Annotated in this window: 44 protein-coding genes and 5 pseudogenes; 28 read left to right on the plus strand and 21 right to left on the minus strand. The window is 69.6% G+C overall.

Features of this window, described 5'->3' with window-relative positions:
- Nucleotides 1–870, plus strand: an 870-nt coding sequence (locus tag ACFY93_RS12475) for an alpha-isopropylmalate synthase regulatory domain-containing protein (RefSeq protein WP_391356862.1), incomplete at its 5' end; no start/stop codon positions are given.
- Nucleotides 871–1,424: 554 nt separating this feature from the next.
- On the opposite strand, the gene ACFY93_RS12480 is transcribed toward ACFY93_RS12475, so the two are convergent.
- Nucleotides 1,425–2,738 (minus strand): cation:dicarboxylate symporter family transporter, encoded by a 1,314-nt coding sequence (locus ACFY93_RS12480; protein ID WP_391356864.1) that lies wholly within the window; start codon nucleotides 2,736–2,738, stop codon nucleotides 1,425–1,427.
- A 192-nt stretch (nucleotides 2,739–2,930) separates the two neighbouring features.
- Between ACFY93_RS12480 and ACFY93_RS12485 the strand changes: the two genes are divergently transcribed.
- Nucleotides 2,931–3,938: a D-cysteine desulfhydrase gene (locus tag ACFY93_RS12485; RefSeq protein WP_391356866.1), complete on the plus strand. Its 1,008-nt coding sequence runs from the start codon at nucleotides 2,931–2,933 to the stop codon at nucleotides 3,936–3,938.
- Nucleotides 3,935–4,672 (plus strand): amino acid racemase, encoded by a 738-nt coding sequence (locus ACFY93_RS12490; protein WP_391356868.1) that lies wholly within the window; start codon nucleotides 3,935–3,937, stop codon nucleotides 4,670–4,672. The genes ACFY93_RS12485 and ACFY93_RS12490 overlap by 4 nt, the downstream gene beginning before the upstream one ends.
- Here ACFY93_RS12490 and ACFY93_RS12495 read toward each other — a convergent pair whose 3' ends face one another.
- Together ACFY93_RS12495 and ACFY93_RS12500 are read right to left on the minus strand one after the other, a co-directional pair.
- The gene (locus tag ACFY93_RS12495) at nucleotides 4,673–5,581 is read right to left on the minus strand and encodes a LysR family transcriptional regulator (protein ID WP_391356869.1); all 909 of its coding nucleotides are present in this window, start codon (nucleotides 5,579–5,581) and stop codon (nucleotides 4,673–4,675) included.
- Between the two features lie 483 nt (nucleotides 5,582–6,064).
- The gene (locus tag ACFY93_RS12500; RefSeq protein WP_391356871.1) at nucleotides 6,065–6,424 is read right to left on the minus strand and encodes a hypothetical protein; all 360 of its coding nucleotides are present in this window, start codon (nucleotides 6,422–6,424) and stop codon (nucleotides 6,065–6,067) included.
- 3,382 nt (nucleotides 6,425–9,806) lie between these two features.
- Here ACFY93_RS12500 and ACFY93_RS12505 point away from each other — a divergent pair.
- Both ACFY93_RS12505 and ACFY93_RS12510 read left to right on the plus strand, forming a co-directional pair.
- Nucleotides 9,807–10,733, plus strand: a complete 927-nt coding sequence (locus tag ACFY93_RS12505) for an AAA family ATPase (protein ID WP_391356874.1) — start codon at nucleotides 9,807–9,809, stop codon at nucleotides 10,731–10,733.
- A complete protein-coding gene (locus ACFY93_RS12510) occupies nucleotides 10,730–11,359 on the plus strand; it encodes a hypothetical protein (protein ID WP_391356876.1) in 630 nt (209 codons plus the stop codon). Before ACFY93_RS12505 ends, ACFY93_RS12510 begins: the two co-directional genes overlap by 4 nt.
- Nucleotides 11,360–12,126: 767 nt before the next feature.
- On the opposite strand, the gene ACFY93_RS12515 is transcribed toward ACFY93_RS12510, so the two are convergent.
- Nucleotides 12,127–14,064, minus strand: a complete 1,938-nt coding sequence (locus ACFY93_RS12515; RefSeq protein WP_391356878.1) for a BTAD domain-containing putative transcriptional regulator — start codon at nucleotides 14,062–14,064, stop codon at nucleotides 12,127–12,129.
- A 112-nt stretch (nucleotides 14,065–14,176) separates the two neighbouring features.
- Between ACFY93_RS12515 and ACFY93_RS12520 the strand changes: the two genes are divergently transcribed.
- Nucleotides 14,177–15,055, plus strand: coding sequence for an alpha/beta fold hydrolase (locus tag ACFY93_RS12520; protein ID WP_391356880.1), 879 nt, complete (start codon nucleotides 14,177–14,179; stop codon nucleotides 15,053–15,055).
- A 112-nt stretch (nucleotides 15,056–15,167) separates the two neighbouring features.
- On the opposite strand, the pseudogene ACFY93_RS12525 reads toward ACFY93_RS12520, so the two are convergent.
- Nucleotides 15,168–16,270 (minus strand): annotated as a pseudogene (locus ACFY93_RS12525) (Tn3 family transposase); the annotation flags it as partial.
- Nucleotides 16,271–16,307: 37 nt separating this feature from the next.
- Nucleotides 16,308–16,543: pseudogene (locus ACFY93_RS12530) on the minus strand (IS630 family transposase); the annotation flags it as partial.
- A gap of 758 nt (nucleotides 16,544–17,301) precedes the next feature.
- On the opposite strand from ACFY93_RS12530, the gene ACFY93_RS12535 reads away from it, so the two are divergent.
- Nucleotides 17,302–17,703: a DUF6009 family protein gene (locus ACFY93_RS12535; protein WP_391356883.1), complete on the plus strand. Its 402-nt coding sequence runs from the start codon at nucleotides 17,302–17,304 to the stop codon at nucleotides 17,701–17,703.
- 747 nt (nucleotides 17,704–18,450) lie between these two features.
- Nucleotides 18,451–19,560 (plus strand): putative sulfate exporter family transporter, encoded by a 1,110-nt coding sequence (locus ACFY93_RS12540; protein ID WP_391356885.1) that lies wholly within the window; start codon nucleotides 18,451–18,453, stop codon nucleotides 19,558–19,560.
- Between the two features lie 193 nt (nucleotides 19,561–19,753).
- Here ACFY93_RS12540 and ACFY93_RS12545 read toward each other — a convergent pair whose 3' ends face one another.
- Nucleotides 19,754–20,317, minus strand: a complete 564-nt coding sequence (locus ACFY93_RS12545; protein ID WP_391356887.1) for a sigma-70 family RNA polymerase sigma factor — start codon at nucleotides 20,315–20,317, stop codon at nucleotides 19,754–19,756.
- Between the two features lie 470 nt (nucleotides 20,318–20,787).
- Here ACFY93_RS12545 and ACFY93_RS12550 point away from each other — a divergent pair, with 470 nt between their 5' ends.
- The 3 genes from ACFY93_RS12550 to ACFY93_RS12560 all read left to right on the plus strand — a co-directional run bounded on the left by ACFY93_RS12550 (nucleotide 20,788) and on the right by ACFY93_RS12560 (nucleotide 23,744).
- A complete protein-coding gene (locus ACFY93_RS12550) occupies nucleotides 20,788–21,354 on the plus strand; it encodes a sigma-70 family RNA polymerase sigma factor (protein ID WP_391356889.1) in 567 nt (188 codons plus the stop codon).
- Nucleotides 21,351–22,040 carry a hypothetical protein gene (locus ACFY93_RS12555; RefSeq protein ID WP_391356891.1) on the plus strand — a complete coding sequence of 230 codons (690 nt, stop codon included), beginning with the start codon at nucleotides 21,351–21,353 and terminating at the stop codon, nucleotides 22,038–22,040. Before ACFY93_RS12550 ends, ACFY93_RS12555 begins: the two co-directional genes overlap by 4 nt.
- A 156-nt stretch (nucleotides 22,041–22,196) precedes the next feature.
- Nucleotides 22,197–23,744 carry a beta-propeller fold lactonase family protein gene (locus ACFY93_RS12560; RefSeq protein WP_391356893.1) on the plus strand — a complete coding sequence of 516 codons (1,548 nt, stop codon included), beginning with the start codon at nucleotides 22,197–22,199 and terminating at the stop codon, nucleotides 23,742–23,744.
- A 209-nt stretch (nucleotides 23,745–23,953) separates the two neighbouring features.
- Here the strand turns inward: ACFY93_RS12560 and ACFY93_RS12565 are convergent.
- Nucleotides 23,954–24,115: pseudogene (locus ACFY93_RS12565) on the minus strand (DNA-binding response regulator); the annotation flags it as partial.
- A 429-nt stretch (nucleotides 24,116–24,544) separates the two neighbouring features.
- Here ACFY93_RS12565 and ACFY93_RS12570 point away from each other — a divergent pair.
- Nucleotides 24,545–24,982 (plus strand): zinc-binding dehydrogenase, encoded by a 438-nt coding sequence (locus tag ACFY93_RS12570; protein WP_391356895.1) that lies wholly within the window; start codon nucleotides 24,545–24,547, stop codon nucleotides 24,980–24,982.
- Nucleotides 24,983–25,093: 111 nt separating this feature from the next.
- On the opposite strand, the gene ACFY93_RS12575 is transcribed toward ACFY93_RS12570, so the two are convergent.
- The gene (locus ACFY93_RS12575; RefSeq protein ID WP_391356898.1) at nucleotides 25,094–25,810 is read right to left on the minus strand and encodes a TetR family transcriptional regulator; all 717 of its coding nucleotides are present in this window, start codon (nucleotides 25,808–25,810) and stop codon (nucleotides 25,094–25,096) included.
- Nucleotides 25,811–25,892: 82 nt separating this feature from the next.
- On the opposite strand from ACFY93_RS12575, the gene ACFY93_RS12580 reads away from it, so the two are divergent.
- Nucleotides 25,893–26,843: an MBL fold metallo-hydrolase gene (locus ACFY93_RS12580; RefSeq protein ID WP_391356901.1), complete on the plus strand. Its 951-nt coding sequence runs from the start codon at nucleotides 25,893–25,895 to the stop codon at nucleotides 26,841–26,843.
- Between the two features lie 130 nt (nucleotides 26,844–26,973).
- Nucleotides 26,974–27,429 (plus strand): carboxymuconolactone decarboxylase family protein, encoded by a 456-nt coding sequence (locus tag ACFY93_RS12585; protein ID WP_391356904.1) that lies wholly within the window; start codon nucleotides 26,974–26,976, stop codon nucleotides 27,427–27,429.
- 254 nt (nucleotides 27,430–27,683) lie between these two features.
- Here the strand turns inward: ACFY93_RS12585 and ACFY93_RS12590 are convergent.
- Nucleotides 27,684–28,771 (minus strand): annotated as a pseudogene (locus tag ACFY93_RS12590) (Tn3 family transposase); the annotation flags it as partial.
- Nucleotides 28,772–30,291: 1,520 nt separating this feature from the next.
- Entirely contained in the window at nucleotides 30,292–31,497 is a 1,206-nt protein-coding gene (locus ACFY93_RS12595) for a sensor domain-containing protein (RefSeq protein ID WP_391357359.1), read from the minus strand.
- 274 nt (nucleotides 31,498–31,771) lie between these two features.
- Here ACFY93_RS12595 and ACFY93_RS12600 point away from each other — a divergent pair, with 274 nt between their 5' ends.
- A complete protein-coding gene (locus ACFY93_RS12600) occupies nucleotides 31,772–32,011 on the plus strand; it encodes a hypothetical protein (protein ID WP_391356906.1) in 240 nt (79 codons plus the stop codon).
- Between the two features lie 94 nt (nucleotides 32,012–32,105).
- On the opposite strand, the gene ACFY93_RS12605 is transcribed toward ACFY93_RS12600, so the two are convergent.
- On the minus strand, nucleotides 32,106–32,822 hold the full coding sequence (locus tag ACFY93_RS12605) for a cytochrome b/b6 domain-containing protein (protein WP_391356909.1): 717 nt from the start codon (nucleotides 32,820–32,822) through the stop codon (nucleotides 32,106–32,108).
- The gene (locus ACFY93_RS12610) at nucleotides 32,806–33,558 is read right to left on the minus strand and encodes a molybdopterin-dependent oxidoreductase (RefSeq protein WP_391356912.1); all 753 of its coding nucleotides are present in this window, start codon (nucleotides 33,556–33,558) and stop codon (nucleotides 32,806–32,808) included. The genes ACFY93_RS12605 and ACFY93_RS12610 overlap by 17 nt, the downstream gene beginning before the upstream one ends.
- Nucleotides 33,559–33,972: 414 nt before the next feature.
- Between ACFY93_RS12610 and ACFY93_RS12615 the strand changes: the two genes are divergently transcribed.
- Nucleotides 33,973–34,548, plus strand: coding sequence for an ester cyclase (locus ACFY93_RS12615; RefSeq protein WP_391356915.1), 576 nt, complete (start codon nucleotides 33,973–33,975; stop codon nucleotides 34,546–34,548).
- A 151-nt stretch (nucleotides 34,549–34,699) separates the two neighbouring features.
- Here ACFY93_RS12615 and ACFY93_RS12620 read toward each other — a convergent pair whose 3' ends face one another.
- Nucleotides 34,700–36,373: an ATP-binding protein gene (locus ACFY93_RS12620; RefSeq protein ID WP_391356918.1), complete on the minus strand. Its 1,674-nt coding sequence runs from the start codon at nucleotides 36,371–36,373 to the stop codon at nucleotides 34,700–34,702.
- A gap of 244 nt (nucleotides 36,374–36,617) precedes the next feature.
- Nucleotides 36,618–37,343: a response regulator gene (locus ACFY93_RS12625; protein ID WP_391356920.1), complete on the minus strand. Its 726-nt coding sequence runs from the start codon at nucleotides 37,341–37,343 to the stop codon at nucleotides 36,618–36,620.
- A gap of 169 nt (nucleotides 37,344–37,512) precedes the next feature.
- On the opposite strand from ACFY93_RS12625, the gene ACFY93_RS12630 reads away from it, so the two are divergent.
- Genes ACFY93_RS12630 through ACFY93_RS12645 form a run of 4 tightly spaced genes read left to right on the plus strand, consistent with a single transcriptional unit; the run spans nucleotide 37,513 to nucleotide 41,637 of the window.
- On the plus strand, nucleotides 37,513–38,928 hold the full coding sequence (locus ACFY93_RS12630; protein WP_391356923.1) for a peptidoglycan-binding protein: 1,416 nt from the start codon (nucleotides 37,513–37,515) through the stop codon (nucleotides 38,926–38,928).
- On the plus strand, nucleotides 38,925–39,674 hold the full coding sequence (locus tag ACFY93_RS12635; RefSeq protein WP_391356925.1) for an ATP-binding cassette domain-containing protein: 750 nt from the start codon (nucleotides 38,925–38,927) through the stop codon (nucleotides 39,672–39,674). The genes ACFY93_RS12630 and ACFY93_RS12635 overlap by 4 nt, the downstream gene beginning before the upstream one ends.
- On the plus strand, nucleotides 39,671–40,990 hold the full coding sequence (locus ACFY93_RS12640; protein WP_391356928.1) for an FtsX-like permease family protein: 1,320 nt from the start codon (nucleotides 39,671–39,673) through the stop codon (nucleotides 40,988–40,990). Before ACFY93_RS12635 ends, ACFY93_RS12640 begins: the two co-directional genes overlap by 4 nt.
- Nucleotides 40,991–41,007: 17 nt before the next feature.
- Nucleotides 41,008–41,637, plus strand: a complete 630-nt coding sequence (locus tag ACFY93_RS12645) for a hypothetical protein (RefSeq protein ID WP_391356930.1) — start codon at nucleotides 41,008–41,010, stop codon at nucleotides 41,635–41,637.
- Nucleotides 41,638–41,840: 203 nt separating this feature from the next.
- On the opposite strand, the gene ACFY93_RS12650 is transcribed toward ACFY93_RS12645, so the two are convergent.
- Nucleotides 41,841–42,977, minus strand: a complete 1,137-nt coding sequence (locus ACFY93_RS12650; protein WP_391356932.1) for a YncE family protein — start codon at nucleotides 42,975–42,977, stop codon at nucleotides 41,841–41,843.
- 451 nt (nucleotides 42,978–43,428) lie between these two features.
- On the opposite strand from ACFY93_RS12650, the gene ACFY93_RS12655 reads away from it, so the two are divergent.
- Nucleotides 43,429–44,592 carry a serine hydrolase gene (locus tag ACFY93_RS12655; RefSeq protein WP_391356934.1) on the plus strand — a complete coding sequence of 388 codons (1,164 nt, stop codon included), beginning with the start codon at nucleotides 43,429–43,431 and terminating at the stop codon, nucleotides 44,590–44,592.
- Nucleotides 44,593–44,639: 47 nt separating this feature from the next.
- Nucleotides 44,640–45,836, plus strand: a complete 1,197-nt coding sequence (locus tag ACFY93_RS12660) for a serine hydrolase (protein WP_391356936.1) — start codon at nucleotides 44,640–44,642, stop codon at nucleotides 45,834–45,836.
- Nucleotides 45,837–45,935: 99 nt separating this feature from the next.
- On the opposite strand, the gene ACFY93_RS12665 is transcribed toward ACFY93_RS12660, so the two are convergent.
- Nucleotides 45,936–46,517, minus strand: coding sequence for a DJ-1/PfpI family protein (locus ACFY93_RS12665; protein ID WP_391356937.1), 582 nt, complete (start codon nucleotides 46,515–46,517; stop codon nucleotides 45,936–45,938).
- Between the two features lie 245 nt (nucleotides 46,518–46,762).
- Between ACFY93_RS12665 and ACFY93_RS12670 the strand changes: the two genes are divergently transcribed.
- The 6 genes from ACFY93_RS12670 (at nucleotide 46,763) to ACFY93_RS12695 (ending at nucleotide 51,949) form a co-directional block, all read left to right on the plus strand.
- Complete coding sequence (locus ACFY93_RS12670) at nucleotides 46,763–47,797, plus strand: ABC transporter substrate-binding protein (protein ID WP_391356939.1); 1,035 nt, start codon at nucleotides 46,763–46,765, stop codon at nucleotides 47,795–47,797.
- A gap of 56 nt (nucleotides 47,798–47,853) precedes the next feature.
- Nucleotides 47,854–48,819 carry an iron chelate uptake ABC transporter family permease subunit gene (locus tag ACFY93_RS12675; RefSeq protein ID WP_391356942.1) on the plus strand — a complete coding sequence of 322 codons (966 nt, stop codon included), beginning with the start codon at nucleotides 47,854–47,856 and terminating at the stop codon, nucleotides 48,817–48,819.
- A 3-nt stretch (nucleotides 48,820–48,822) separates the two neighbouring features.
- Nucleotides 48,823–49,605, plus strand: coding sequence for an ATP-binding cassette domain-containing protein (locus ACFY93_RS12680; protein WP_391356944.1), 783 nt, complete (start codon nucleotides 48,823–48,825; stop codon nucleotides 49,603–49,605).
- Nucleotides 49,606–49,721: 116 nt separating this feature from the next.
- Nucleotides 49,722–50,486: a hypothetical protein gene (locus ACFY93_RS12685; RefSeq protein ID WP_391356946.1), complete on the plus strand. Its 765-nt coding sequence runs from the start codon at nucleotides 49,722–49,724 to the stop codon at nucleotides 50,484–50,486.
- Between the two features lie 146 nt (nucleotides 50,487–50,632).
- Complete coding sequence (locus ACFY93_RS12690) at nucleotides 50,633–51,229, plus strand: sigma-70 family RNA polymerase sigma factor (protein WP_391356948.1); 597 nt, start codon at nucleotides 50,633–50,635, stop codon at nucleotides 51,227–51,229.
- Nucleotides 51,230–51,658: 429 nt separating this feature from the next.
- Complete coding sequence (locus ACFY93_RS12695) at nucleotides 51,659–51,949, plus strand: hypothetical protein (RefSeq protein ID WP_391356950.1); 291 nt, start codon at nucleotides 51,659–51,661, stop codon at nucleotides 51,947–51,949.
- 352 nt (nucleotides 51,950–52,301) lie between these two features.
- On the opposite strand, the gene ACFY93_RS12700 is transcribed toward ACFY93_RS12695, so the two are convergent.
- From ACFY93_RS12700 to ACFY93_RS12715, 4 genes and pseudogenes are all read right to left on the minus strand, one after another.
- Nucleotides 52,302–53,150 carry a type II CAAX prenyl endopeptidase Rce1 family protein gene (locus tag ACFY93_RS12700; protein ID WP_391356952.1) on the minus strand — a complete coding sequence of 283 codons (849 nt, stop codon included), beginning with the start codon at nucleotides 53,148–53,150 and terminating at the stop codon, nucleotides 52,302–52,304.
- Between the two features lie 301 nt (nucleotides 53,151–53,451).
- Nucleotides 53,452–56,802 (minus strand): SDR family NAD(P)-dependent oxidoreductase, encoded by a 3,351-nt coding sequence (locus ACFY93_RS12705; protein ID WP_391357362.1) that lies wholly within the window; start codon nucleotides 56,800–56,802, stop codon nucleotides 53,452–53,454.
- Between the two features lie 12 nt (nucleotides 56,803–56,814).
- Nucleotides 56,815–57,122 (minus strand): annotated as a pseudogene (locus ACFY93_RS12710) (beta-ketoacyl synthase N-terminal-like domain-containing protein); the annotation flags it as partial.
- Between the two features lie 28 nt (nucleotides 57,123–57,150).
- Entirely contained in the window at nucleotides 57,151–57,597 is a 447-nt protein-coding gene (locus ACFY93_RS12715; RefSeq protein ID WP_391356954.1) for a beta-ketoacyl synthase N-terminal-like domain-containing protein, read from the minus strand.
- Nucleotides 57,598–57,671 lie beyond the last annotated feature (74 nt).

Genomic DNA, 57,671 nt, shown 5'->3' on the forward strand with positions numbered 1-57,671 from the left:
AACACCATGCGGATGCTCGTCTCCGACATGGCGGGCCGCGCCTCCATCGAGCTCAAGGGCAAGGAACTCGGCATCGACCTCGGCGGCGACCGCGAGCTGGTCGGCCGGGTGGTCGCACGCGTCAAGGAACGCGAGCTCCAGGGCTACACCTACGAGGCCGCCGACGCCTCCTTCGAACTGCTGCTGCGCGCGGAGGTGTCCAGTCGCTCAGGCGCCTCCTTCGAGTTCGAGTCCTGGCGGGTGATCAGCGAGGGCAGGAGCGGCGGACAGGAGCAGGAGAGCGAAGCCACGGTGAAACTGGTCGCCCGCGGCCGACGGTCGACAGCGACGGCCGAGGGCAACGGCCCGGTCAACGCCCTGGACCGGGCCCTCCGTCAGGCACTGCAGCACGCATACCCCCAGGCGCGCCGGTTCGAGCTGGTCGACTACAAGGTCCGCATCCTCGAGGGACACCGCGGTACGGGGGCCCGGATCCGCGTTCTGATCAGCGTCACCGACGGCCGGGACGTGTGGCACACCGTCGGCGTCGCGGACAACATCATCGCGGCCTCGTGCGAAGCGCTCCAGGAGTCCTACACCTATGGTCTGCTGCGGCACTCCGCCCACCGTCCCGACGACACGGGCGAGAGCGCGACCGACTGCACACTCACGATCACCCTGCACGACACCCCCGGGTCCCTGCGCCGGGTCACCTCCACCCTGGGCACCATTCCGGTGACCCAACTGTCGTATGCGTCCCGGTCCTCTCCGCAGGCGACGGCCCGGGTCACCGTGCCGCGTATCGACGCCGCCCGTGCTCGCAGCAAGCTGAACCGCCTGGTGGAGGTCCTCGCGGTCGCGGACGACCCCGTCGTCCCAGACGTGCCGTGATGGGGATCCGACCGTCAGGACGGGGCGCGCAACGCCTCGACCGGTTCCGTGCCCGGCGAGAGCTGTCGCTCGCTCGGAAGGGCTCAGGAGTGGGCCCGCCGGGCTGGGGGCCCACCCCGGCGGGGAACGGGAGCTCCAACCCGGCGGGGAACGATGCCCCGCCGATGTCCATGCCTGCCTCAAGGCGCCTCGGCCACAACGCTTGCCCAGGTCAGGCAGATACCCGACTCGGCGGCTTACGACTGAGCAGTCACTTGGCCACCGGCCACCGGCCCCTGGGGGCTTCCGGATTCCGACAGGCCGCCGACGGTCCGGAGCCTCCGGGCCTCCGGGCAGCCCGGAGGCCCGGAGGCCCGGCAGCCGGCCGAGTGGCTCTCCGGCGAGGCGGATCCGGTTCGGTTCCGGCTGTCCTGCCTGCCCGCCACACATCACCGGCCGCCCTGGTCCGCCCTGCCGAGCTCCGCCGATGCGTCGAGCACGACGACCGCCGGAGGAAACGGGTCCCGGGCCCGTCCCACGGCGAAGGCCGCTTCTGGAACGGCCGGCGCCACGTCTCAGGCGTCGACCGGCTCGGTGGCGGGGGCGGGCTCGGTGGCCCGTGCCTTCTCCGGGTCCGTGAACATGCCCTCCGATTTGGCGATCGCGAGAGCGGCCAGCGAGTTGCCGGTGACGTTCAGAGCGGTCCGCGCCATGTCGACCACGAAATCGACGGCCAGCAGGATGGCGACGCCCTCCGCGGGCAGGCCGATCGTCGCCGCCGCCGAGAAGAGCACCACGATCGAGGCCGAGGGCACGCCGGCGATGCCCTTGGTCAGCAGCATCAGCACCAGCAGGGTGGTCAGCAGGCGTGGAATCGTCAGCTCCACGCCGTAGGCATGGGCGAGAAAGACGACTGCCAGGCCCTCGTACATCGTGGCGCCGTCGGCGTTGAAGGAGTAGCCGAGGGGCAGCGTGAACGAGGACACCTTCCGGTCGACCCCGAAGTGGTCGAGCCGCTCGATGAGGGGCGCCAGCACCACCTCGGCGCTGCGCGTCACGAACGACAGGAAGACGAGGTCCGCGACCGCTCGCAGCATCCTGGCGTAGGGGACCCGGAACACGAGGGCGATGAGCGGGAACACCACGACGAGGACCACGACGACAGCGGCGTAGAAGACGACCACGAACACCGCCAGCTTCTGCACCAGGTCCCAGCCGTAGTGGGCAGTGTTGTAGGCGACGAACGCGACGACGGCCAGCGGAGTCAGCCTGATCACCCAGGTGATGACCTGGAACATCGCGTCTGCGACGGCGTCGAATACGGCGACCACCGGCTTTGCCTTGTCTCCGATCCTGGTCAGCGCCATCCCCAGGAAGACCGCGAAGAACAGGAGTGACAGCAGACTTCCCTCGCTCGCCGAGGCGAAGACGTTGTCGGGGATGATGTCGAGGAAGAGGGTTTTCAGATCGATACTCTTCCCGATGCTGCCCGTATCGGCGGGAACGACCGATCCGAGATCCGCTCCATTTCCCATACCTGTGGCGAAGGCCACGAAAAGGGTGAGCGCGAGGATGACCGTGGTGACGATCTCGAAGTAGAGGAGCGCCTTGGTCGCCATGCGCCCCACAGTCTTCGCCGACTCCATGCGCGCTATGGACACGACGATGAGCGGGAAGATCAGGGGGACGATGGTCATCTTGATCAGCCGGATGAACCCGTCTCCGATGATCTTCAGCTGGTCACTGAATCCCGGCGCGACGAAGCCGAGCAGTGCTCCCACCGCGAGTGCGACCAGCACCTGCACACCGAGGGGCGGCATCGAGATCCTTCTTCTGCGGTGCTCGACACGGCCGGCATCCGGCGCGGCGGCTGTTTTCGAATTCCACATGAGCCACAGTTTCCTTCCATCGCCTTGTGAGGTGCTATTTGGCTGGAAAGTGCTCACCGGGTCAAGAACGGGGGACGAACTGCTCATGCGTCCTGTGCATAGCCCTGGTCACGAAGGGCATTGGACAGCCGATCACTCCGGAGGCTTAACTGTCGAAGCATTCGTCCGAGGCGCCACGAAGGGGAACATTCCATGGTTCAGACGGCACGTTTCGCACGCTTTCCGCTGGGGCATTTCCCGACCGCGCTGGAGCCGATGGAGCGGCTGACCGCCCTCCTGCGCCGACGTCACTCCTCGGTTCCCCACCTCTGGATCAAGCGAGACGACTGCACGGGGCTGGCGACCGGCGGCAACAAGACGCGGAAGCTGGAGTTCCTGGTCGGAGAGGCGGTCCGGCAGGGTGCCGACGTGCTGATCACGCAGGGTGCCACCCAGTCGAACCACGCCCGGCAGACCGCCGCCGCAGCCGCTCTCGCCGGCATGGAGTGCAAGCTGTTCCTGGAGAAGCGCCAGACGCGGGACGAGGAGTACGAGCTCTCCGGGAACGTGCTGCTGGACGAGCTGCTCGGCGCCGAGGTCGTCGACCGCGTACCGCCCGGGACCGACATGCAGGAGGTGATGGAACTGCTCGCCGACGAGCTGCGGGTGCGAGGGAAGCGGCCGTACGTGATCCCCGGCGGCGGGTCCAACCCGCTGGGCGCGGTGGGATACGTCCTGTGCGCTCAGGAACTCGAGACGGCCCCCGTCGCCGTCGACTGGGTGGTGCACGGTACGGGAAGCACCGGAACTCAGGCGGGCCTCGTCGCGGGATTCCGTGCGGCGCACAGCCCGGCGAAGGTCCTGGGAGTCAGCGTGCGGCAGAACGAGCAGGCCCAGATCGACGCCGTGTTCGGCCTCGCCGAACGCACGGCCGCCCTCATAGGGGCCGAGGGCGCGGTCACGAGGGAGGACGTCCTGGTCGACGACCGCTGGGTCGGCGGCGGATACGGGGTTCCGACCGACTCCATGGTCGAGGCGGTCCGGCTCGCCGCTTCGTGCGAAGGCATCCTGCTCGACCCCGTGTATTCCGGGAAGGGTTTCGCCGGTCTTCTGGGGAACATCGCGGAGGGCCGGTTCTCCGCGGACGACAACGTCGTCTTCCTGCACACCGGCGGGAGCGCGGCCCTGTTCGGCTACCGCTCCACGTTCCAGACGCCGTGAGTGTCTTCCGGCCCGGCCATCTGGTGGGCATCCTGGGCGGAATGGGACCGGCCGCCACCGCTGAGTTCTACGCCAAGCTCATCGGACGGACCCCGGCGACCCGCGACCAGGACCACCTCCGCGTCGCGATCTGGGCCGATCCCACCGTCCCCGACCGTGTCGGAGCCGTGCTCGACGGCAGTTGCGACCCCTACCCCGCGATGCTGGCCGGAGCGCGGCAGCTGCGTACGCTCGGCACGACCCTGGCCGTGCTGCCGTGCCACACCGCGCACGCGTTCCTGCCGGACCTCGTCAAGGATTCGGGCCTGCGGTTCCTCGACATGGTGGCCGAGACCGTCGCCGAACTCGAGCGACGGGCCGGGGCCGTCGGCCGGGTAGGACTGCTCGGCACCCGCGGAACGTTGTCCACCGGTCTTTACCAGGACCGCCTGCGGGGTGCTCGGTTCGATGTCGCACTGCCGACGGAGCCGACGCAGGTGCAGGTGGACTTCGCTATCCTGAAGGTCAAGCAGGGTGACCCGAAGGCGGCCGGCCGGCACCTCGACGACGCCGTGGGCGCCATGATCGGAAACGGTTCGCCCCTGGTCGTCCTCGCCTGCACCGAACTCCCCCTCGCGGCAGATCACCTGCCCGAGGGGCGGCAGGCGGCTCTCCTCGACCCCACCGATCTGCTGGCCGACGCGATCATCCGGGAATGCCGGGTCGGGGCGGAGACATCTCGGGAGGCCGAGTAGTCAGGAGTCCTCCGCCGCGAGTTCGGCGGCCCGGTGCCAGACACCGGCCGCGCGCGCCGGCACCTTGTCGTACCGGACGCGGTACAGGCGGATCTCGAGTCTCGCCGTCAGCGACGGGTCCCCCACCCGCTGCAGTGTGCCGGCGGTGAGCTCGGAGGCCACCAGACGTTCGGGCAGCCAGCCGACGCCCATGCCCGCACCGATGAGAGCCGCCAGCCCGGAGGTGAAGTCGCTCTGCGCGATGGGCAGGACGTGCAGATCCTGCTCCGCCAGAAGCCGTTCGGTCACCCGCCCCAGGAACGCGCCCTGGCTGTGGGTGACCATCGGCACGGGGCTGCCGGCGGTGCCGGGCAACGAGAAGCCGGGCCGGCCGTCGGCCACCGCCGCCGCGTACGGTGCCAGAACATCCTCCGCCACCACCATCCACTCGACGTCGGCAACCGGGATGCTCAGTGGAAGAGCCGGATCGGAATAGGCGAGCAGCAGGTCGCAGCCGCCGTGGAACAACGCGTCGTAGGCGTCGAGCGTGTTGGACGGCAGCAGGACGCACGGTACCGGCCCCGGATCGCCGCAGCGCGCCCACCACTGGGCGAAGAACGTCGTCGCCAACGTGTGGGTGACCGCCACCCGCACGGCGCCTCGCGGTGCCCGCTGCCGGTTTCGGATCTCGTCACGGACCGCGCCGAGCGCTGCCACGGTCTCGATCGCGCCGGCGCGGACCTTGACGCCTGCCGGCGTGAGACCGACGGGATAGGTCGAGCGGTCCACCAGCGGCTCGCCGAACCAGCTCTCGAGCGCGCGGATGCGGCGGCTGAACGCGGGCTGACTCACGTGTTGCGCCTCCGCGGCACGCGTGAAACTCCCGTGCTCGACCAGTGCCAGGAAACTCTCCAGCCAGCCGATATCCACGAAACAGGAGTCTAACGACATTCTGTGCGGACGGTGGTGGGGGCGGCCTTCTGATGCGCCACGGCCCACCACACCCGGCGGCAGCCCGGCGCGCTGTAGGCAGCCCGGTGGACACTCCCCCGGCGTGAGGACGCGGCAGGCCGCCGCGACAAGGAATCGGATTTCATTCCCGCATCCGGTGAACCGGATCCCCCGTACGACCGTTGTGACAGGTGTGGACAGCAGGGGGCACGGCCTCGGCCGCCACGTTCGGGTGTCGCCCTACGACGCTCCCTGATGCCGGGTGACTCCCGGCCCTCGGCCACGGGTGGGGCCCCCTCCCACACGTGGCGCGACTCCGGCCGGAGCTGTACCGCCTGCCGGAGTCGCACCGGCCGTCCTACCCTGTGGTCGGGGTAGGACGGCTCAGGGCACCGGTGAGAGCCGCGAGGGGGCGGTGCGCAGGGGGCGGGTGCGAGGGGGGCGGTGCGAGCCGCCGACGGCTCAGCCGACGCTGCGCAGAGCGAACCCCCCGGCGGCACCCAGCATGACTGCGGCTGTCACGGCAGGCGCCCACAGGCGAAGCCCGCGCGCCTGATACCAGTTCTGGTAGGTGAAGGCGGCGACGGTGAGCAGGAACAGGCCGAGCGCGGAGACGACCCCCACCTGCGGGGTGAAATGCGTGAGCAACAGACCGGTGCCGCCCAGTAGTTCGAGGACGCCGACGCCCCGGCACCCCGCCGGGGAGAAGCCGCACGCGGCGGCGGGGGTACGGGGCAGCCCTCGGCCCGCCAACTGCCCCAGGCCGCTGATCAGGAAGACTCCTCCGTACAGTGCGGCCACCGCCGTCAGTGCGATGTTCACGGTGATAGGTACCTCTCGTTCCCGCGGTGCCCGATACAGGCAGGACGCCAGCCACCGGGCCTGTCATCGCGTGAACGGTGAAGGAGCACTCGCGGTTCACCCGGCGATTCACGCCATGGCGAACGCCGGCCGTCCCCCGAGGGAGTTCAGGAGGTGGCGGCGATTCCCGCCCAGTGCTGACAGAGACGGTGCCCGCACCCCTTAACCTCTCCCGGCGAACACCACTACAAAATAGTTGAATCATCAATGAGTTCTCTGAGAGCCTCTGAGCGCTCAGCTCGCGCTCAGCTCGCAGGAGCTGACCGATGCCGGATATCAGGTCCACTCCCCGCTGCTGGGCACTCTCCCCGCGGCTGCACGTCGCGCCTTCACTGGGCTTTTGGCCATGGGGTGGCACCACGACCGGCCCCCTCCTGGATAACCCCACTCCCCCACGCCCGGCAGTACGGACATCCCCTCCAGTGCGCCCGGCCGGTGGGGAACTCCTGCGGCTCGGCTTCGTGAGGCGTCGGCGTGGCGTACGTACCGACTGATGTGCGTTCACGGGCCGCAGACCCCCCTCGACCGGAGCGCCGGACCGCTTTCGGAGATGACGGCGATGACGGAGGCAGCCATCGGACCCTCCTTCGGGCCCCCGCTCGGCACCACCACTCCCCCATCTCGTACGTCTCCGGAGAAGGCCTTCCAGCGGACGCGGCTGCGACCACGCATCGGGTCAAGAGCCGGAAGCCGGAATGGATGACGACAGTCCACGCAAGGCAGGAGAAACGGAAGCGGCCTGCCATGGCAGTCGGCAGGAGATCGTGTGCGCGCTTCCTTCAGGTGTTGACTCTGCAATGAGAAACAACCAAGGCGAGACATGTCGCGCTACCGGTCGTTGGGCGGACCGTGACACCAAAGACGAACGCTCCCGGCGGCTCCGTCTCTCAGTACCACCTGGCACCGATGAACCACCTGCCGGAGCACCGGCTACCTCTCGGCCCGGCGCATATGCCGCCCTTCCGTTCTGGGACGCCACCGGGTTGTCCGTTCCGCGCAGGCCGCTTGCACTGAGATCAGGCGTTGCCTCCGACGGCTGTGACGCTGGGCGAGACCGCGTGCCACCGTTGAACCGGCCGCCTGCTGTGAACTGCAGACGCTTCACAGCAGGCACGTGATGATCTGCGAGTCGCCCTGACAGTGCCTGGAGGAGAAGGAGTATGCGGTGCAAGGTGTCCGACTGGCCTTGCAGCGCTCCAGGAGCGGCATACCACCAGGAGCGGGGAACCGCCTAGTACGCGGAGTGGGCCGAACAGTATTCGTCGACATCACTTCCGTGGAGTAAGAAGAACTCAGCCGAGGCGTCGACGGTGAGGGCTGCGAGGACATCGGACGGCAGCTGCTGGCGCTGATTGCTCCGGGTCCCTCGGAGAGGAGTGGATCGCCTTTGACGTCACCTCGTTGACCTTCGTGCCGCTCGCTCCTGCCCGCCCGAAGGAGTCAGATCACGTGGCCTCAAGGTACTTGAGTGGTTCCGCGCATGCGCGACTGCCCTCGACGGAGGAATCAGTGTGATGCCAGATCCAGCATGGGCCCGTGACTTGGGTCCGAAGGAAGTGTCGGTCAGGTGCTCTTGGTTGCCTCTGAGCTTGCCCGGCGCGACAGTAGGCTCTCAGGACAAGCGCTGAACCCTCCACGACCCGATCGCACAGTTCTTCCCATGGACGCCTCATACGGTAACCGTGATCTGACTGACGGTCGTCCGAAGAACGGTAGGTGAGGCCACTGAGCCCAGGTCAGAGCCTCTTGAGTACTCGTCAAACATGAGTCCCAGCGATGGCTCTCAGCAGCGGAACTGGCATATGATGAGCCGCACGCATCGGGCAGAAAAGCTGCTCTGACCAGGGGAAACAAACAAGGCTGCAAACATGGGAGCAAGCTTGCGGACAAGCACCTTCTCACACGGTTGCACTTGCACGGAAGCAGCCTTGATTCTAGGTGCCAACCCACGCGTGAGCACTCATCGAGATCTCGGTAGAAATGAACCCCTTGGTCAAGGTGTAGCAATCGATCTGCTTCCCTACCCTTTCCGCTGCCTTGACAAAGGCAGGATGAAAAGCCCAGTTGCACGTACGAAGGCACGCCGAAGCGCAAGCTCGTATGGACCCAGGCGTGCACCCCCACATGCTCGGTTGCTGTCGCGCAGGGATGCGGGCCTGTTCAAAGTGATGTTCACAAGGCCGTGCAGCAGCCAATACACAGGTGTGCAGACGAACAGGCACACCGATCAGGCTCGCAGCAAGTGCCAGCGTCGGCAGGTGGGTTGGATCTGGTGCTCGCTTCCAGATGACTGTGCCGACCAGGACGCATGCCAAGTAACACATCCGACATACCGTCTGGCAGCGTGTGAGCGTTCTTGTCGCACTGGTTGCAGGAAGCCTTGTGTGACTGTCTCCCTGCCCACTTACCAAGGGAGCGGCAGGGCCGCATGTCTGGATGGAAATTGGGTGCTTGGCCCGACTGCTCACCCGCTGACAGACACATATCGAAATGAGACTGTCCGCCGGTCTGCGGGTCCGTTGGTCGAGTGGGGTGCAGAGCAGGGTTCCTGCCTGTTGGACAACAAGTTGACTGGATCGCTAGCAGGGGGAGTGAGCTGTACGAGTATCCACTTAGGTGTCGGCACGTATCCTGTCCTGCTAGTCAGCAGGACGGTAGGGGAGAACGGCGGCCAGGCTGAACGCCGGAGGGCATACCTGGTCACAGGCCTCCTTGCGGGCTTCGGTGCGGATCAGCACCTCGGTGCCACTGTCCGCCTGACTGTGGGCCAGGGGACATCCTGGGGGACTAGCACGCCCAACTGGTTGATCGGCTGTTCGATGACCTGTGCGGATTCCTGCGTGGGAACTGACTACTTGGCAGACTGATGCGCAGCCAGGCGAAGGACTCAACCGGCCAGCCAGCGAGCGGCCTTGAATGCCCGTCTGCCCATCCACGTGTTGGCGTACGCTCCTGGACGTCGCCCTGCTAGTCTGTGCATCTCTCTGTGCCTCCACCGCGCTGAAGGTGAGCATCTCTGTGAAGTCCCAGGGGGTGAAGACTGATGGGCACAACGTTGGCAGAAGGGTTGACAGTCCAGCTTGTTGAAGAGTAGGTGACTGAGCGGGGAAGGATGCGGGTGAACAAGCATGAGGCCCACTACCAGAACCTCTGTTGGCCTGCTCCGATGGAGTCGCAGAGGGGGTTGCCGGGTCCCAGAGATGCGTTCCGGGGGGTACTTGGGGCCAGGGTCGGCCGGTCCGAAGCGCAGAATCCTTCTGAGAGAATTCTCGACCAGGCAAACCCCACTGAAATGGGACACACTCCAACCCGTCTTCGGGCCTGAACCAGACTGAGAGGACCCATGTCCAGTCCCTTCGCGGCACCAGACAGCCAGTCGCACCTGCCTCCGATCCCGTGGAGCGCGCTGTCCCACATCTTCATGTTCGGCAACGGCAAGGGCGGCGTAGGCAAGTCCTCGGTCTCGGCCAACGCCGCGGGGAAGGCAGCACGCAGTGGCCTGCGTACGCTGATCATCGACTGCAACGCGCAGGGCAACATCGCGCGGGAGCTCGGCTACAAGCGAGCCGAGTGGAACGACGGGGGAGCGGGGCTGCTCGAGTCCCTGCGCACCGGCACCCCGCTCCAGCCCCAGCGAAACGTCCGGGAGAACCTGGACGTCGTCATGGGCGGACCTGCCCTGGGTGACGAGTTCGGCATCTTCTTCCACACCCTCCTCGCGAAGGAGGGGCCCCACGCGTATCTGCGGCTGTTGACCTGCCTGCTGCCGATCGCCCACGAGTACCAGATCATCGTTCTCGACACCCCGCCGGAGAATCCGTCGTTGCAGCGTCTGGCACTGTCGACCGCGCGCTGGCTGGTCATTCCGGTCAAGAGCGACGGCGGGGCGGAAGACGGACTGGCGCAGATCGGCCTGGAGTTCTCGTACGTCAGGTTCGTCAGCCAGCTCAATCCGCATCTGGAACTGCTTGGGGTGCTGCTGTTCGACACCGGGCGCACCTACACAGGCATCCACTCCGACGTACGGCGGCAGGTGCAGAAGGTCCTCGGCGAGGAGGCCCACATGTTCAAGCACCTCATCGGGCACACGGAGTCCGTCGCCCGGCTGGTACGCAAACGAGGGCTACTGGTACAGGAACTGGCCGACCAACGCAGAGAAGGTGACCGCAGTATCCCGGAGACCGTCGAGGGCCTGGTCGGCGACTACGAAGGATTCACCGAAGAGATGTTCGCTCGGGCACTCGAACTGAGGAAGGAAGCAGCCGCATGACCCCGCCCAAGGGCAAGAAGCAGGTGGACGAGGACACGGAGCAGAGCATGTCCGACGAGGGTGTCGGCAGCCTGTTCAGTGGAGGCGGCGGCGCCCAGTCGAACGCCCTCGCCGGCTGGGCGACTTCCGCCCCTGCACAGGCGCAGCCCGTCGCCCCGGTGGTACCGACGCCGTCGGCCGTGCCGGCGGTGATCGCGCAGCCCGCCCGCCCTGCCGTGGCGGAACCTGAGCCCGAGCCGCTCAATGACGCGGACACCGCGAAGCCCGTCGGCTTCTACGTGTCCCAGAACGTGGCTGCGCGGTTCCGTAAGTACCGCAAGCAACACGACATCACGCACACCCGGATCGTGCTGCTCGCCGTTGAGGCGGCCGCCGACAAGGGGCTCGCGCAGGTCGTCGAGGACGCCCGCAGGCCAGCCAAGTTCCAGTCGAAGCTGTTCGCCGTCACGGTCAAGCCGGACGACACCGACCTGCGAGGACTGGGCCCCGTACAGCTTCAGTACAAGCCGACGCGGGCGCAGCGCTCGATCATCAACCGCCTGGTTACGGAGTCCGGTCTTCCGGACCACACGAAGTTCCTCGCGGTCGCGCTGGACCAGTTCCTGCCGGGACGGCGGGACGTGTAGGCGGCGACGAGCACGGACGGCAAAGGGCCTGGCTCCCTGTCATGGGGCGCCGAGGTCCTGACCGTGCCGAACCGCGTGCCGGGATCAGCGGGCGAGATGTGTGTACGCCGTCGCGGCGACCGGAGGAGCGACTCCGGAAGCCGGGCCGTAGTACGTGCGACGCCTGCACCGCTTCTACCCATCGGTGCAGAACTACCGGAACGATGCCTTCAAGCAGCGGGTCACCCACCTGCGCCAAGCGCACTCCCGCGGGCCCTCCACGACATCGCGGGGAACTGATCGGCGTGGTCATACGACCAACTGCCGTGGAAGTCGCCTGAGATCCGGTCGCTGCAGCAGTCGTCCGGACCGCTGCAAGCGCCCAGGGACGGTGACGACGGGACGCCCGTAGCGGCAGGGGGAGTCCCTGCTGGGGTAGTGGAAAAGGCCAGTTCAGAGGCTATTTGCGAGAGCAGAGCGACTGAAGCGACCGAAGTCCGTGGTTGCTTTCGATTGCATCGGCGCGTCCGCCTCGCCCCTATTTGGAGCTTCGGTCGCTTCGGTCACTGTCATGTACATGATTAAGTTAGTCAGTCCTTCAACACATGAGACCGTTCCACTGACTCACTACTGCCTCGGCCACGCCCGCATGCATGTTCTGCCCCCTTCCGTGCAAGCGTGCTCACCAGAGACGTGTGGGCCTGGCCGATGTGCTCGACCCGCTGACTGATTCCGCCGGGGCCGTGGGGTGAGCGCGGACGGGCCCGGGGCTCGCGGATTGCGGTCGCTTATCCCGCTCCGGCGCATGCCTCCGCCTCTGCCAGGTACCGCGCCACCGGGCCCAGGGTCAGCATTCCGCTAGCGGCGCCGGCGTGTTCTGCACAGGCATCACGCAGGGCAGCCGCAGCGTGTGCGGCGATTCCGCGCTCGCCGAGGCGTACGGCGGCGCGGGCGGTCAGGCACCACATTGCCTCCTGCATGTGGTCACGCGGTGGTTCGGGCATCGCGGCAAGGGCGGTACGGGCTTGCTCGCCCCGGTCCTGGGCGAGCAGCACGAGGGGTCGCGTCCAGGGTCGGTACGGGCCCCAGTCGAGGTGCGGGTCGGTGGGCGCGGGCCGGTCGTGCAGCAGGCGCAGTCCCAGGAGGGCGAGCGGGAACAGGCCGCGGTGCAGCCCCGGTATTCCGGCCGTCCGGAGGGTGTCCTCGGCAGCGCGGTAGTGCGCTGCTGCCGTGGCGGCGGTCGGTCCGCCCGGTTCGGCGCTGCGGGCGGCCGTGGCCCGGGCCCTGAACCATCCGGTGAGGACGGAGACGAGGGGCGCCTCGGTGGTGGCGGCGAGCTGGTCGGCTGCCTTGGCGTGCGAGGTCGCGGCGTCGAGGTCGCCGAGGGCCGAGGCGGATTGCAGGCGGACGAGTCGGCCGAGTACGGCGAAGTTCGGCAGCTCGTGCCGGGTGGCCAGGTCGAGGATCTCGGCGCCGGTCCTGTCCCGTGCCGCCGCGAGCCCGGGGCTGCTGAAGGACTGCAGGAACACCCCGTTGAGGGCGAAGGCCAGCAGGGCGGGATCGGCCAGGTCCCATGCGAGCTCCTCGGCCTGACGTGCCGCCTGCTGCGCGTGCTTCAGCTCGGTCCCGGACAGATCGGCGCTGCGGCTCTCGACGGCGACCGTGGCCAGGAGCCGGGCGCGCAGGTCGGCGGGGCCGTCTGGGCCGAGCCCGGTGAGCGTGCGCTCGGCAGCCGCGACGACGGCGCGGGACTGCTCGGGGTCGTCGGCCCGGCTCCAGATGGCGGGCACGTCGTAGGCGCCGATGATCCGGGCGATCAGGGAGAGGTCTCCCGTGCGTTCCGCAGCCTGGATGGCGGCGAGGCGGTCGCGCCGCGAGCGGACGAGGGCGTCGCCACCCGCCAGTGCGAGGGTGCGGGCCAGATCCACGGTGGTGCGCGGGCCGAGCCGGACACCAGGGCCGGTCCACGCGGTACGTGCTCCTTCGGGGGGCGCGGACCCGTTGAGGATGTCCGTCTCCAGGCGCTGAAGGTCGGCACCGGGGTCGAGTCCGAGTTGGTCAACGAGCATCGCGCGGGCACGGCGGAGGGTGGCAAGCGCCTCGGCCTGGCGGCCCGCGCGGTACAGCGCGCGGGCAAGCAGCTCCCAGGTCGGCTCGCGCCACGGGTGTTCGGCGACATGGGCACCCAGTTCGGCGACGAGATCGGCCCCTTCCCCGGAGTCGAGGAGGATGCGGGCGCGCAGTTCCACCCCCTCCAACCTCAATTCCTCCAGCCGGGTCCGCTCGCGCTGCGCCCATGTGGAGCCGGTCACATCGGCGTAGGCGGGTCCGCGCCAGACCGCGAGTGCCGCGCCGAGGTCGGTCAGCGCTGCGGGGTTGCGACGGGCTCGGGCCAGGATGTCCTGAAACCGATGGACGTCCACGTGCTCGCGGGGCAGGCGCAGCGCGTAGCCGGGACCTTCGGTGAGGATTACGCGTGGCGGCTTGCGGGGCGGTCGGTCGGGTTCGAGGGCGCGGCGCAGCGCGGCGACGAACGTACGCAAAGCGCCAACGGCGCGGGCAGGTGGATCGGTCCACAGGTCATTGACAAGGGTGTCGGTGGTGACGATCCGTCCCTCGGCGGCGACGAGCCGGGCGAGTACCTCACGATGCCGGGGTCCGCCCAGGTCAACCGGGCTGCCGTCGTCGTGGAGGGCCCGCACCACACCGAGCACGTCGATTCGCATGCCCCCATCCTCCGTGCCAGGGGCCGGCTGCGCCCAACCGTACTGATCGGCTGCTGATCGCCGTCGCCCAAGCTGATCCGGTCAAGTCCCCGACCCGAAAGGGTGGTCCCTCATGACGCGCACCATTCCTGGCTTCGATCACATCCGCCTGCCTGGTACGGACGGTGTGGAGCTGGCTGTCGCTGTCGGCGGCAGCGGCAGCCCGGTCGTGCTGTTGCACGGTTTTCCCCAGACCCACCTGATGTGGCGACACGTCGCCGAGCGGCTCGCCGACGAGCACACAGTGATCTGTCCTGACCTGCGGGGCTACGGCGCCAGCGACAAGCCGGCGGCCACCGACCCCGATGTGTACGCCAAGCGCACCATGGCCGCCGACGTCGTGACCCTGGTGGCGGCGCTCGGCCACGAGCGCTTTGCCCTCGTCGGCCACGACCGGGGCGCCCTGGTCGCCTTCCGGGCGGGGTTGGACCACCCTGAGACCATCACGCACCTGGGCATCCTCGACGTCGTGCCGACGCTCGACATGTGGAACGTCCTGCATGGCGCCTCGGCCGCGGTCGGCTACCACCTCTTCCTGATGGCGCAGCCGCCGGGCCTGCCGGAGGCGATGATCGCAGGCAGCGCGGATGCGTTCTTCGGCTCGTTCCTCGACGCCTGGGCCAACGACCCGACCACCATGCCCGAGGATGTACGTGCCGAATACCTGCGCGCGAGCGCCACGGCAGTGACGTCGATCGTCGCGGACTACCGGGCCTCGGCAGACATCGACGTCATGCATGACCAAGCGGACCTGGACGCCGGGTCGCAGCTGGCCATGCCCGTGACGGTCGTCCAGCAGGACTGGGGCGCGCAGCTCGGCTACGACGCTGCCGGGGTGTGGAAGGCGTGGGCGCCGGACCTGAACCACCGGCTGACCCGCGCCGGGCACTTCATGGCCGAAGAGGCACCCGACGAGATCGCGGCCGCGATCCGGGGGCTGCTGTCCCGCTGAGGTTCCTGCTCTCGACTCGTCGGGGCCACGGTCGGTCGGCGAGCGCCACGTTTTCTGCGATCAGCATTCTTTTCTTGCGCTGGGATCTGGCCGCGGCCGCCGTGGCAGATCGCGCAAACGCGACCCCCAGCGGGGTCGGGTGGCCCTCGCGGCCGAACATCCGCAGCAGATCGTAGGCGCGGACCTGATTGGTGATGAGCGACCCTGCCACGCGGAGCATGTCGGGCCAGTGCGTGGCAATCTTCTTCAGGTTGACCTTGTTGCAGGCCACGTCGTCCAGCGGCCCGTACCCGGTGGCCGGCTCACCGCCGTCGTCAGGCAGGTCGACCCGCCAAAACCGCTGGTTGGCCCTGCCGCCGCCCTCGGGGACGACGACCTCCACCTTCGCGTCGTCACCGGCCTCTGAAGCTGGTCGGCCATCTGTCGCCACGCGGCGTCCAGACCCTGGACCAGTTGGTCCAGGTCCTCGGCGGCATGTTCGGACAGGGACAGGCCCGCCAGCACGTCCGCCTTCATCGCCTCCCACCGCGGCCCGTCCAACTGCCTCGCGCGCGGGTCCGCCCACCGGTTCGACGACGAGGCCAACACGTCCCGCCGGGTGAGCCCGCGGTGCAGCTGTTCCAGCACGCACATCAGGTACGCGTCACGGTCGACCGCGCCCTGCGGCGGCTTCGAGTTGGAGAACACCGCCCGCTTCCACATCACCGGCACAAGTTCGGCGTCGACCTCGCGGGGCAGCAGCGGCCGGTTCTTGATCCGCCGCCGCGACAGCGCGGGCAGCCGACGCACCGCGGTGAGCACCCGCCACCCGGCTGGGGCCGCGCCGAGCGCGTCCGACTCACCCAGCAGAGACAGGTACGGCCGGACGGTGTTGTAGCGCAGGGCCAGCTTCTCCCGCATCGCCGCCTCGGCCGACCCGTCGTCCTCCGGCACCAAGGCCTCCACTGTCGCGACCGCCCCCGCGACCGCCGTACGCGGCAGGGCCTCCTCGACCGCCGCCCACAACGCGCCGACGTCCAGGTCCGTCCCGGCCTCGGCGACCGGCTCCAGCTCCTCGGTCAGGATCTTCGACGCCTTCGCCAGGATGCGGGCCGCCTTCTCCAGCTGCGGCAGCATCGCGAGACGACCCCGGTCCGACGCCCGACGGGCCAGGCTGATCAGCCGGTTCGCCATCAGCGCCGCGAACAGGTCCAGCGCGTCATCAACCGCCTGCGCCCTGCTCAACTGCCCGTACCGAGCCAGCGTGAACATCCCGAGGGTCCAGGCAGGCCAGCCCGATCTCGTTGAACCGGTATCACCTCCCGCACCATGTCCTCGTCCGTCTGGACCGGCTGCGCGATCACCGGGACGCGGTTCCCGCCGGCGGACGCCAACAGCAGCATCGCCCGCCCGTAGCGCACCGGGCTGGTACTGCCTCGGCGCACGAATCTGCTGCAGCTTTTGCCCTTCCTGGTCGGTCAGTCTGCACACCCGCACAGGCTCAGCCACGACACCTCCAGCGGTCGAAACGAGCCTCATCGCCCAACCAACCGGCCCAACCACCAGCCCGGCGAACCTTCTCGGGCACAGCACTAGCGAGGGGATGACGGCCCGGAGACCCGGGGTGCTCGGTCTCTTCAGTCGCTGAGTCGCTGGATGGAACGGGGGTAGCGACTGAGGAACAGCGACCCAGCGACTGGCCAGTCGCTGCGGAGGCGAGACGAAAAGTACAGGTCAGATGGGGTAGCAGATGCTGGTAGCGACTGAAGCGACTGAAGGTATGGGTATATGACGTCCTCATGTGTGCGCGTGTGCGTGATATATAGAGGCCTTCAGTCGCTTCAGTCGCTGTTTTGGTTCAGGCAAGCCTGTGAGCTGGGACTTTTCAGAAGACCAGGAACAGCGACCAAACGGCGTTCAGTCGCTGCCGCCTTCTTCAGTCGCTGTACGACGCCCGCACTTCGGTCCCCGCACTGACAGGGTCCGGAATCGTTACCCCGGCTCACGCCGGCACCGAGGACCGTGTGGGCCGCTACCACGACGAGTGCTGCAGCCTCGGCAGCGAACCGGGTGCAGAGCGGACGGCCCTCTGCACCGCGTATCGTGTGTGGTATCGAGGGCGGGCGCCGCGGTGGCTCCACGTGCGTTCGCCGCCCGTACTCGAGAACTGGTAGGGCTGGCTTCGCCGAGGGCGGTGATCCTGTCCGACCAGCGCGAACACTATCCGGGTAATGGCCTGCTCACCGAGGAAGAGGGGAAGTGGCGGCATGAGTTCCCTGATCACTGAGGACGAGATCAGCCACGAAAGCGAACTCGTGTGGCTGGAGGACGTCGGGCCGCTCGACTACGTTCGCCAGAGCCTGGACCGGCTGCCTACTCGTGGTGGCAAACCGGCCTACCACCGTGATGGACGCATGGTCGGCTACGCCAGGTTGAGCCCCAGGGCGAAGGCGTCCCGTTCCTCCGGCACCTTTCGCCGGCGGGTCTTCTGGCTGCTGCCCCACGACCGTGACGCCGAGCCCGAGGGGCTCTACGCCAGGGGAGCACCGGCCGAAGCCGTCGACCCCCGCACCCTCGACGCCCGCGTCAGGGGCTACAAGACCGAACGTTCGGAGGGCGGGCCCCCTTCGAACGCGATGCGGGAGCTGGGCATAACCCTGCCGTTGTGAGTGGCCTCCTTCAACAGGTGGCGCGGGGCGTGCGTATCCCCTTGTGCGGGCGTCACGTTCGCCCGCAGTGGCACGCCTCTACTCCCCCCAGGGGGCTGTGCCGCCCGGGTGCGGTCCATCCCGATCGGACGGGGCCGCACCCGGTCATCCCCGCCGCCGTGCGGCGGCGGCGGGCAGGGACCGGCCGGCAGGCTCCGCAGTTTCACACCCTCGATGCCCACCTGTACGAGCCGGCCCGTCGGTGATGCCCGTCCCCAAGGCGGGTCCACTGATCAGGACTGGCGCGGTTCCCGCGATCACGGCCCCGTACGGCGTCCACTGGGCCCCGTTCCAGCAGCGGGTGGGCTTTCCCTGCTCCGGCCCGGCGCGGGGCCCGCTCCAGGGCGTCCAGGAGGGCTTGAACCGCATGTCGCCGACACAGGGCGGGTCTCGGCACTCCGCCACCGTCATGCCGGCCGTCACCCGCAGGGTGCCGTTGAGCCTGACCTGCTGGCCCTTCCACGCGGCCATGAACGCCGTGAGTCCGTCCAGGGAGCGCTGCGACCGGTCGGCCACTTCAGCGCCAGCCTTGCCGAGGCTGCCTGGTTCTGCGACGAGAATCAGCAGTCGTGAGCGCTTCCAGTTGGAAGCTCGCTCATGGCGCGATCGTATGAACGGCAGTCAGCCTGTGGGGTCTTTCCGTTCGTCTATGACCTCCTTACCAATAGATGGCTACCGGCCTGGGCAGGGGCTGCCCACAGTGAGGCCATGAGTGACGACAGCGGCAGTACGGCGCCCGACCGGATCGGGGCGGCCACGGAGCGGACCACCGGTACGGAGGTCGCCGCACCGGGCGGGCCGTGGCCGCGGCGGCTCGTGGAGCGGCTGCCGGGACTGGCAGCCGCCGCTGCCATCGCCGCGGTGGCCACCGCGGCAGGCGGAAGGTACCCCCTGGTCGGAGGTCCGGTCGCCGGCATCGTCATCGGCGTCGCCGTGGCGGCGGTGCGGCGCCCAGGAAGGCGGCTTCAACCAGGCATCACCGTGGCGAGCAAGTTCGTACTGCAACTGTCGGTCGTGCTGCTCGGGTGTCAGCTCTCGCTCACTCAGGTCGTGAGGGTCGGGGGAAGTTCGCTGCCGGTCATGCTGGGGTCGTTGGTGGCCTGTCTGGCCGCCGCGTACTTCGTCGGCCGCCGGCTGGGCATAGGACGTGACCTGCGCACCCTGATCGGTGTCGGCACCGGTGTCTGCGGCGCCTCCGCGATAGCGGCGGTCACTCCGGTCATCGGTGCCGCGAGCGCGGAGGTCGCCTACGCGGTGTCGACGATCTTCCTGTTCAACATCGTGGCGGTGCTCGTCTTCCCCCTCCTGGGTCACCTGCTGGACATGAGTCAGCAGTCCTTCGGGCTCTTCGCCGGTACCGCGGTCAACGACACGTCCTCGGTCGTCGCCGCCGCCGCGACCTACGGCGACGAGGCCGGGCAGTACGCGGTCGTCGTCAAACTCACGCGGACCCTTCTGATCATCCCGATTTGTCTGTGGCTGGCCGCGCTGACCAAGCGCCGCGACCTCGTGGGGGAGACCGACCGCCCGGCTCCCGCTCCGCGCCTGAACGTCCTGAAGCTGGTGCCCTGGTTCCTCGTCGGCTTCCTGCTGACCGCTCTGGCCAACACCCTCGGCCTCATCCCGTCCCAGGCCCACTCGGGCCTGACCACGCTGTGCGTCTTCCTGATCACCATGGCGCTCTCCGCGATCGGCCTGACGACCGATCTGCGCGGACTGCGCCGTGCAGGCCCCCGGCCTCTGCTGCTGGGAGCCTGTCTGTGGATCGTCGTCTCGGCCACCAGCCTCCTGTTGCAGTACCTGACGTCTTCCTTGTGACGCACACGTCTCGTCAGGCCCCAAGGCCCCCGCGTGTGAGCATGTTCCGCTTCGACGGACACCGTTGGTGTGGTGGTCAGGCCGCGAGAGCGCCGCCCCCGCAGGCGGTGGCGGCATCCTGCTTGCCACCTCCGGCACAACGGTCCGGTTTCGCCGATGCGCGAAAGGATTCGCCCCCCGTCGGGCCGTGCGGTCATGCCGCGAGCACACCTCGGTCCTTCAGCGCCTTGCGCAGCGCGCGTATGGCGTAGAAGGCGCGGCTCTTGACAGTGCCGGGCGGGATGCCGAGGTATTCCGCGGCCTGGGCCACGCTGCACTCCAGGTAGTACACGAGCCCTATCACGGTCCGCTGCTGCTCGTTCAGGTCCAGCAGCGCGTTGCGCACCACGTGGAGCGTGAGTTCGTGGTCGGAGTTCTCCTGGACCACGTCGAGTTCCTCGGCCGGCATCAGCTTCAACGGCCTCAGTTGCATGGCCCGGTGGTGGTCGGTGACCAGATTCCTGACCACGGTGAACAACCACCGTCGGATGTGTTCGTCGTGGCCGTGCAGCAGGTGGGCATGCTTCCAGGCGCGGGCAGTAGTCTCCTGGAGGATGTCCTCCGCTTTGTGCCAGTCGCCCCCCAACAGCCGTGCCGCGTAGCGCAGGAGCGGGGGGCCGTGCCGGTCGTAGACACCTTGGACGAAGCTGTCGCGGTCGGCGTCCGGTGCGGGACGCCGGGCGGGGCGGACGCTGCCCGCCTCCGTGATCCCGTGCATGGGTGATGCCCAATCGTGTGCCGCCGGTCGTGTGGCGTCTTCCCCGTCCCCGATCGGGACAATGGAACCAATCCTCTCTGTAAGCCATTGGTCAAACGTTGTCGTTCGCTTGTCCGCGGCCGTCCGCGAGCGGTCTCGTTGGACTCGCGTCCGGCGGACCGCATGAGGGCCGGATCACCGCGTCGGCCCGGGTCGCGCGATCGACCTGCAGCTGGGTCGCCCTGCCCGCGGAGGGGATCGCCATCCTGCCGGCCGTCGAATTTTTCACGCTTCCAGTGCACTGACGATCGGCGAATGCGAGGATGTGACCTGCGTGTTCTCGGCCGTACCAACAAATATTCCGCTCTCTTCAACACCGATGTCGGGACCTGCGTATCCCCTGGTGAACACGTCGTCTCCGGGAATGGAAAGCACCATGACAGCGTGCGGGGAATGGGATGCGGGCGGCCGTGTCGGTGAGCGGTAGCCCTGTGAAGTGGCTGCGTGGACGGTTCGCGTCGAAGGACGCGGAGCCGGCCGCACTGCGCACCGACCGCGAGGTGCAGGCCGCCTACGAGCTCTACGGCGGTGAACTTCTCGGGTTCGCGTTCAAGGCGCTGGATGACCGGCAGCTCGCCGAGGACGTCGTCCAGGAGACTTTCGTCCGCGCCTGGAAGTCGCCCCGCGGTTACGACCCGGGTCAGGGGTCCATGCGGACCTGGCTGTTCGCCATCGCCCGGAACGCGGTGGTGGACGCCATGCGGCGGCGCAAGGTCCGTGAAGGGACCGGCTTCTCCTCGTGGGACGCCGTGTCCGAGTCGTCCTCGGCGTTCGACCCCGTTGATCAGCTTCTCGAGCGGATCCAGCTCGGGGAGGCACTGGAACGTCTGAGCCCGCAGCACAGGGAGGCGGTGGTGGAGGTGTACTTCGGCGGTCGTACCTGCGCCGAACTGGGCGAGGAGCTGGGTGTTCCGGCGTCCACCATGCGCAGCCGCCTGTACTACGGAGTGCGTTCCCTGCGGCTCATCCTCGAAGAGAACGGGTGGCTCGCGTCATGAACAAGGAATGCGTCCCCTTCCGCCCGATCCTGACCGAGCTCCAGCTACGCGGAACACCGCTGCCGGAGGAACTGTCCCGGCATCTCGAAGAATGCCCGGACTGCGCCCGCGAGGCCGCCGAGACCGACGACGTGGTGCGGACACTGCGACGGGTCGACCCGCTCGCCGACTGGACGGGGGCACGGACGCCGGCGGCGCGTACACGGCCCTCCAGCGACCTGGGTGACCGCATCCGCCGGATCGTGGCCGAGCCGAAGCCCGCCGCCGGGCCACGCTACCGGCGCCGTATCGCCCTGGGCGTGTCCGCCGCCTTCGTCACGGCGGCCGCTGCCGTCGTCCCGCTCACGCTGGACCAGGACCACGACCAGCCGCCCGCCACGACGGCGGCGGTGGTCCTGGTCCGTGACGGAAGCATGGTCCAGCGCCCCGGGGGCACCGAGGTGCCGGTGGTGCTGTCGGGGCTCAAGAAGGGCCAGACCTACCGGATGATGACCGTCAACGCCGAGGGCACGCGCATGCCGGGCGGCAGCGTTCGGGCGGATTCCGACGCGGACGTGTCAACCCACATGGTGACGGCCATGCGCAGGGACACCATCACCGCCCTGCTGGTCGAGGACGAATCGGGGCACGTGGTGACCCACATCCCCGTGTCGCCGCCTTCCCCGTCCGCTTCCGGGCCGGCCTGACAGCCGCAACCCGTACCACCGGCCTGACAGCCGGAACCCATACCAACTGACGCCGGATTCACCGGGGCGCTCGGGCGGTCCTCCGTACCCGGAACAACCCCCGGCGGTCCGTTCTTGGCCGAAAAACAGTCAGTCAACAGACAATGGAGACGAGAAATGTCTACTGCGCGTCGTGCAACATGGATGCTGATCGCCACGCTGGGAGTGGGGGGCGGCGGTGTCGCGGCCGCTTCCATGGCGCAGGCCACTTCGGAAGCGGCGGTGTCCAAGGTCGGTGCCACGGACAAGCACCGTCCGATCCCGATCTCGGGCCGGGACCGTCTCTACACCGCCGACCAGACGTCCAACACGGTCTCGGTGATCGACCCGTCCACCAACAAGACGCTGGGGACGATCGCCCTGGGCGACCAGCGGGTGGGCAGCACCTTCAGCCCGCAGTACAGCGGCGACTCCGGTGTGCACGGCCTGGCCTACTCGCCGGACCACCGGCTGCTGGCCGTGGTGAGCGTCACGAGCAACACCGTCCACATGATCGACACCAGGACCAACAAGGTCCTCAACACCACCGACGTCGGCCGGGCCGCCCACGAGGGCAGCTTCACCGCCGACGGCAAGCAGTTCTGGGTCGCCAACCGGGGCCGGGACACCGTCTCGATCGTCGACACCAGGCACGGCGGAGTCACCGGCACCGTGCGCGTCGGTGACGGCCCCTCCAAGGTGCTCATGAGCCCCGACGGCAGGTACGCGTACGTCAACTTCACCAGCAAGGCCGAAGTCGACGTGATCGACGTGCGCTCCCACAAGATCACCAAGCGCATCACCGGGCTCGGCGCCACCTTCTCCTCCGACCAGGCCATCTCCCCGGACGGCAAGCAGATCTGGGTCTCGCACAAGCGCGACGGCAAGATCACCGTGCTCGACCTGAAGCGCAACGAGGTCGTCACGGTGCTCAGTACCGGCCCCGACACCAACCACCCGCAGTTCGTCGACAACCGCAAGGGGAAGTTCGTCTACCTGACGATGGGCGGGCTCGACGAGACCTGGGTCTACAAGCGGACCAGCGGCTCCCCGCAGCTCATCACCAAGATCAAGAACGGTGGACACGCCCCGCACGGCGCCTGGGCCAGCGGCGACGGCTCCCGCCTCTACGTCGGCCTGGAGAAGTCCGACGCGGTGGACGTCATCGACACGGTCAGCAACAAGGTGGTTCACACCATCGCGTCCGGTCAGGAACCGCAGGCCATCGTGTACGCCCCCCAGGCCACCGACCGGCCCGGCAGCGCTCCCGGCCTCGGCCACCAGGGCCTCGGCCAGCAGGCCCACAACGTGCCGACCACCCTGCCGGACGGCACCGCCGGCGACACCCTCGACCCGGTCAAGGGCCGCGTCCTTGAGGCCACCGTCCGCCCCGTGGCCGGACTGGACATGATCCAGCTCCAGGCGCGTGGGCTCAAGGCGGACACCGTGTACCAGGCGTACTCCGTGGCCGCCGACGGCAAGAAGACACTCCTGCGGACGTTCCCCACCGACAAGGGGGGCAAGACGCCCATGGCGCTCTCCTTCGGCGCCTTCAACGGCGAAAGCATCGCCGTCGAGGTCAAGGGCGCGGTGACCCCCGTCCAGAAGGCGGCCTTCGCCTCCCAGGCCAGTGGTCACGGCCACGGTGTGAAGACCGCCGACCTCCTGTACTGCGACTGCTGCTGACACCGGTCCTGACGCCGACACCTACCTGAGCGGACGTTGTCCCGCCGCGCTGACGGCACATCACCCCACTGATCACTGTCGTCGGCGCGGCGGGCGCGGTCCTGCTCTTCGAACTGGCCGAGGCCACCACGGTTCCCCTCACGGCCGACGTCCCCAGGGGTCGCGTCGAGGAACTCCTCCACCCGCCCGACGTGCTCCTTGAGGAGCTAACCGATGCCGCCGGTGATCAGGTCGGTGGTGAAGCTCTGCTCCCCGTGTGCGAACAGTACGAGCACGGCGAGCCCCGGATGACGACGGCGCGCTTCGACAGCCGCCCGGAGGCCTTCGTCGGTGTGTGTCGGCGGCATCCGCACGTCGAGGACGGCGACATCGGCAGTTGGAGGAGATATCCGCGAAGCGGCCCCCGCGGGGGCCGCTTCGCGGATATCTCCTCCAACTGCCCACGGCCTGTTCTCCGGGACTTCGATCGGGGCGACGGATCATGGCCATCACGGAGAGTGATGAGGTTCACGTGGGAGCCGGGGCCTGGCGGATCGCGCGAGAACGACCGCGGGCAGCGTGTCGGGCCAATCGGTGGCGAGAAGTGAGGCGGCGGTGCACTGGTGGAGGTGTTCGCGCGGGCTCCAGCTTCAGGCGCCAGCAGAGGGGGGATGCCCGCCGCGGCGGGCAGAACGGGCTTCGTCTTCCGGCCGACGACCCAGGCGCTGGGGGTGACGTCGGCGTCTGCGTCGCGGCTACCGCCAGGTCCGGGGTGAGGAGCCCGTCGGGGACGTCGACGCCCACCACCGCTGTCCGGGAGCATGCGGGGCCGACGGCGCCGAGGTCGTGACGGTGGCGTCCGTCGGCGACGAGGCCTACGTCACCTGCCTCGGCGTCAAGCACGTGCTGCCCCGGGACGAACCGCAACGGCTGGCCGTCGTCCGGAAGTTCGTGCCGACGGCGTGGACAAAGCCTTCGACGCTGCCCTCATCGGCGCACCGCTGCTCGGCGCTGTCCGCGACGGCGGCAGTTTCGTCTCCGCGGCGGCAGCCGTCGCCCCGGCTCCCGAACGCGACATCACCGTCACGGGCGTACACGCGAGGCCCAACGGCGCCCAGCTGACCGACATCATCGACCGCGTCGCGACGGGGGAACTCACCATCCGGAACGCCGAGGTCCTGCCCATCGAGCACGGTGCGCAGGCTCACCGCCTCACCGAAGCGGGCGGTCTCCGCGGCAAGCTCGTCCTCACATCATGACCCCGGCACCCTCCGCCTCGACATGACAAACGGCTCGACCTCGTATCTGTTGCGGTGCCAAGCCCGCGCGGTGCGGTGGAGGACACTGCGGCAAGGGCAGGGTGACCAGCATCATTGCGGCCGGGTTGGGGCGGTCACCGACGGCTCGTCTGTGGTGCTGTTGTCTTGCCGCCTGGTCCGGCGCTCGGTGTGAGCGGAGTGTGCTGTCGGCCGGTGCTGGGGTGGTGCGGTCTCTTGCGTGAGGCCAGTGAGAACAGCCCGAAGGAGGCGTTGTGTCTGCTGGTCGGCGGCTTCGGGGCCGTCGAGGGTCATGAGCCCGTCGGCGAGGAGGGTGGCGAGTCCATGCATGGCTGCCCAGATGGTGAAGTCGGCTCCGGGGCGGGCGGTGGCGTTGAGGGCGCCGGTGGTGACGAGCCGGTCGAGTTCGGCTTCGATCACGTCGTGCGGGTGCGGGGCGATCACTACTTCAGCGTGCTGGGTCCCGAAACCGAAGGCCAGGCGGGCGACCGCCGGGGCTTCCAGCGCCCAGCGGACGTAGGCGCAGCCTGCTGCGACCATGCCCTGCTGGGCGTCGACGCCCGGTCCGGCCGCCTGCGCGGCGGCGCTGCTCATACGTTCCCCGAGCCGGGCGAGCACCCGCGCCGACAGGGCGTTGACCAGTGCATCGCGTGAGGCGAAGTGGTGGTAGGCGGCGCTCGGGCTGACTCCGACCCGGGCCGATGCCTCCCGCAGTGACCAGCCCACGACTCCATGTTCGCGGACCAGCGCCTCAGCCGCGTCCAGCAGGGCGTTCCGCAGCTCTCCGTGGTGGTACTGCCTCTTACTCATGACCAGATCTTAACGGCGCTCAGATTGAGTGCTACGGTCGAGACCTCATCAATCTGAGCACTGATTAGATTGGAGTGTGGCCATGTCCACCACCGAACCTTCGCCGGGTACCGCGAGCACCGAGCCGACCGCGCAGGGCGCGCCCGAGGTGAGCAGCGGGCCGGCGCCGATCGTGCGCGGCGAGCCGGTCCAGGTCGCCGACGGTGTCCATGTGATCCCCGACCAGCGGGTGGAGCTCGTCCCCAACGTGGGCATCGTCGTGGGCGAGAAGGCCGCGCTGGTCATCGACACCGGCATGGGTCCTGCCAACGGTGCGTACGTCCTGGAGCAGGCCCGACGTCTTGCCGGTGAGCGGCGCCTGTACCTGACCCTCACGCACTTCCACCCTGAGCACGGCTTCGGCGCGCAGGCATTCAAGGGCGCCGCGACGATCGTCTACAACCGCGGGCAGCGCGACGAGCTGCACCGCAAGGGCTCCGGCTACCTCGGCATGTTCCGGGGACTGGGCCCGAACGTCGCGGGCGCACTCGAAGGTGTCGAGCTCGTCGACCCCGACCTGGTCTACGACGGCCAGGCCGAGATCGACCTCGGTGGCCGCACGGCGGTGCTGCGCACCGTCGGCCCGGCGCACACCGCCTCCGACCAGGTCGTGCTCATCGACGACCGAGTGCTGTTCGGGGGCGACCTGTTCGAGACCCGTATCTTCCCGATCACGCCGTACTTCCCGCCGCACGACACAGACGTCGCTCCGGGGCGCTGGATCAGCGTGCTCGACGAGCTCATCGCCCTTGGCCCCGAGGTCGTGGTCCCCGGGCACGGCGAGGTGACCGACGTGTCGCTGATCGGCGATGTCCGTGACTTCCTCATGTACGTCCGTGACGAAGCCGGTCGTCTGCGGGCTGCCGGCCTCTCCGCCGACGAGACGGCGGCCACGATCGACCAGGGCGCCCGCACCCGCTGGAGCACCTGGGAACGGCCCGAATGGATCAGCTCCGCCGCCCGGGCCTTCTACGACGCCGACGCCATCAGTTGAGACCACCGCGGCACATCCACAACAACTCAGCCGCCCTGCGTCGGCGTCACCCGTGTCCTGATCCGCAACGGGCCATGACACGGGGTGCACTCGCCCGACGCCCAGGGCCCCAAAGACGGAGCACCACGTCATGAGCACACAGATCGGACCGGATGCAGTGAGCCCGGTCGCCTTGGAATCCCACCGCCGGCGCGAGCGCGGTATCTCGGTCTACGCCAAGATCTTCGACGTACCTGAGCAGGACGTACCTGCCGCCTTCGCCACGCGTGTCGGGCTGCCGTTTGCCGAAGAGCAACTGCACGCAGCCGGCGGGGCCGCCTGGACGCATCCCGCTCTCACCCAACGCGACCGCGACATCGCCGTCATCACCGCCCTGACATCCCAAGGCGTGGCCGGAGACCGTCTGGACACCCACCTACGACTGGCCCAGCAGCACGGACTCGACAAGGACGCGCTCACCGCCCTGATGGCACTACTGGCCATCTACCTCGGATACCCCCGGGCCTCCCTCGCCATGGAGACCGTCCACCGGCTGTTCACCCCGGACACGCCGGACACGCCGGACGACGCAGCCCACCACCAGTAGGTCGACCTGTCTCTTCATGGGAGACACCTGATCCAGGCACTCTCTACCTGGCTTGCAGACCGGCCACATTCTGACCGCCGTGGCGCCGCGACGAGCCACGCCATCGGTCCACGGCCGGTGCGCCCTGCGGGCCCTGACCATAACGGCCAAGGTACTTCCGCGCCGCCGCGACCTGCGCGTGCACGACGCGGTACACCGGCCGTACCACCTTCGGGTCTGGCCCCGCTGATAAACGTGCTGACGTGAGACGGGGGTCAGGGCTGGTGAGGGGCGAAGGCCGCGTCGTAGGTTCCGGGTGGGATGTGGAGAGTGGTGGTGTCGTAGTCGCCGAAGCGGAGCACGTTGTCGCGCCGGTGCGGGCTGATGGCGGTGAGGTCTTCGCCGAGGATGGTCCAGCCCTCGGTGGCCATCTGGCGCAGCTGCTCGGTCATGTCGATGGTGGTGGAGAAGATCACCGAACTCGCGACCAGGTCGAGGAACTTGATGGCCTTCTCCTGGAGTTCCGGGTCACGGCTGCGGAGATAGCCGTGGGAGCCGAAGTGCAGCCACTTGGTGAAGCCGTTGTATGCCTCGGCCTTGTTCGTCGCCCGGCTGATCTGCTCGCGCAGGACGGGGTCGGACAGGTAGCGCAGCAGGACGATGGTCCTGACGGCGCGGCCTGCTTCGCGGAAGGCTCGGTAGATCTGGTTCTTGCGGGAGTGGTTGTTCAGCCGCCGTAGCAGGGTGACCGAGGAGACACTGCCTTCCTTGACGGACATGGCCACGCGCAGGAGGGTGGGCCACTCGCTTTCCATGAGGTCCCAGTTGATCGCGGTGCGCGGGTCGGTGGAGAACAGGGCGTCGATGTGCTGGTAGCGCACCTGTGGGTGGGGGCGGTGGAAGGTCAGGTCGTGGAAGTTGCGTATCCGTGGGAGCAGGCCGATACCCAGCAGGTGCGCGAGCCGAAGACCGGGAAGGACTGGCCTTGGGTATCGGCATGCACGGTGCCGGGCTTGGTGGCCGACTCGTTCGCGAGGAGGGAGTCGATCAGGTAGACGGCCTCCCAGACTCCGCAGGGGATGAACCGGGAGAACAGGGCCACGTAGGTATCGGCGACCAGATGGTGGGCGATACCGCCGTATCCTCCGTACCGAATGCTGGTTTCGGCGAGGAGATTGTCGATGACGGTGTCCATCATAGTGCCGTCCACCGCCGCGACCGAGCCGTCACCCCACGCGGTGACGAGGTCCAGCTGCATGTAGGTATCGATCACGTCGGCACCGGCGCGAGTAAGGTTCTTCGGCGTGAAGTGCCGCTGGGCTATCGCGCCGAGTTCGTGTGCGGATACCTGCCCGCGCATGTGCCGGGCAGCCTGGGCGGCGCCGAGCCCGCAGCCGTAGGTGAACGCGGTGACGGTGTACCGACAGCGGGTTCTTCACCTTCGGATCCGAGCCGGACTGCGGGCGCGGGCGGTGCCGCCACTCTGTCCAGTGCGCCGCCCGGGCGATGTGCTCCAGCACGCTGCGGGCCGGTAGCCGCCGCGACAATTCCGCATCGACCGCCTCGGCCGAGGCGGTCCGGTCCGCCCCCTGGCGTGCTTTGAGAGAGGGCACCCCGGTCAGCGGATCCACCGTCAGGTCGGCGTTGTCTGGATAGCCCTCATCCACCTCGGCCGCGATATCGGTCAGTTGCTGCCGCAGGTGCGCCGTGAACCCGTGCGCCGTGTCTGGCAGGCCGGCCGGGGCACAGGACTCCTCCACCTTCGATACGCAGGTTTCCCAGTCCAGGAGCATGCGGGTCCAGTCGCCGTACTCCTCGCACCCGACCACCACGATGTCGCCGCAGCGCAACTCCTCCACGAGGTAGGTGAAGACCATCGCCTCGAAGTGCCGGCGCACCAGCATCCCCGGCTCGTCTTTGGCGTAGACGCTCTTGAGCCAGTTCTTCGACGCGAACGACAGATCCAGCGGTACCGGTCCGCCCTCCTCGCCCTCGTCCGGACCTGCGCCGGCCCGGTGCGGGGTGTCGGGGATCAGCGGACGGGTCAGGTGCTGATGGGCCAGCGCGTGGTCCAACGCGTCCAGCAGCGCGCGGTCCTGCGACGTCGTGCTGAAGACCAGCATCCGGGCGAGCTTGAACATGGTCGGTCTGTCCGGGCGGAAGAAGCGTTCCACAAGCGGCGTGAAGTTGTTTCCGTGGTGCGCGGCCAGGACTTCGAGCTGGTCGAGCTGGACGTCGAACCCGCCCGCTTCCTCAACGATCTCTCTCGCCCGTTTGAGCGCCAGCACATCGTCCAGCGAGCCTTCGGCCCCATCCCCGACGGGGTCCTTGAGGACGGCCAGCACGTCCCGGTAGGCGACCAGCAGCTGCTCGGTAGTCTCCTTGTGCCGCTGCTCGATCAACCCGAGCTCTTCCTCCGCGCGCTTGAGGTGGCGGGCCATGCGCTTGCAGAGCATGGTCACGAAGTCATCCCGGGCCTCCGCCCGCGTCTCCGCGATCAGACAGGCGAGCATCGCTGTGCGGCGCGGCTCCGCGATGTCCTTCATCTCCCCGACGCTGAGCACACGTGCCTGCGCGGCCAGCGCAGCGACGCCCTCCACCCACCATCCGGCATCCCCCAGTTCGTCCAGGCGCTCCATCCGCTCCGCGTGCAGGCGAAACCGCGACCAGGTCGCCCGGCGCGCTGGCTCCTTCACCCAGTCGAAGCCACTGCGGTGTTCACCGGCGACAACCTCCAGGAGCCGGGCGACACGGTCCTGGGCGGCCAGGCCCATCCGCGCCGCGACCTTGGCGCAGATCTCGCCCTCCACCCGCCTACGCACCCACGCGGCCATCTTGTCCAGCGTCGTGAAGCCCGGCAGTTCCAGGGGTCGTCCTCGGCCATCACGATCCGCATGGAAGATCCACCTCGAGAATGGTCGGTCCGCCGTGCGGACTGGTCAGGCGCAGCACACCGTCGTGTGCCGCGATGCGGCGTCGGATGCCGCTCAGGCCGGAGCCGCCGTCCTCGTCGGCGCCGCCCCGGCCGTCGTCCTCGACGCGCAGCAGGAGCCGGCCGCCGCGGCTGCGGACGGTGACGGTGGCGCGGGTGGCGCCGCTGTGCTTGGCGATGTTGGTGAGAGCCTCGGCCGCCACGAAATAGGCGCTCGCCTCGACCGACGCGGGGCACCGCTCCGGCAGGTCGACGTCCGTCCCGCAAGGCACCGCGCTGTTCGCGGCCAGCCCCGACAGCGCTCCGGTCAGTCCCCGGTCGGCGAGAACGGGCGGCAGGATGCCGCGCGCGACGGCCCTCAGTTCGGCCAGTGCCTGCTCGGCGGCCGACTGGGCGCGTTCGAGGAGTTCCTCGGCGCCGGCGGGGTCGCGGGTCACCATGCGGCGGGCCGCGCCGAGCAGCACGGTGACGCTTACCAGGCGGTTCTGCGTGCCGTCGTGCAGGGAGCGCTCGATGCGGCGCAGTTCGACGGCGTGGGCGTCCAGCGCGGCGGCCCGTGTCGCGGTCAGCTCGGCGATCCGCAGGGAGAGATCGGTGCCCGGACCGGCCGCGAGGAGGCGCACGGCGGGCCGGGACTGCAGGCGCGCCAGCCCGGGCCCCAGGCCCAGGGCGATGGCGATCCACCCGACACCCAGCAGAGACGCCAGGCACGCCTGTGCCCACGAGTCCGCCGTTCCGAAGCCCAAGGATGTGCTCGTGGGGTCCGAGGGGGAGATCAGCCACAACAGGGGGTAGGTGGTGTCCTGAACGGCGACGGCGGGCAGCAGCACTCCGATCAGCCCGGTGAACAGGCCGAACGTGGCATGGACCGTCAGCCAGCGCAGCTCACGGCGGGTGGTGTCATCGGCCAGAGCGAGCCGCAACCGGGTGGGGGCAGGGTCCGGGGCGACGATCTCGACGCCGCGGCGGGACAGGCGGGCGCGTTCGCGGCGGGCGAGCGTGTGCAGGGCGCGCAGCACGGCAGGCGCGAGCAGCAGACCGACACCCGCCAGGCAGGCAACGGCCGTCAGCGCGAGAAGGCCGAGGAGCGCCAGGGCGAGCAGGGCCGTTCCGAAGCCTCCCGCGAGCTGCCTGAGCGAGGCCAGCGGGGCGGACACGGCGTCGCCGACGGCCTCTTGCCAGGACTGACCCGAACCGGGCCGGATCCGGGAGGCAGGGATGTGCTTGTGCCGGGCGGTCACGTTTCGCCTTTCACCGGCCCATCAGTACGTCGTCACCCTATGCACCGTGGTGGCACGTGTGGAGGGATGGGAGCAAAAGGTACAGCCTGCTGTACCACAGGTCCGGCTGCCTGAGGGATCGGCGCCGAGCACGCCGGTCCGTAGCGTCGAAGGCCTCGCACTGTTTCCCCTCACACCTCACGGAGCAGCCATGACCTACCCGGATCCCGCACATCTTCCGCCGGTCTCCGTCCGCGCTGCTGCACCGCAGAGCGACGGCGACGGGGGAGTGGCCCGCACCGTGCTCTGGGTGGTCCTCGTGGTCAGCGTCATCGGCAACACGGTGGCCTCCTACACCGGGGCCGGAACCGGGGTGCATCTGGCCGCGGGCGTGGTCACCGTGCTGTGCGCCACCGTGCTGGCCGTACGCCGACTGCGAAGCGGCCGCTGAGCCGCCGCCGATGCCGAGGGCGTGGGCGACGGCCCGCGCGGGGCGACGATCGCCGCTCAAGGCCGGACGGCGACGCCGATCCGTGAAACGGAGATCATGGACGGGACTCCGGGTCCGGGTCCGGGAGGGGGACCGTCCGGTCCGTCAGCGTGTCCCGGTCGGAGCGGCCGTCCATCTCCTGCCGCCACAGCCGGTGTTCGCGGTCCGCCCACGTCCGTGAGACCGTCCCCCGCCACATGCCCCCCCGGGCCCCGGGGTCGCCGGCCGCCTTCCAGATGTGACCGGCCAGGATCACCCCGATCGTCAGGGCGAGCCAGTCGTGCACGAACGTGGCCCCCATACGCAAGGACAGGGAGACGAGTTCCGGGAACCAGAGCAGCAGCCCCGTCCCCACCATGACCAGACCTGCGCCCGCCGTCCATGACGCGTAGACCTTCTGGCCCGCGTTGAACTTGCCCGAGGGAATGCCCGAGGTCCCCCTGCGCCTGACCGCGGCCTTCAGCCAGCGACGGTCATGGGGTGCGAAGCGGTTGAGCCGTCCCAGGTCCGAGCGCAGGGCCCGGGAGGCCATGCCCAGCAGCACCGGCACGGGAAGCGCGATCCCGGACCACTCGTGCACGGTGGTCACCAGCGGGCGGCGGCCGACGAGTTGGGAGAGGGGGGAGACGTACAAGCAAGCGGCGGTGAAGATGCACACCCCGGCCAGGACCGCGGTGGTGTGGTGGACCCAGCGTGCCGCGGCGGTGAAGCGCAGCAGCCTGTCGGTCCGGGGGAGAGCGGACGGTTCGGCGGAGTCAGACCGTGGGGGCATCGTCACGTCCGTTCGAGCGTCCCACCCACGCGTCCACGTCGTACCCCAGGCGCTCCCAGTATCCGGGGATCACCTCGTCGGTGACGGTGATGCCCGACAGCCACTTCGCGGACTTGTAGAAGTACATCGGGGCCACGTACAGCCGGACCGGGCCGCCGTGGGCATGGGTGACCGGCTTGTCCTCCATGCTGGTGGCGACCAGCACGTCGGGCCGGCGCGCCTGGTCGAGGGTGAGGCTCTCGGTGTACGCGCCGTCGAAGCAGGTGAAGCGGATGGCCTTGGCGTCGGGTGACACACCCGCAGCGTCGAGGAGGGTGGACAGGCGGACCCCGCCGAAGGGGGTCTTCGGCACCCGCCATCCGGTAACACACTGCACGTCGCGGACGGTCCTGGTCTGGGGCAGCGCGGCCAGGTCGGACAGCCGGTAGGTCATCGGTTTGTCCACCATGCCGCCGATCCTGAGGCGGTAGGTCGTCTCGTCCTGTTCGGGGGTGGAGGAGGTGATCGTGTAGTACCGGAAACGGTTGCCCGGAAGCAGATCCGACAGACCCGTCGGATCCTTCTGGGCCACGGTGTCGATGCCCTTGGCGACCACGTTCTGGATCGGGCCTCCGGCTGCGACGCCCACGGCGCCCAGCCCGAGCATGCCCAGCAGCACGCGCCGGCCCACCGGGGCACCGCGGTCGGCCCCGGGGTCCGGGAGTGGGGACGGCACCTTGGATCGAGAGTCGCTCATGCCTTGGATACGTACGTCCGCGACGTCGTGTTGAACAGACGCCGCGGACGTACGTACGGCCGGAGACCGGCGGCCGGGCCGCCGGCCGGCGCCGACGGGGCGGCTCGGCGCGCGAACGCCTCAGTCCCGGCGGTAGTGCGCGGGGGAGTCGTTGTGACCGGGGCGAGCACGCTCAGTGCCGCCGGTGTCCCCGCCCGGACTGCTTCAAGGTGTTCCAGCCGATCCGTGAGGGCCGTCCGGCTGTCGGCCGGACGGCCCTCGTCCGGTGCTTGGGGACTGTCAGGAAAATCTGGCACTGCCAGATCCTCTCTTCGATGACTAGCGTGATCAACAGCAGGAGGAAGCCGCGGCCACACCGGCGTGAGCACGCATGCTTCCTTCGGCTCGTGTGCATCGTCGAGGGAAAGGCCCGTCATGGCCACATCGCACATCCGGCGCGGCGCGGCCGCCGTACTCACCATGGCCGCGGTCGCCACCACCGTCCTGGTCGGCCAGGCGGTGGCGAGCGAGGACCGGCCCGCCACCACCGCTGCCTCGGCGCAGGCGAAGGCGCCGGCGGCGGCCGGTACGGTGGCGAGGTCCGAGCGGATTCCCCGCATCGCCTCGGCGTGGCAGTCCGCGTGGACGAGTGACGACCCGAACGCCCTGGCCGACCTGTTCACGAAGACCGGCACCCTCGTGGACCTGTCGGTGCCCTACACCTCGCACGGGCGCGAGGAGATCGCGAAGTTCAAGGAGATCACCGAGCGGCTGATCCCGGACGCGGATCTCGAGATCACCGACGCGTTCCGCAGCGGCGATCGCGTGGCGATCCGGACCAACTACTCCGGAACCCTGCCGGGGGCGGCCAAGTCGTTCAAGGTGCAGATGGCCACCGTTCTCGAACTCCGCCACGGGAAGATCGCCGTCAACACCGACTACTACGACAGGGCCACGATGCTCCGGCAGTCCGGGCTGCCCGCCGACTGGCGGCCGCCGACCCAGCCCTGACACGGCAACCGCACTCGCCGCTGGCCCCTGGACGCCGTGCCGTCCGGGCTGCTGCCGGGGGCAGCGGGGGCGACCGGTCGCGCCGGACGGGATGTCGGCCGACGGGCCGGGCCGGCTCGCGCCGGGCCCGTCCGCGCTTCCGGGCGCGAGGTCACGGCTGCGGCAGCCGTACGGTGAACACCGAACCGCGCCCGGGGGTGCTCGCCACCGAGACCGACCCGCCGTGTGCCTCGGTCAGTTTCCGGACGATGGCCAGGCCGAGCCCGCTTCCGCCGGTCTGCCTGCTGCGGGACTTGTCCGCCCGCCAGAAGCGGTCGAAGACGTGGCCCAGGTCCGCCGGCTCGATCCCGGACCCGGAGTCGGCGACCTCCACGACGAGGTCACCGCCCTCCCTGCGCGAGCGCGCGACGACCCAGCCACCGTCCGGTGTGTGCCTGATCGCGTTGGACACCAGGTTGCCGACCACCTGACGCAGTCTCACCCGGTCGGCGACTGCCTCGAGTTCCCCGGCCACCTCGATCCGCAGCGTCACGCCGGCCGGATCTGCCGTGCCCCGGTGGGCCGCCATCACCTGTTCGAGCAGGTCCCGCACGTACAGTGGTTCACGGTGCAGCACGAGACTCTGGGCGTCCGCGGCCGCGAGATCGCGCAGATCGTCGATGACATGCTGCAACAGCACCGCCTCCTCCAGCAGGAGCGCGACCAGGTCCTGGTCCACCGGGGTAAGACCGTCCTGCCCTGCCTCCAGCCAGCCGCGCATGGTGGTCAGCGGCGTGCGCAGCTCGTGCGCCACGTCGCTGACCAGGGACGTGCGTTGCCGTTCCAGCAGCTCCCTGCGGTCGGCGAGGTCGTTGAACGCCGCGGACAGCCGGCCGATCTCGTCCCGCGTCGTGACCGGGACGCGCACGTTCACGTCGGCGGGATGCTCGGCCGCCTGGATCAGGGCACGCAGCGGACGCACCATCCTGCGGCCCACCAGGGTGGTCACGGCGGCGGCGACGGCGAGCACGAGGGCGGCGGCCCCGGCGATCCGTGTCGTGTTCGCCGGGGAGAGGTGGAAGCGCGAGGTGCCCTGGCTGTTGTGGTCGCCGACGAACAGCAGCACGGGAGGGGAGACGTAGGAGACGAGTTGCTTGCGCCGGGCCTCGGCGACGCACTCCTGGGCGGCGTGGGCGGAGTTCTCCGGTCCCTTTCCGAGGAGGGCCCAGGTGAAGTCCGCCCAGACCCTGAGGCCGTCACGGTCCTGCTGTTTCATGCACTCCGCGGCCAGCTGGTTCACCTGCTCCAGTGGCACCCGCTCCGATCGCAGAGGCATCCTCAGGCCGAGTGCGTCGCAGACGAGGCCTCCCTTCGGATCGAAGGCGGGCCGTATCGTGGCGCGTCCGCTCGGCAGGGTGGTGACCTCGGCGGGGACGCCCCTGCCACGCAGGCACCGGGCGACCTGGTCCGCGCTGTGCCGGATCCTCTCCCGTTCCTCGGCCGACAGCAGGAACGGGCCCACGGCGCGCGGATCGATCGGACCGGCGTCGGACAGGACCGGGTCCAGCCGCAGCGGGTCGACCAGCGCCGTCGGCCGGTACGGCAGCCGGACACCCCGCTCGGAGCCGGCGACCCGGGTGCGCGCCGGTGTGGTCACCGTGACCGCCCGGCCGGTCCGCGCGGCGAGGTCGCCGACCAGGTCCTGCACGCCGCCCCAGTCGGTGTGCGTGGAGGCGTAGCCGATCAGGGCGTCGTAGACACGGGTGTCGTCCTTCAGCGACTGCCCCTGCTGGGTGCGGATCGCCTGTGTCGTGCCGACGACGGCGAGCCACGCCGTGGCGGCCACCGCGCAGACGGCGACCAGCAGCGAGGCGGTCAGCAGACGGGCGAACAGACCGCCGCGCGGCCATCTCCTAGGTCCTGTCTGGAGTTTCCCGTCGTCTGCCAGAAGGGCAGGCCGCGCGGCGTCTGGTGCGGTGCATCGGCGTGCGGCCGGATCGTCCTCGTACTGGACGTACTTGGATGATTCGGCCGTGCGCCGAGGTGCCGTGCCAGGCGTCGCGCGGCAGACGGGAAACTCCAGACAGGACCTAACGCGGCGCAAGCCCACCCTCCCCGCGGACACGGCCCGGTGTCAGCTTGTAGCCGATCCCGTAGACGGTGATCAGGAACTCCGGGCGGCGCGGGTCCGGTTCCAGCTTCCTGCGCAGATGCATCACGTACATGTCGATGGTCCGCTCGGACGCGGAGGTGTCCCAGCCCCCGGTCCGGTCGAGGAGCTGCCTGCGGGTGAACACCCGGCCGGGCTCGGCGGCCATGGCCGCCAGCACCGCCAACTCCCCGCGGGTGCAGGCGACCGGGCGGCCCGAGGGGCCCACCACCTCGTGCTGGAGCGGGTCCACCGTGAGGGGGCCCACCCGCAGGACGCCGTCGTCCGGCGGTGGCGCCGAGCGTTTCACCCGCCGTAGCAGCGTACGGATCCGGGCCATCAGCTCGCGCGGGCTGTAGGGCTTGGTCATGTAGTCGTCGGCGCCGAGGTCGAGGCCGAGCAGCAGGTCGTCCTCACCGGAGCGCGCCGTCAGCATCAGGACGGGCACGTCCGACTCCTGGCGCAGGATCCGGCACACGTCGTGGCCGTCGACCTTCGGCATCATCACGTCCAGCACCAGCAGGTCGGGCCGCAGCCGGCGCGCGGCGTCGATCGCGGCCCGCCCGTCGTGCACGACCGTCGCGTCGTGCCCCTCCGACCGCAGGTACATGCGCAGTACCTGTGCCTGTCGTTCGTCGTCCTCGGCGACCAGGATGTGTGCGCTCATGGCGGTGACTATAGGGCGGCGCCCGGCGGGACCAGGACGCTGACAATCTCGCTACAAGTCGCTGAAACCAGCTTGATGTCGGTGTGGAACCTTCTGCTCCCATGATGCGAGTCACGACGCACGCCGCCGAGGACGCCGGCCTCTCCCGCCGGGCCGGGGAGCCAGTCCGGTGACCGGCGGGGAGACGGAGCCGATACCGGTCGTGGAGTCCCTGCCGGACGTGGACGCGTCGGCCGTGGAGTCCGCGCGGAGCGGGTCGCACGCCGCCCCGCGCAAGCGCCGGCGGCGCATCCGCACCGCCGTGGCCCTGACCGTGCTGACGCTGACGGGCGCGGGTGTCGCCGTCGCGGCGCCCTGGAAGTCCGGGGCCGACGCGGCGCAGGCCGAGCCGGAACCGGAGACCAGGACGGCCAAGGTCGTCCGCACCGACCTGACCGACGCCCGGATCCTCGACGGCACTCTCGGGTACGGCACACCGCGCACGCTCAACGGCGTCGGGAACGGCACGGTGACCTGGCTCGCGCCGTCCGGCACCACCGTGTCCCGGGGCGAGACGCTGTACCGCGTCGACGACCGGCCCGTGCCGGCCCTCTACGGCTCCGTCCCCATGTACCGGCGACTGGAGGTTCCCAACACCGTGGGACGCGACGTCCGCGTGATCGCCGACAACCTGCGGGCCCTGGGCTACGAGATCGGCCGGCAGCCCGGACCCGGGGAGACCGTCACCGGCCCGGCCCCCTCGACCGGCACCGAGCATTCGCGCGGCACCGGACCGTCGGGCACCGGACAGGGCTCGGGGCCGGGAGAGGGCATGCCCGGCAAGGGAGCGCAGCCCTCGTCCGGACCGTCCGCCCCCGGTGCTCCGCAGCCCGGTACGGGGTCCGGCGACGAGACGGGCACCGGTACCGGCACGCCCTCCGAGCAGCGGCCCGTCACCGGCCCCATAAAGATCCGCTCCGAGGACGGCGTACTCACCCGGTCACTGATCGACGCGGTCAAACGCTGGCAGACCTCCCTCGGTGTCCCGGCCACCGGTGTGATCGAGCCCGGTGACGTGGCGGTGCTCGCGGGCGCCGTCCGGGTGGAGCGCGCCGAGGTCCAGCCGGGTGACCCCGCGCAGGGGCCCCTGCTTCAGGTCACCCCCACCACCAAGGCGGTCACGGTCGACGTCAACGCCTCCGAGGTCGGCTCCGTGAAACGAGGCGACGCCGTGACGGTACAGCTGCCCGGCGGCGAGAGCGCCGCCGCCGAGGTGGCCGCCATCGGTAGCTCGGCCAAGTCGCCGTCGTCCGGGCAGGGACTTCCCGGGGAGCTGCGCGTGACCGTGACGGTCGCGTTCAAGGACCCCGGCAAGGTGAGCAGCCTCAACGCGGCGCCCGTCCAGGTCGAGTTCGGCTCCGCTTCCCGCAGCAACGTGCTCGCCGTTCCCCTTACCGCACTGCTCGCACTGCGCGAGGGCGGCTACGGGCTGCAACTCACCGACGGCCGGCTGGTCGCCGTGAAGACGGGGCTGATCGCCAAGGGGATGGTCGAGGTCAGCGGTGACGGCATCACCGCGGGCACCCGGGTGGTGACCGCGTCATGACGGCGGTGCTGTCGGTCCGGGACGCCGTGGTCGAGTACCCCGGCGGAGTCAAGGCCCTCGCCGGTGTGTCCCTGGAGATACAGGACCGCGAGTTCCTGGCCATCGTCGGACCGTCCGGCTCGGGCAAGTCCACGCTGCTGAACGTCATGGGCACCCTCGACCAGCCGAGCAGCGGCGCCGTCGTCATCGCCGGGCACGACGTCACCACCCTGCCCGACCGGCAACTGTCCGCGCTGCGCGGCCGCTGGCTCGGCTTCGTCTTCCAGCAGTTCCATCTGACCGACGGCCTCTCCGCCACCGAGAACGTGGCCACCGGCCTGCTCTACGCCGGAGTTCCGCGCAGACGCAGAGGGCCCATGGCGCGCGCCGCCCTGGAACGGGTCGGACTGGGCCACCGCGTCGATCACCGGCCCCACCAGCTCTCCGGCGGCGAACGCCAGCGCGTCGCCATCGCCCGCGCCCTGGTCCACGAACCCGCACTGGTCCTCGCCGACGAGCCGACCGGCGCGCTGGACACCGCCAACGGCGTCGCGGTGCTCGAACTGCTCACCCGGCTCAACCAGGAGGGAACCACCATCGCGCTCATCACCCACGACCGCGACATCGCCGCGAGTCTGCCCCGGCAGGTGGAGATCCAGGACGGGCGTATCGTCGCTGACAGAAGTGCGGCCCACCCGGGCCCGTCCGCGGGCCGGTCCGGTGTCCTCACCCCCGGCAGGCGCGGCGCCCTCGGGAGCGCGTGGTGACGGCCGGCCGACGGCGCCGGCCCGCCGCCGGACGGCAGGAGTCCGCGACCGCGGGAGGTACCGCCGCACCCCACGCGGCCACCGCCCCGACGGACCGGCCCGAAACTCCCTGGACCCGTCCGGTCAGGCTCTCCCCGGCCGACCTGCTCCGTCTCGGTCTGGTCGGCGTCCTGTCCCGTCGAACGCGGGCGGTGCTGTCCGCCATCGGCATCTCCATCGGCATCGCCACGATGATCGTGGTCACCGGCATACCGGCCTCCAGTCAGAAGGCCCTCGACGCGGAACTGACCGCACTGGGCACCGACCGGCTCCAGGCCGTCGCGGACCGGGACGCGGCGCAGGACGGCACCCCTGCCTCCTTCCCCGAGACGTCGGCCGCGATGGTTGCCCGCATCGGTGCCGTCAAGGCCGTCACCGCCGTGGCCAACACTCATACGTCCGTGCGGCGTTCGGACAAGATCGGCCCGCTCGACGAGTCCGGCCTGACGGTACTGGCCGCCCGGCCCGACCTCCTCGACGTCGTCAACGCCACGGTCGCCTCGGGCCAGTACCTCACCAAGGTCACCGAACGGTTCCCCACCGTCGTCCTCGGCTCGGACTCCGCGACCCGCCTGGGCTTCTCCGAGGTGCGCCCCGGCGAGCCCCCGCCGCTCGTCCTCCTCGGCGGCCAGTGGTTCAGCGTGACGGGGATCCTGCGCTCCGTGCCGCTGGCTCCGGACCTCGACCGGGCCGTCCTGGTCGGCTGGGACGCCGCACGCCGGCACCTCGGCTTCGACGGCCGTCCGACGCAGTTGTTCATCCAGGCGGACGAGGAGCACATCGCGGACGTACGCGCGGTGCTCCCCGCCACCGTCGACCCCGAGTCCCCGAGCGTCGTCCTGGTCAGCCGCCCGTCCGACGTCCTGGCGGCCAAGCGCTCCGCCGAGGCCACCTTCTCCGGGCTGTTCGTCGGCCTGGCCGGTCTGGCGCTGCTGGTCGGCGGCATCGGTGTCGCCAACACCATGGTGATCTCCGTGCTCGAGCGCCGCCGCGAGATCGGACTGCGCCGGGCCCTGGGCGCCAACCGGGGTCAGATCCGGGGCCAGTTCCTGACCGAGTCGGTGGTGCTCTCCGGCCTCGGCGGACTGACCGGGGTCGTCGTCGGCGTCGTCGCGACCATCGGCTACGCGGCCTTCCAGGGCTGGCCGGCCGTGATCCCGCTGCAGGCGGTGACCGGCGGGTTCGCCGGCGCCGCGCTCATCGGCGTCGTGGCCGGCGTGTACCCGGCCGTCCGCGCCTCCCGGCTGTCGCCCACCGTGGCGCTGGCCACCACCTGAACAAGGAGTCGACCATCATGCGTGTTGCCGAGCAGACCGCCCTCGGGCCCTGCCGGGCGGGTCTCGCCCGCCGTCTCGCCGTGGCCGCCGCGCTGGCCTCGCTGGCCCTGCTCACCGCCTGTGGCGCAGGAAGCGGCGATGCGCAGTCGTCCGGCGGGTCCGGGGGCGACAAGGGCGTCGCGAGCGTGACCGGAGGGGACAAGAAGCCGAAGGAGGCGGCGACGCGGGCCGAACGTCCCCTCATCCGCCCCGACACGTCGGCGGAGGAAGAGGACAGGCTCATCCAGGTCTACACCAGTTGCCTGGAACAGCACGGCTACAAGAAGCTCAAAGGCTACAGCGGCAAAGTGGGTGACCCCGACAAGCCGGACCCGGCGACGCTCGCGAGGAACGAGGCCAAGTTCGCACCGGCGCAGAAGGCGTGTGCCGCCAAGGAACCGGAGGAACTCTGGCAGCGGGCCTACCGGGAGGATCCCGAGTACCAGGACAAGTTCGACAAGTGGCTGACGTGCATGCGGTCCCACGGCCTTGAGGTCGCGCCCTCACCCGACGACCCCGGCACCTTCTCCTTCGAGGGCGGCCTTCCGCCGGCCGACAAGGAGAAGTGGGTCGACAAGTGCGAGGCCGAAGCGTTCGCCGGCACGTAGCCATGTCCGGCCGGCCCGGCGGAGTACGTGCCGCGCGCCCGGTCGTGGGCGGCGAGCCTCGCGATGGTGCCGGTGGGTGCTCGTCGCCCCGGGCTTCGCCGCCGTCCTCCGGCTGCGGGTGCTGCCCCGTACGGGGTATGACCGGAGCGGTCCGCCGCCGGGGCCGGCGGACCGCGGTGAAGGACTGAACGCCCTGGGGGAGGTCAGTCGCCCAGGATGTCGGTCACCTCGCGGTTGTCCACGTCGACCTCGGCGACGGTCAGGTCGTCGTTGAGCACCCATGCGGTCTTCGAGTCGGCGCTGAAGCTGATCGCCTGGCGGGGACCCTTCAGGGCGCCCTTCGGGCCGCTCTTCACGGTACCGAGTACGGAGTTGTCCTTCGTCCTCACGGCGGTCAGCGTGTTGTCCGCCATGTTCCCGGAGAGCAGGACCGACCCGTCGGGGGAGAGCGCGGCGCCATAGGGCTTCTTGCCCACGTGGACGCTGGTCCTCTCGCCGGAGACCAGGTTGACGACGGAGATCTCGTCGGAGTCGCTGTTGGCCGCGTACAGACGGTCGCCCGCACGGTTGACGGACACCGCGCGCAGGCCCTTGAAGTCGCCGATCGTCTCCGGATCGGCGCCCTTGTTCTCGAGGTCGACGATCGAGACCTCACCCTTCCCGTAGTTGGTGACGTACAGCTTGTCACCCGAGTACGAGAGCTTGGTCCCCTGCCGCGGCTCGTGGAAGCCGGTGAGGACGTCCGTCGGCCTGTTGTTGACGAGGTCGACGATCGTGACGGTGTCCGCCGACGCGTTGTTGGCGTACAGCCACTTGCCGTCCCTGCTCTGCGCGGTGCCGAACACACCGGCCCCGAGCGGCAGGCGCTGCGTGACGTGGAAACCGAACATGGAGATGCGGTCCACGACGCCGCGCGCGCTGTCGGACACGGTGAAGCTCTTGCTGTCCGGGGCGAACAGGATGTTGCGCGGGCTGACGTAGCCCTTGATCTCGGCGATCTTCCGGCCACTGCGTACGTTGATGACGACCAGGTGGTCGGAGTAGGAGTTCGTCGCCACGGCGAACTTCTCGTTGGGGCTGACCGCCAGGGTGTTGTTGGTGGCGTCGACGGTGGGGTCGCGGTCCTCGGGCTTCTTGGGGTCCCTGATCTCGGCCTTGCTGGTGTAGGCGCCGAAGTCCACCACGGTGGTGGTGAACCCCTTCGACGACGCCGACTTCGACGACGACTTCTTCCCCGATGTGTCCGCGGTGGCCGTGGTCACCGCTGCGCCGGACAGGGCGAGTGCCGCGAGCGCGGTGCTGGCAATGATCGTCCGGTGCGCGGTCCTGAGGCGTTTCACCTGGGCTGTCTCCTTGAACTGGGTATCCCCCGCCACGCATGACCGGTCCCCGGGTGCCCCTGGCACCGGAGTCGTTCACGGACCGGTTCGCGTGCTCTGGCGGCTCTGTAACCGTTGTCATGAAGTGATACGAGGCCGTGTCCCGTGGTGTTGAAGGAGAAGTGGATCAATTCGTGTCCGGCGTCATCCGCACGGGTACGGCTCGTCGCCGGCGCAGTCGTCGAAGTCCGTACTCACGGCTCCAGGCCTGCCCTACAGCACCGCCTGAACCGGCCCGGCCCTGCATGACCGGAGAGGGCCGGGACCGCCTGTGCCCCCTCCGGCACACCCCACCCGGCGCGGTAGTGCCTGCGCTACCGAGGCTCGGCAGTGGACGGGATCGAGGCGTGGTGGGCTCCTGGGAGAGGCTGACGCATGTCAGCAGCAGGAGCCTCCAACAGGAAGTTGCCCCGTGTCTCAGCATCGTGCCTCCAGGTCCCGTTTCCGTCGCCGGTCGGCCATCGCCGTCTCCGCGCTCGCGGTCCTGGGCGGGGCAGTGGCGATCGGCCTGCCCTCGGCGAACGCAGGCCAGCCCGCCGCCAACGCGAAGGTCCAGCGGAGTCTGGACGCACTCGTGGACGACGACGGCTTCCCCGCCGCGCTGGCCTCGGTGCGGGACAAGAACGGTCACGTCCGCAACTACACCGCCGGCGTGGGCGACCGGAAGACCGGATCGAAGGTCCCGGTCGACGGGCAGGTGCGCATCGCCAGTTCCACCAAGATGTACACGGCGGTCGTCGTCCTGCAACTGGTCGGCGAGGGCCGGATCGACCTCGACGAGAAGGTCGAGAAGTACCTGCCGGGCGTGGTCCGCGGACCTGGCGGAGACGGCCGGAACATCACCGTACGGCAGCTGCTCCAGCACACCAGTGGGCTGCCCAACTACACGCAGACCATGCCGGAGTTCTCCAAGTGGCGGCACACCTACGCCGGGACCTACGACCTGCTCGACATGGCACTCAAGGAGAAGGCGTCGTTCGCTCCCGGCGACGGCTGGGAGTACAGCAACACCGGCTACACCGTCGCCGGACTTGTCGTGCAGAAGGTCACCGGCCGTCCGCTCGGCGAGGAGATCACCCACCGGGTCATCGATCGCATCGGCCTGCGGCACACCTACTGGCCGGATGCCGGCGACCAGACGATCCGTGAGGCCCACCCGCACGGCTACGCGTCCGACAAGCCCGGCGACCCGCTCGTCGATGCCACGGAGGTGGACCCCTCCTGGGGCGGAGCCGCCGGGCAGCTCATCTCCCGCCCGAGCGACGTCAACCGTGTCCTGACCGCGCTGATGGACGGCAAGCTCCTCAAGCCCGCCCAGCTCAAGGAGATGCGGGCCTCGGTCGCGACCAAGGGGCTCCCCGACGGCTGGCGGTACGGGCTCGGCCTCGTCGAGATGAAGCTGAGCTGCGGCGGTGTCGCCTGGGGCCACGGCGGTGACTTCGACGGCTACGAGAACCGCAACGGCGTCACGGCCGACGGCCGGGCGGCCACGGTCGCCGTGACGGCCCTGCCGTCCAGCCTGAAGTCGGCGGAACACGTCAACTCCGCTCTCGACACCGCCCTGTGCGCGCGTTGACCCGACCCCGCTCACCCCACGCTTCCTCTTCCCGCAAGGAGACACCCATGTCCCATCGTCGTCACACGCTGCTGGCCCTGAGCGGGGTCGTCGCGGCTCTCGCCCTGTCCGTGCCCGCGGCCGACGCACTGACCAGCGACGCGACCACCACCACCACCTCCGCCGCGCACAGCCAGGACGCGTTCAGGGGCCGGACCGACGCCGCCGTCCGCAAGAGCCTTGAGTCACTGGTGAAGGAGGACGGCTTCCCCGGCGCGCTCGCCTCCCTGAGCGACCCGGGCGGCCGTGCCCGCAACTACACCGCGGGAGTCGGCAACCTCAAGACCAGGTCCGAGGTACCCACCGACGGCCAGGTCCGCATCGCCAGCAACACCAAGATGTTCACCGCGACCGTCGTCCTGCAGCTGGTGGGCGAGGGCAAGGTCGACCTCGACGCGCCGATCGAGACGTACCTGCCGGGCGTGGTCCGCGGCGACGGCATCGACGGCCACCACATCACCGTGCGACAGCTGCTCCAGCACACCAGCGGACTGCCCGACTACGACGAAGAGGTCGTCAAGGACTACCTGACCAAGCAGCAGCACCGCTACTTCGAACCCCGCGAAGTCCTCCAGTTCGCCCTCGACAAGAAGGCGCTGTTCGCCCCCGGCACCGGCTGGAGCTACAGCAACACCAACTACGTCCTGGCCGGCCTGCTCGTGCAGAAGGTCACCGGCCGGCCCATCGGCGAGGAGATCACCCACCGGATCATCGAGCCTCTCGGCCTGCGCCACACCTACTGGCCCGGCGTCGGGGACCAGACGATCAAGGGCCGGCACCCGCACGGCTACTTCGCCACCGCGCCGAACACCCCGTACACGGACGTCACCGAAAGCGACCCCTCCGCGGGCTGGGCCGCGGGCCAGCTGATCGGCACCCCCAGCGACCTCAACCGCTTCCTCACCGCGCTCCTCGACGGCAAGCTGCTGAAGCCCGCGCAGCTCAAGGAGATGCAGACCACCGTCGACGCCCCCGACCTCGACACCGTCGGCGACGGCCACTACGGCCTCGGCCTCGCCACCTTCAAGCTGAGCTGCGGCGGCTACGCCTGGACCCACGGCGGCAACGCCCCCGGCTACACCACCCGCAACGCCGTGACCAAGGACGGCCGGGCCGCCACCATCGCCGTCACCGCGCTGCCCACCACCCTCCCCGCAGCGGAACACATCGAGGAAGCCCTCGACACCGCCCTCTGCACCCGCTGACCCGCCCCCACAGTACGAACCCCCGCCCCGCGACCGGCCACTGTCACCAGTGCCGGAAGCGGGGCAGGGGCGTGTCCGGCTCCGGCCGGCGGCGAGGGCCTACTCCGAGGCGCCGGTCGTCAAGCCGGACCACGGATATTCCAGGACGTGAGCCACCTCCCGGGCCCGCTCCGTCCCCTCGACGCGGTCGACCAGGTGAAGCGCCATGTCGATGCCGGCGGACACGCCCGCGCTGGTCACGATGTGCCCGGCATCGACCCACCGCTGCCCGGTGCGCACCTCGACGTCCGGGAACCGCGCGAGGTCGTCGAGCACGCTCCAGTGACTGGTCGCGGGCAGCCCGGCCAGAAGTCCGGCCGCCCCGAGGACCAGGGCACCGTTGCAGACGGACGCCAGGAGTGTGCCCGCCTGTGCGAAGGACCGCATCCGTGACAGATGCGCCTCGTCGGTCCGGAGGTGATCGATCCCGGAACCGCCGGGATGGATGAGGAGATCCGGCCTCGGGCCGTCGTCGACGGCGCCGTCGGGCGTGACGGCCAGCCCCAGGCTGCACCGCACGGGCTTCCCGTCGATGCTCGCGGTGCGGACGATCACGTCGCGGTCGGTCAGCTCCTGCCAGAAGCGGAGGGTCTCCCACGGGCCGAAGGCGTCCAACTCCTCGACACCTTCGAACAACAGCACGGTGACTCGATACGGAACGGTGTCAGGCATGGCTGGCCGGCCTCTCTCGGGAACGTCGCGGGACGGCGAACAAATTAACCCGCCACATGGCTGTCGGCGTGGTGGCGGCCGGGTGACGAGTACGACATCGGCGAGACCGCGGAACCCGGGAACCGGAGGCCCTCGCGCCGCGACTACTGCACCGAACCGCCCGGCCCGAACCACTCGGCCCATGAGTGAGTACGGCGCGCACCACAAGGAGTCCCATGTCGATGAACCGGCCGGCCGCTGCCGCCCTCACCGCGGCCCTCTGTCTGCTCACGGCGGCGTGCGGCTCCTCGTCCGGCGACGAGGTGGGCGACCGAAGCACCGAAGCCGCCGGATCGACGTCCGGCTACCCGGTGACCCTCGACAACTGCGGTCGGAAGCTGACGTTCGAGAAGGCCCCCAGCCGGGTCGTCGTGATGAACGGCGCATCCGTCGCCGAGGTCTCCACGCTGCTCGCCCTCGGTCTCGAGGACAGGATCGTCGCCAACCAGCAGGGCTACGGCAGGTCCGAGGTACCCGGCCGCGCCGAAGCCGTCAAGAAGCTGCCCACCGGCGGCATCAAGCTCAACGGCGCCGGTGACATCCCCCGTGAGGCCATGATCGGCCTGCGCCCCGACCTCACCCTGTCCGTCACCTCGTACGGCTTCGAGCAGAAGAACGGCTTCGCCACCCGCGAGCAGCTCGAGCAGGTGGGAGCCGACAGCTACATCTCCCCGCAGGGCTGCGACGACGACCCGTCCAGGATGACCGTCGCCGACAGCTACCAGCTGCTGCGCGACATGGGAAAGATCTTCCACGTCGGTGACCGGGCCGAGAAGCTGATCGCCGAGTCCGAGAAGAACATCGCGGCCGTCACCGAGAAGACCAGGACGGGCAAGGCCCCGAAGGTCATGGTGCTGTTCTCCAGCCCGTCGGGCGACATCGACTTCAGCTATGTCTTCGCCAAGGGCATCGTCAACGACATCCTCGCGAAGGCCGGCGGCACCAACGCCTTCGAGGACACCGCCAAGACGCTCTTCGCCGACGTGAGCAAGGAGAAGGCGGCCGCCACCGACGTCGACGCCGTCGTCGTGATCGGCGCCGGTGACACCGACCCGGCGGCGTACGCCAAGAAACTGCTCAAGGAGTTCCCCCAGTGGCCGGCCGCCAAGACCAACACGTACGTGACGCTGTCCGACTCGATGTACCTCGGCCCCAGCAACGACCTGGCCGTGAAAAGGATCGCCGAGGTGCTGCACCCGGACGCCGCCTGAGCCGGCTCACGCTTCCGCTGGCGTTCACCCTCCTGCCCGTCGCCCTGATCGCCACCATGATCGTGGCGATCAGTATCGGCGCGGTCAACGTACCCGTCGGCGACGTATGGAGCATCGTCCTCCACCACGTCACCGGAACCGGGACGGCACCCGCCGACCCCGCGCTCGACCAGATCGTCTGGAACTTCCGCACCCCGCGCGTGGTCCTCGCGGCACTGGCCGGCGCGGGCCTGGCCGTGTCCGGCGCCGTACTGCAGAGCGCCGTGTCCAACCCCCTGGCCGACCCCACCGTGCTGGGCTTCTCCTACGGAGCCACACTCGGCGCCGTCCTCGCCATCACCCTGGGCGGCTCGGTGGCGCTCGCCGGCGTCGGCGTCTCGGCGGCGGCCTTCGCGGGCGCGATGGCCGCCGGAGCCCTGGTCTTCGCGTTGGGACAACGGCGCGGACGCATGGCCCCGACCAGACTGGTGCTGGCAGGGGTGGCCGTCGGCTACGTCTTCCTGTCGGCGACCAGCTTCGTACAGATCCAGGCCACCCCGAACGAACTGCGCTCCGTCCTGTTCTGGACACTGGGCAGCGTCGCGGGCGCGCAGTGGGACCAACTCCCCACGGTGGGCGCCGTGGTGATCGCCACGACCGTCCTGCTGTCCCTGTTCGGCCGCCGGCTCAACGTCCTGCTGGCCGGCGACGAGTCCGCCACCGCCCTCGGCGTCGACGTCAACCGGCTCCGCCCCCTCCTGCTGGTGCTCAGCGCCCTGCTGACCGGCACGGTCATCTCGGTCGCCGGCGGCATCGGCTTCGTCGGCCTGATGATCCCGCACCTGGTACGGCTGAGCACCGGCGCCGACCACCGCCGCCTGCTGCCCCTGACCGCCCTGCTGGGAGCGGTCTACCTGGTCCTCGTCGACCTGCTCTCCCGGACCCTCGACCGCCCCAACGAGCTGCCCCTGGGCATCCTCACCGCACTGCTCGGCGCGCCCTTCTTCCTCTGGCTGCTGCGCCGCAACAAGAGCCTGGACTGACGCATGGAACTCACCGTCGAACGGCTCCACATCACCCTGGACGGCAACCCGATCCTGCGTGACGTGAGCCTCGAGGCCCGCGCGGGCGACATCGTCGGTCTCGTCGGGCCCAACGGCAGCGGCAAGTCGACCCTGCTGCGCGCCGTCTACCGTTCGCTGCGCCCGGCGGACGGCGCCGTGCGGGTCGGGAACGACGACGTGTGGGCCCTGTCCGCCCGCGCAGCGGCCCGCCGTACCGCCGCGGTGCTCCAGGACTCCGGCGGCAGCACCACCGGCCTGACCGTCACCGAGATCGTCGCCCTGGGCCGCAGCCCGCACCACGGTCTGCTGGGACGCGACGGAGCCGAGGACCACCGGGCCGTCGAGGACGCCATCGACCACTGCGGCGCGCGACCCTACGCGGAACGCGACTACGCCTCCCTGTCCGGCGGGGAACGCCAACGGGTCCTGCTGGCGCGGGCACTGGCGCAGGACCCACGGCTGCTGGTCCTGGACGAACTCACCAACCACCTCGACATCCGGGCCCGCTTCGAACTGCTCGACCTCATCCGCGCCACCGGGATCACCACGCTGGCCGTCCTGCACGACCTCGACCTGGCCGCCCGGCTCTGCGACCACCTCGTCGTCCTGCACGAGGGAGCGGTGGTGACGGCGGGACCGGTCCTGGACGTGCTGACCCCCCAGGTCCTGTGGGAGGTCTTCGGCGTCCGGGCGAGCACCGAACGGCACGCCGACGGCGTCATCCGCATCACCTACGCCGCCCGGCCGCTCGCCCTCGAGGGGTGACCCGCAGGAAGCGGGGCCGGTGAGGGCGCGGGGGCACGCCGCGCCCGGTGCCGGTCGTGACGTACCCGGTCACCCGGGTGTCCGGCTCCGCCCGGTGGGTGCCAGGATGAGCTGTCATGTCTGCCGGCGGAACGTTGCGCGCGCTGCGGGCCGCGGTGTTCGCGGCCGTCTCTGTCGTGCTCGCCGCCGTCGGCCACGTGCTGATGTCCGGGAACGGACTGCCCTGGTGGGTCCTGCTGTCCGGCCTCACCGCGGTCGGTGCCGTGGGCTGGTTCTTCGGCGGCCGGGAGCGGCGGCTGCCCACGGTGGCGGCTCTGACCGTGACCGCGCAGGCGGTCCTGCACATCGGCTTCACCCTCGCGCAGTCCGTGGCCCGGCCGTCCACGGCGGCGGCGCAGGGAACGCCCAACGTGCAGCAGTGGGCGAGGTACCTGCTCTGCGGCGCCGAACCCACCCCCGCCCAGGCGGCCCGGGCCTACGACATCGCGCAGCGAGCCGGTCTGACGGAGCACCCGCACCACGTGTCCGGCCACGACACGTCGGCCGTGACGTCCACGGCGGGTACGGCCGGGATGTCGGGCCTGTCCCACCTGGGAGACATGACGGGCACCGCGTCCTGGGGCATGCTCGCCGCCCACCTGCTGGCCACCGTCCTGTGCGGACTGTGGCTCGCCCAGGGGGAACGCGCGGCCTTCGCACTGGTACGCGCCTGCGCCGACCGCGCGTTCGTGCCGCTGCTGCTGGTGCTCACGGTCCTCGTGCCGTTGCCGCGTCCGCCCGCCTTCCGGCCCGCCCGGCAGACCCGCAGGCGGCTGCGGCAGCGCCTGTTCGTCCACATCCTCACCACCCGTGGCCCTCCCGGGGAGACCGCTGTCGCCTGACAGCCGGTTCACCGTCGCCGCGTCCATGCGCCGGCGGTCTGCCGTACGCGCGTCCGCGCGTACGGATCTCCCACCTGTGCGGCGGGCCCACGGCCCCCACCTCGGTGCCGTCGTACGGGATCCTGCCGAGGAAGGACCACGGGACCATGAGCCCTGCCCTGCCCGACGTGACCGACGAGACGGTCACCGCATGGGCGCTCGCCGCCGCCGGCGGCGACAGCGAAGCGGTCGACCGCTTCGTGCGCGCCCTCCAGCGCGACGTACTGCGCTACGTCGCGTACCTCGCCAACGACGCACAGGCCGCCGACGACCTCGCCCAGGACACGTTTCTGCGGGCGTTGACCTCCCTGCACCGGTTCGAGGGCCGTTCCTCGGCCCGCGTGTGGCTGCTGTCGATCGCCCGCCGGGCGGTCGCGGACCGTCTGAGAGGGGCCGCCCGCCGGCCGAGGGCGGCCAACACCCCCGATTGGGAGGACACGGTCGAGCGCGCTCAGCCGACCGGTCTGCCGGGCTTCGACGAAGGGGTCACCCTGATGCACCTGGTCGACTCCCTGCCCCCGGACCGGCGTGAGGCCTTCATGCTCACGCAGGTGTACGGCCTGCCGTACGCGGAGGCCGCGAAGGTGGCCCGGTGCCCGGTCGGTACCATCCGCTCCCGCGTCTCCCGGGCCCGGGTGAACCTGGCAGTGATGATGGCCGACGAGCCCGACACCGCCCACCGGCACGAGCCTGCGGCGGCCTGACGTGCCGTCACCTCCGTGTCCGCGTGCCACCGGGGCACGCGGACACGGAGTCTCCCCGACCGGAACCGCAGACTTGAACCGTGATCATCTCTTCGTCCTGAACGCGGTCCTCGCTGCGGGTGGCGTCTTCTTCGCGATACTCGACGCGGCGCTGTTCCGCGTCGACCCTCGTCGCCCCTCGGCGGTGAGAAGGCGGCGCCGAGCAGGATCAGGCCGTCGGCGTCCCTTTCTACGCACGTTGCGGACTCGGCGATTCGAGACAGGCTGACGTGGGTCCGCCGATGCATGGACGTTCATCGTGCTGAGGGCCGGGGCCACGGACGGCGGGGAAGATGTCGGCGCCGGACGAGGGCCTGCGACTCGGTGAACCTTCTGTGCTGGGCTCGCGTTCACCCTTGTGAGCACCACACGCACGAGGAAGGACAGACCTTGACCGATTCCAAGGACGGTGTGCAGGCTGATGAGCAGAGCCATGACCTCGCCCCCTGGTGGGCGGATCTCGGGACATGGGGGGCTGTCGTGCTGATCGTCCTCGGGGGTCTCGCGGCTGCATGGGTCTTCTTCTGGCCGCCTGGCACTTCGGAGGAGACGGCGCAGGGTTACTACCAGGCTGCCAAGCCCGTCGCCATCGGTCTGGTGATCGCGGGATCCGCTCTGTTGGGCAACCGTCGCGCCCGTGCAGGGACCCCGGAGCGGATGAACGAGCGGGAGCGAGATTGACGCCACCGCTGACGGGATCTCCGACCCGTAGCGCGGGCTGACCGTGTATATCCCGGAGCTCAGCTGGGTGCGGTTGCCGGCCGCGCCTGCCTGCCGGGAACACCCCCGCCAGCGCCTTCGTCAGTCCCGACCGGTCCGCCGGCCGCTGCCGCAGCACCACCCCGGCATGTCCGGCCAGCCCTTTCCCGTCAGCCCCCACGGTCCCGCCCTGTCCGTTCGCTCACCGGAAAGGTGTCCTGATCCATGCGACCGATGCTGTCCTCGACAGTCACATCCTCGCAGGTCAGGACACCTTTTCTGCTACCGGGGCGGGAGACCTGGCCATTCCGCTCAATGGTCAGGTCGAGCTCACTCACGTCAGGGGTTTCGCTTGGCCCAGGCGTCCACGGGTGGCGATGAGCAGGATCGTGGCCCCCGCGCCGGCAGCCAGGAAGAACGTGTGGGCAGCCTGTGACGTGGGCAGGGAGGGAAACATGTCGGACCAAGCCGTTGAGAGGTAGTTGTTGACGCCGCAGTGCAGGAGCATGACGAGGGGCATGCTCTCGCCGGACTTGTTGAACACCCAGGTCATGACGACGCTGAAGGCGATGGTCGTGGCCATGAACTCTGTCGGCTCGATCCAGGACACGTCCGGGCCGCCGCCCCATTCGGTGAGGAACAGCGGCAGGTGCCAGGCGCCCCACAGAGGGCCGACGATCAGGGTGGCGGTGAGGGCGCCGTAGCGGTTCTGCATGCGGGGCATGGCGAACTCGCGCCAGCCGGGTTCCTCAGCGAGGCCAGTGGTGATCATCTGGGCGAGAAGGGCGGGGAGGTAGGCGGCGAGGAGTGTGGCGGACGGGAGGACGGGGGCCCGGCCGGCCAATGCGGTCGAGGAGAGGACGAGGGCCGTCGGCACCGACAGCAGGACCAGCAGGTACCAGCGCCAGCCGACCCGGAACCTGGTCATGCGGCCGCGCCATATCCGCAGGCCTGCACGGCCCTCGGTGATACCGGTGACCAGGAGTGCGGCGGTGACGGGGCCGAGGTAGGCGCCGGGCAGGACACCGAGGAGCTGGGAGCCGGCACGGCCGCCGGGGAAGGTGAAGTCCCAGACGCCAATGCCGTTTTCGGACAGAATATAGGGGGTCCAGGCCGCCCAGCTCAGACCATAGGCCAGAGCGAAGAACCAGATGAGGGGACGACGGCGGATGTTGCCACGCAAGCCGCGTTGGTCGGCCGACGGCATGGGTGGGGCCATCGGGCTGACGGGGCTGTGAGTGATCACCTAGGTGCCTTTCACGACGGGCTGACGCAGTGTGCTCAGCACACCAGCTTGGCGCCCGCGAATCACTCCCATGCACTCCCGGAGTGGCGGTACAGCAGGCTGTACCTGATGTGGTGTCGGCCGCTGACTGGTTTCCTCCGGTGGGAGAAGCGAACCGCCCCGGGTTCGGTGGAGATCTCAGAAACCGTTTGTTCCATCGGTCTTGAGTGCGGTGAGGGCATTGCACGGCCTCTCCCCGTCATGCCTGGTCATTCAGGAACTCGCCGATTCGCGCCCACAGCTCGGGCCACTCCTCGCCGGCGTGTTCGTTGTCGTGGCCCAGGCCCGGGACGGTCACCAGACGCACGGGGAGGCCAAGTCGACCCGCTCGCTCTGTCAGTTCCTCCGCCTGCGACACAGGTACGACGTCGTCGGCATCGCCGTGCACGATGAACAGTGGTGTCCTGACCATCTCCATGGAGTGCAGGGGCTGCCGTCGCGGGTTGGCGAAGTAGGCGCGGATCTCGTCAGGGCTGACGTCGGAGTGGCCCTGGAGCAGGGTGCCGGGTCCCGACGTTTCCACCTCGACCAGCCACGCCGGGTCGTACATGCCCATGATGAGGACTCCGCGCTGCCACAGTGCGGGGTCACGCGCCAGCGCCAGCAGGGCCGAGTACGCGCCTCGACTGGTGCCCGGGATGTTCAGCCGCGTGGCGTCGATCTGCGGTAGGTCGGCGAGGTACCGGGCCGCCGCCACGACGTCGTCGACGTCCCCACCGCCCACCTCACCGCGGGCCGTGTATTCGTCGCCGTGGCCCGGGGCTCCACGCTGGTCGACAGTGAGGACCGCGAAGCCGGCCGCGTGCAGCGGTGCGTGTTCGCTGACGGCCGCGTACCTGCCCTTGTCGTCCAGTGCTCCGCCCGCGCCCGATGTGCACACGACCACTGCCGGGTGGGGTCCTGGTCCTGCGGGGACACTGAGGTGGCCGTGGACGGTGAGGCCGTCGGCCGACGGGAAGGTGTGTACGGTGAGGCTGTCCTGCGTGCTGAAGCCGTCCACCAGTTCTTTTTCCAGCTCCTCGGCCAGCAGGGCTGCCAGCCGGTCCACCGACAGGTCGCGCAGAAGCCTTACCGCCGGAACCGATACCCCCAGGTTGTTCTGGAGCAGCACCCGCAACTCCACGCCGGTCAGTGAGTCAATGTCCACCGTCTGCCGGCCACGGAGTTGTTCCTCGGACAGTCCCGTCACCTGGTGCAGCAGGGGTACGAGAAGTTCGGCGAGGAGGTGCAGGCGTTCGTCTCCTGTCACCTGTCGAAGGCGACGCGACAACGTGGCCTCGCCTTCACCCTCCTGCCCGCCTTCGGGCACCAGCGAACTGAAGGCCGGCAATGGCGCCAGCTGGGGGTTGGCCTGCGCCCAGCGACGCCAGTCGACATGGGCCACCGACGCCTCGACGGGCCGGGTGCGCAGCAGAGTCTCCAGCTCAGCCACCAGCTGGGCGGGCGACAGGCCGACGTGGCCGTTTCGGCGCAGGATGTTTCCGACGGTTCCGTCGCGGCTGACCGCCACGCCGACCGTGTCGATCATGCCCCAGCCGACGCTGGTCGCGGGCAGCCCATGGGCGTGGCGGTGGCGGGCCAGGCCGTTGAGGAACTCGTTGGCGGTCGCGTACGCCCCCGCTGCCGCCGCGCCGAGTTGCGCGGCGATCGAGGAGAAGAGCAAGAAGAAGTCGAGGCCGTCGTCCGCCTGCGTCTGGAGGTGCAGGTTCCAGGCGCCGTCCGCCTTCGGACGGGTCGCCGTGAGGAGCCGCGCCGGGTTCGTGTCCGCGAGCACCACGTCGTCGAAATCCGCTGCCGCATGGACGATCCCGCGCAGGGGCGGGAGTTCGGCACGTATCCGGGCGAACAGGCGCGCCACCGTGGCACGGTCGGCGATGTCTGCCTTCTCGACGCGTACCTCGACGCCCCGGGCTGTCAGATCGCCCACCACCCGCTTGGCGTCTTCGGTGGCTATGCCGCTACGGCCCAGAAGTACGAGGTGGCGCGCGCCTTGTTCCGCGAGTCCCTCGGCCACGACGAGCCCCAGGCCGCCGAGGCCGCCGGTGATCAGGTAGGTGCCGTCGGGCCGGACGGGGCGTGCGGTCTCCGAGGGGGTGACCGTACCGGTGATCGTCAGGGAGGTGGCCGGTACGGTCACCGCCTCCCGGGCGAAGCTCACGACTGTCTTGCCGATGCGGTCGCGTCCCGTCATCGACCGGAACGCCTCGTCCACCTGCCCCGCGGGCACTGAGGTGACCGGCGGCAGTTCGAACGCGCCCCGTTCGCACAGATCTGCCATCTCGCGCATGCACCTGCGAACGCCCTCGGGGTCCAGCAGCAGCATCCGGTCGTAGTCGAACGCGTGGAACGACAGTGCCCGGTGGAAGTGAGTCAGACGCAGGGCGTGGCCTGCGGCGATGTCGGCCTTGCCCAGTTCGACCAACCTGCCGAACGAGCGCAGCAGCCCCAGGGTCTTCTGGAGCATCTCGCCGGCCAGCGAGTTGACGACTACGTCCACGCCCTCGCCGTCGGTCATGCGCAGGATGTCGTCGGCGAAGGAAGTCGAGCGTGAGTCGGCGACGCCCGCCACTCCCTCGTCGCGCAGGAACTCCCTGCGCTCCTCGCTGCCCGCCGTCGTGTAGACCTCGGCGCCCAGCGTCTTCGCGATGCGTACCGCCGCCAGGCCCACGCCGCCGGTCGCCGAATGGATCAGGACCCGTTCCCCCGCGCGTAGCCCGGCCAGTCGTACGAGGGACTGGTGCGCGGTGACCGCGGGCAGAAGGGAGGCTGCCTGGGTGAGCGAGAGCGTCGACGGTTTCGCGACCACGCGGATGGCGTCGACCGTCACGTAGGAGGAGAACAGGTCTCTGGCGTGGACGAAAACCTCGTCGCCGACGTGTAGTGCCGCAGCCGCGTCGGAGCACGCGTCGCCGACCCGGACCACTGTGCCCGAGCACTCGAGGCCGAGTGTGTCCTGCGAGTAGCTGCCCTCTCTCGCCGGGGCCTGTTCCAGGACGACATGCGCGTTGGTGCCACCGAACCCGAAGGAGTTCACTCCGGCGCGGCGCGGCGCGTCCCAGGCCGGGAAAGCAACTTCCTCGGTGGGCACGCGCAGCGGCAGGGAGTCGAACGGGATCTTGGGGTTCGGCTTCTCGAAGTGCAGGTTGGGGGGTATGAGTCCGCGTTCGAGGCAGCGCACTGCCTTGATCACGCCGGCCACTCCGGCCGCCGCCTCGGTGTGCCCGAAGTTGGACTTCACCGACCCGATCCAGTGCATACGGTCCGAGCCGCCGAGCACGCTGCCAATGGCGGTCGCCTCGATGGGGTCGCCCACGGCGGTACCCGTTCCGTGGGCCTCGTAGTACCCGATCGAGGCGGGGTCGACATCGCCGGCGGCGCACGCCTGGCGGATCACCGCCCGCTGCGCGTCGACGCTGGGAACAGTGATGCCCGGTGTGCGGCCGTCCTGGTTCACGGCGGTGCCGCGCACCACCGCGTGGATACGGTCGCCGTCCCGCTCTGCGGCGGCCAGCGACTTGAGTACCAGGATGCCCGCGCCCTCACCGCGCACGTAGCCGTTGGCGCGGTGATCGAAGGACTTGCACCGTGCGTCGGGAGAGAGGACTGCCCCTTCGACATGAGCATCGTGGTGACCGGATTGGTCATTACATTGACCCCACCGGCCACCGCCATGTCGCACTCACCGCGGGACACGGCGACGCAGGCGTGGTGGAACGCCACCAGGGAGGACGAGCAGGCGGTGTCCATCGTCAGGGAAGGGCCGTGCCAGTCGAAGGCGTAAGACAACCTCGCGGCCAGCATGGTCATGCTGACGCCCGTCGGCGTGGACGTACTGATCAGGTCGCGCTCGCTACCGTCGAGTTGGGACATCGCCGCGTCGAAGGTGAAGCCGCCGATATTAGCTTCCGACGCCAGTTCCGGCGGTCTGCTCGGGCGCCAGCCCCGCGTCCTCGAACGCCTCCCACGCGACTTCGAGCAGCAGCCGCTGCTGGGGGTCCAGCGCGGCGGCCTCCCTCGGCGTCATACCGAAGAAGCCGGCGTCGAACTGGTCGACGCGCGATTGCAGGAAGCCGCCCTGCCGTACGGTCATCCGCCCCGGTGTCGCAGGATCGGCGTCGTAGAAGGCGTCCGCGTTCCAGCGGTCCTGCGGCACGTCGACGATCGCGTCGGTCTTGGACACGAGCAGGTCCCAGAAGCCGCGCGGGTCAGAGATGCCGCCGGGGAAACGGCACCCGATACCGACGATCGCCACGGGCTCCAGCTTGGGTGTCCTGTCCCCGGGGTGAACTCCTTGCCCGGCGGCCACCATGCCGGTGTCCGGCACATCGGAGACTGACAAGCCCATGCGTCCTACTCCTTGAATATTCCCCGATGCAAGATCATGCACTTCTCCCACACAATTGCATCCGAACTTGTAGA

It is taken from the genome of Streptomyces sp. NPDC008313 (assembly GCF_042956125.1).
In the GTDB taxonomy this organism is placed as follows: domain Bacteria; phylum Actinomycetota; class Actinomycetes; order Streptomycetales; family Streptomycetaceae; genus Streptomyces.

Coding starts and splice junctions, on each gene's coding strand:
- ACFY93_RS12675 (WP_391356942.1), top strand. CDS start 47,854: ATGATCGTGGCGATCAGTATCGGCGCGGTCAACGTACCCGTCGGCGAC.
- ACFY93_RS12560 (WP_391356893.1), top strand. CDS start 22,197: ATGTCTACTGCGCGTCGTGCAACATGGATGCTGATCGCCACGCTGGGA.
- ACFY93_RS12520 (WP_391356880.1), top strand. CDS start 14,177: ATGACGCGCACCATTCCTGGCTTCGATCACATCCGCCTGCCTGGTACG.
- ACFY93_RS12690 (WP_391356948.1), top strand. CDS start 50,633: ATGAGCCCTGCCCTGCCCGACGTGACCGACGAGACGGTCACCGCATGG.
- ACFY93_RS12715 (WP_391356954.1), bottom strand. CDS start 57,597: ATGGGCTTGTCAGTCTCCGATGTGCCGGACACCGGCATGGTGGCCGCC.
- ACFY93_RS12485 (WP_391356866.1), top strand. CDS start 2,931: ATGGTTCAGACGGCACGTTTCGCACGCTTTCCGCTGGGGCATTTCCCG.
- ACFY93_RS12685 (WP_391356946.1), top strand. CDS start 49,722: ATGTCTGCCGGCGGAACGTTGCGCGCGCTGCGGGCCGCGGTGTTCGCG.
- ACFY93_RS12645 (WP_391356930.1), top strand. CDS start 41,008: ATGCGTGTTGCCGAGCAGACCGCCCTCGGGCCCTGCCGGGCGGGTCTC.
- ACFY93_RS12575 (WP_391356898.1), bottom strand. CDS start 25,810: ATGAGTAAGAGGCAGTACCACCACGGAGAGCTGCGGAACGCCCTGCTG.
- ACFY93_RS12515 (WP_391356878.1), bottom strand. CDS start 14,064: ATGCGAATCGACGTGCTCGGTGTGGTGCGGGCCCTCCACGACGACGGC.
- ACFY93_RS12510 (WP_391356876.1), top strand. CDS start 10,730: ATGACCCCGCCCAAGGGCAAGAAGCAGGTGGACGAGGACACGGAGCAG.
- ACFY93_RS12505 (WP_391356874.1), top strand. CDS start 9,807: ATGTCCAGTCCCTTCGCGGCACCAGACAGCCAGTCGCACCTGCCTCCG.
- ACFY93_RS12610 (WP_391356912.1), bottom strand. CDS start 33,558: ATGAGCGACTCTCGATCCAAGGTGCCGTCCCCACTCCCGGACCCCGGG.
- ACFY93_RS12580 (WP_391356901.1), top strand. CDS start 25,893: ATGTCCACCACCGAACCTTCGCCGGGTACCGCGAGCACCGAGCCGACC.
- ACFY93_RS12535 (WP_391356883.1), top strand. CDS start 17,302: ATGAGTTCCCTGATCACTGAGGACGAGATCAGCCACGAAAGCGAACTC.
- ACFY93_RS12480 (WP_391356864.1), bottom strand. CDS start 2,738: ATGTGGAATTCGAAAACAGCCGCCGCGCCGGATGCCGGCCGTGTCGAG.
- ACFY93_RS12625 (WP_391356920.1), bottom strand. CDS start 37,343: ATGAGCGCACACATCCTGGTCGCCGAGGACGACGAACGACAGGCACAG.
- ACFY93_RS12585 (WP_391356904.1), top strand. CDS start 26,974: ATGAGCACACAGATCGGACCGGATGCAGTGAGCCCGGTCGCCTTGGAA.
- ACFY93_RS12670 (WP_391356939.1), top strand. CDS start 46,763: ATGTCGATGAACCGGCCGGCCGCTGCCGCCCTCACCGCGGCCCTCTGT.
- ACFY93_RS12635 (WP_391356925.1), top strand. CDS start 38,925: ATGACGGCGGTGCTGTCGGTCCGGGACGCCGTGGTCGAGTACCCCGGC.
- ACFY93_RS12660 (WP_391356936.1), top strand. CDS start 44,640: ATGTCCCATCGTCGTCACACGCTGCTGGCCCTGAGCGGGGTCGTCGCG.
- ACFY93_RS12540 (WP_391356885.1), top strand. CDS start 18,451: ATGAGTGACGACAGCGGCAGTACGGCGCCCGACCGGATCGGGGCGGCC.
- ACFY93_RS12555 (WP_391356891.1), top strand. CDS start 21,351: ATGAACAAGGAATGCGTCCCCTTCCGCCCGATCCTGACCGAGCTCCAG.
- ACFY93_RS12680 (WP_391356944.1), top strand. CDS start 48,823: ATGGAACTCACCGTCGAACGGCTCCACATCACCCTGGACGGCAACCCG.
- ACFY93_RS12615 (WP_391356915.1), top strand. CDS start 33,973: ATGGCCACATCGCACATCCGGCGCGGCGCGGCCGCCGTACTCACCATG.
- ACFY93_RS12600 (WP_391356906.1), top strand. CDS start 31,772: ATGACCTACCCGGATCCCGCACATCTTCCGCCGGTCTCCGTCCGCGCT.
- ACFY93_RS12605 (WP_391356909.1), bottom strand. CDS start 32,822: ATGCCCCCACGGTCTGACTCCGCCGAACCGTCCGCTCTCCCCCGGACC.
- ACFY93_RS12570 (WP_391356895.1), top strand. CDS start 24,545: ATGCGGGGCCGACGGCGCCGAGGTCGTGACGGTGGCGTCCGTCGGCGA.
- ACFY93_RS12545 (WP_391356887.1), bottom strand. CDS start 20,317: ATGCACGGGATCACGGAGGCGGGCAGCGTCCGCCCCGCCCGGCGTCCC.